This is a genomic window from Paenibacillus sp. FA6 (assembly GCF_051550225.1).
In the GTDB taxonomy this organism is placed as follows: Bacteria; Bacillota; Bacilli; order Paenibacillales; family Paenibacillaceae; genus Paenibacillus_AQ.
Genome location: NZ_CP188820.1, coordinates 1,211,098 through 1,268,768, shown reverse-complemented (window position 1 = coordinate 1,268,768; position 57,671 = coordinate 1,211,098). Strand labels below are relative to the sequence as shown.

Below are 57,671 nucleotides of genomic sequence, written 5' to 3'. Positions count from 1 at the left end.
GGATCTGTCACGACTGGCGCCAACAGATGAGGAATACCATTGTACATATTCAATTCGACCATCTTTGGGTCAATCATTAGAAACTTCACTTCATCCGGCTTAGCTTTATAAAGAATACTCGTAATAATTCCGTTAATACAGACGGATTTCCCTGAACCCGTAGCACCTGCGACAAGAAGATGCGGCATCTTCGCCAGATTACCAACAATCGTCTGACCTGAAATATCTCTACCAAATGCAATAGTTAACTTGGACTCTGCCTCCTGAAAGACAGTTGTCTCCATCACTTCACGCATCGTAACGATAGATACTTCGTTATTAGGCACTTCAATACCAATCGCTGATTTACCGGGGATCGGAGCTTCCATTCGGATATCCTTAGCAGCAAGTGCCAGCGCTATATCATCAGTTAAGGCCACAATCCGGCTAACCTTAACCCCAATATCTGGTTGAATTTCATAGCGGGTAACGGCAGGACCACGAACAACTTCCAATACTTTGGCCCGAACGCCAAAGCTTTCTAAAGTAGCTTCAAGCTTACGCGCTGTCTGCATGTAATCGTTCTGATCACTAGCCTTCCCAGGGCTAGGCTTAGCTAACAGACGGAATGGCGGTAAAACATATGGCTTCGGAGGGGGTGCTGGAGCGATGATCTCCGGTGAGAGCACTCCCCCATCGTCTCTCATCTCACTAGTACCCAAACCACTCGATATAGTTCCTACATTACTGTCTGTTTGGTCTACCGCTTGTTGTCCAGAAATTTCCCCTTGGCTCTTCATAACAGCTTCCTTCAGATCAGCCACTTCCTGACCGGTAAAAGCCTCTTCCAAGTCATCTTCCACAGCAATCCCTTCCGATATCACATGCTCAAAGAAATCACGTATGATTGGAGTTCTCAATCGAAGTTCATCCTCTGGCACGACATGTTCAGAATTCAATGCTACTTCATCCTCATGATGAACAGGAGTGGCATCTTTTCTTCGTTTTCCATTACGCTTATCAGGCTCAGCTACTGCCAAGTCACCAGTCATGTTATCTACATCATCATCACTGAGGGATAGTTCCTCTTTGGCACTCTTCCCACCAAACAACTGAAAAAATACAGGTGTATTCCGTTTAACTTTCGGAAGAATTTCTTCATCGAAATCATCATCTTCATCACCTGGAAGGAGTTGTCTGCTTCTATTTGAAATAGATTTTGTCTTTAATGGCGCACTACTCGCTGGTAGCTGCCGCATACTAATTTGCTTATGTACGTAAGAACCGACTTTCATCACCCTAGTTCGAACAATTCGTACCAGATCAACATAGGATAAGTTCGTAATCAACATGAAACTGATAATAAACATAACGATTCTCAATAACTTAGCGCCTATACTTCCAAACAGCCAGAAAAGAGCAGTGTACTGAATAGCGCCTATATATCCGCCACCGATATCTTTATCCATCATAGAGTTTTCTTTTCCAACGGAGGGAGTCAATAGCTCTACATGCAAATCAGACTTCGCCTGATCAAAAATGGTGCTACTACTCAAAATGGATGTAGGAGCTAATTTCTTTTCAATACTTGATATGCTAGCCATCAATGAAAAGGCAAGCACTAAAAGTAGCACGCCACTTTTACGTGAATTCCATCGGTTAGGCCACTTTCTATTGATCATTGCCATTAATCCATAATAAATTCCTACAAGTGGAACAACGAAATAAAATTTACCTAACATAAGTCCAAATATTTTGGATAGTGACCAACCAACCGTAGCTTCACCAGATAGAGCGATGACGGATAGCGTAATGAGAATAATCCCATATATTTCATATTTGAGTACGTTACTAAATATAGCCTTTTTCTTTTTTCTTCTTTTGGCCAAAAGATTCACCCCCGGAACAATATTATACCATAATTCTCCGTGGGCACCTATGTTCTATTTATCAATTCATAGGCTAATTCTGTAATAAAGGAATATAACGAATAATTTTCCCAGGTGAATATTCTGGATTTAAATAATAGTCTAACGGGCAACTTATCAATCTAACAATCTGCGCGCTACTATGGTCTATTGGCATCACTTGCATAAGACCACTTCCAATGACGATATCAACCGTTCTCTCAGGCTCCTTGAAACTCCCTTCCCATATCACATCCATGGGTATTATTGTATATAAGGTCATTATTGTAACCTCCCTGGCTGTAGCATCTCTTGTTGTTCCTTAATGAGTGAATTCAGTTTAGCTAATGCGAGACCAATGCCACCAACCTCATCCATCAATCCATATTTCACAGCATCTTTCCCACCTACTGCCGTTCCAATATCCCGATTCAGTTCACCTGTTCTAAACATTAGTTCTTTGAATCTCTCTACGGAAATTCTGGAATGGGAAGTTACAAATTGAACGACTCTTTCTTGCATTTTCTCCATATATTCAAATGTCTGTGGAACTCCTATAACTAAACCGTTTAAACGTATTGGATGTATGGTCATCGTAGCACTTTCAGCAATGATCGAATAACTGGATGCCACTGCAATAGGAACCCCAATACTATGGCCGCCACCGATCACGACAGTCACTGTTGGCTTCGTTAAAGAAGAGATCATCTCTGCAATGGCAAGTCCCGCTTCAACATCACCCCCGACTGTATTCAGAACGATAACGACACCTTTAATATCCTCACTTTGTTCTGTAGCAACCAACTGTGGGATGATATGTTCATATTTGGTCGTTTTGTTCTGTGGGGGCAACATCATATGTCCTTCAATCTGACCAATAATCGTCATACAAAATATATTCGACTCACCATTGGGAACCGATGTTTGTCCGAGTTGTTGAATGTTATTGACCACCTGAGCATCGGTTTTCACATCCGGTTGTTGATCTGGGTCTTGTGTCTCTAAACGTATTTTGGGATTGTGTCCACCCGTATTATCATTAAATGCCTTCACCATATTGGGTTCATCTTCCTTTCACCATACGCATCATAAGCTTGCCTTGCTAGTATGGGAGAAAAGATACCCTAATTATACTAAGAAAGCATAAAATGCCCCTATTCCGCAGGGAACCGTCCAATATTACCTGCAGAGTAGGGGCGACTGTGTGCTTACTTAATTATATAGTCGTCTATTAAATTTAAAATTACACTTCCATAATAATGGGAAGAATCATAGGTCTACGACGTGTTTGTTCATACAAGAAGCGTCCCAACGCATCCTTAACACCCGTTTTTAGCGATGCCCATTCATTAACTTTCTCACTCATTAGCTTCTGAAGAGTACTGGATACAATCCGGTTCGCTTCATCTAGGAGACCTTCAGATTCACGAACATATACGAATCCTCTAGAGATAATGTCAGGTCCTGACATGATATTGCCATCCTGTTTGCTTAATGTGACAACTACTACCAATATACCATCTTGTGAGAGTAATTTACGATCGCGAAGAACGATATTTCCAACGTCTCCAACACCTAATCCATCAATTAACACGTTTCCTGCCGTTACTTTTCCAGCTTTACGGGCTGAACCATTCACGATTTCAACGATCTCTCCAAGCTCTGTAATAAATATATTCTCGCGTGCAATACCTACAGATTCTGCTAATAATGCGTGACGACGTTGCATACGGAATTCCCCATGAATCGGTATGAAAAACTTCGGTTTCATCAGATTAAGCATTAATTTCAATTCTTCCTGACTACCATGACCCGAGACGTGAACACCTGGATTGGAACCACTGTAAATGACATCCGCTCCAAGTTTGAATAACTCGTCAATCGTGCGACCCACATATTTCTCATTACCAGGAACTGGAGTAGCGGCAATAATAACCGTATCACCAGGTAAAATATCTACTTTACGATGGGTAGATCGAGCCATCCGTGTTAGAGCGGACATCGGCTCCCCTTGACTTCCTGTACATAGAATAACAACTCTATCAGCAGCCATCTTGTTTACTTCTTCAGGTTCAATCAGCATACCCTCGGGTATAATCAAGTAACCTAGATCCGAAGCAATGGAAACTACATTTACCATACTGCGACCAATGACTGTTATTTTGCGACCTGTTGCTTCAGCAGCATTAACCACTTGTTGAATACGATGCACATTAGATGCGAAGGTTGCAATGACCACTCTTTGCGACGCTTTACGGAAAATATCCTCAAGTACTACACCAACATTACGTTCTGATGGTGTAAAACCAGGTTTCTCAGCATTGGTACTATCTGAGAGAAGTGCAAGCACTCCTTCTTGTCCAATAGCAGCCATCTTCTGTAAATCAGCAAATTGTCCATTCACAGGTGAATGATCAAATTTAAAATCTCCTGTATGAACTACATTTCCCTCTGGTGTAGCGACACAAACGCCTACAGAATCAGGAATACTATGGTTCGTTCTGAAGAACGTAGCTTTCATAGTCGTTCCGATCTGGACCTCTGAATTTTCATCAATCAGAATTCGCTTCGTTTCACCAAGCAAATTAGCTTCTTTTAATTTATTCTCAACCAATCCTAATGTAAGCTTTGTTCCGTATACAGGAACATTCAGATGTTTCAACACGTAAGGCAATCCGCCTATATGATCTTCGTGACCATGCGTCAGCAAAATTCCTCTAACTTTATCACGATTCTCTGTTAAATAAGAAATATCTGGAATAACAATATCGATTCCTAGCATATCCTCTTCTGGAAACTTTAATCCAGAATCCACTACAATAATGTCATTTGCATATTGAATGACATACATATTTTTTCCGATTTCACCGACGCCGCCCAAAGCAAATATCGTCAATTTATCGTTATTTAGTTTCTTAGACAATTGAATCTTACCCTCCTTGTATGGTTTTGGACGTGCACCATTATTTATATTGTATTTCAAAAACATACCGCACCCAGTCACTTATTTTCATTATACATGATTAAAAAGCGAAAAAACAAGTCATCGTACTGTTAAGTATTAAGCTTCCCTATCTAATATGTCTTTATTTCAAAAAAATGAGCACCTCCAACAGGAGGTGCTCATTTTACCGCAAGTAATTAATTAACCATTTAGATTAATGCGATCAAACCTTTAATAAACTCAACCTCATCCTCGTTGGGTGGGAGAATTGGCAGTCGAGGTTCACCAACATCATACCCCACCAATTGAAGGGCATACTTAACAGCTGACGGATTCGGTAGCGGTTCTGGGCATTCGAACATTCCTTTAAAAATAGGGAATAACTGTTGATGAAGTAATGTTGCTTGTCTTACATCACCCTCAATAAAGGAATCAATCATATTCTTCATTGTAGCACCTACAATATGTGAGGCTACACTAATGACTCCATAGGCCCCTACAGCAAGTGCTGGAAGCGCTGCTGAGTCATCACCAGTATAAACCTTGAAATGCTCTGGAGCAGACGTAGCAATCTGCGTGACGTGCTCCAATGAGGCACATTCCTTAGTCCCAACAATATTAGGTATCTCCGCCAAGCGAAGGGTTGTCTTAGCCGTAAGGCTGGACATCGTGCGACTTGGTACATTATACAAAATGATTGGTAATTCAGTACTATGCGCAATAGCTTCGAAATGACGGAACATACCCTCTTGACTCGGTTTGTTATAGTACGGGACAACTAGCAAGAGAGCATCAACACCAAGCTTTTCAGCCTCTTGTGACATATAAATAGAATTCGCTGTATTATTGCTCCCCGTACCGGCAATGATCTTGCAACGATCTCCTGCTTTTTCCACGCAAAATCGGAATAATTCAAGTTTCTCATCATCGCTCAACGTTGGAGATTCTCCTGTTGTGCCTCCGATAACCAGTGAATCTGATTTTTGCTCATGAATTAAATAATCTATTAGTCTGGAAGTTTCATCCCAGTTAATCTGACCACGATCATCAAATGGGGTTACCATAGCTGTCATTAACCTTCCAAATCTCATACATTTCCTCCTAAAAGTTTCCGTAGAAAACTATCTTCGTAAGCATGAACTAGAACATCTACATATTATCTATTTAACTCAAATGTGCTGTGAAGGGAACGCAAAGATTGAACCATATCTTCCTTCTTAACGAGCACCCAGATCGTCGTATTCGAATCAGCTGATTGCAATATTTGTATATGCTGTTCACTTAATGATTCTACGATTTTGGCCATAATTCCAGGAACACCATTAATTCCTCCACCAATGATAGACACCTTAGCACATCCTGATATGCTCTTCGGTCTAAATCCCAGCTGTTGAAGAATCGAAAGTGCCCGCTCCGAATGATGATCAAACACCGTATATACCGCACCTGTGGTGGTAACATTAATAAAATCAACACTTATTGAATTCTCTGCCATTGATTTAAATACCTTTAACTGTAGATTACTAGATCCATCTCCGCAATCTACTGTTATTTGGGTGACATTGCTGACATACGCGATCCCAGTTACCAAACGATCAACAACACCAGACTGAACGTCACGAAATCCCTCAGGATTAGTAACTAACGTTCCTTCATCCTCGGAGAATGTTGAACGAATACGTACAGGAATTTGAGCTTGCATAGCAATCTCAACTGCACGCGGATGAATAACCTTGGCTCCTTGATATGCCATGTTACAAATTTCAGTGTAACTGACATGTGATATGGGTCTAGCATCTTCGACAATTCGCGGATCTGCTGTCAACACACCATTTACATCGGTATAAATATCAACCATCTCCGCTTGAAGAGCCGCACCCAATGCTGTAGCCGTAGTATCACTACCCCCTCTTCCAAGAGTAGTGATATCTCCAGTGATCGTCTGACCCTGAAATCCAGTTACTATGACTACCTTATGTTTCTTGAATTCCTCTATAATCCGTGCTGGATGAATGTCTACAATACGAGCATTACCGTAATGATCATTCGTTTCAAAGCCTGCCTGAGCACCTGTAAGAACCGTTGATGCGATCCCATTACTCTCCAACAAGCTACATAATGTCGTTGCAGATATAATTTCACCGCAGGATAGCAGCAAATCTTTTTCACGTGCTGGTAATGCATCGCCATTCTGGGCAATCCACTCAAGTAACGTATCGGTCGCATAAGGTTCTCCACGACGCCCCATAGCCGAAACAACAACAACTAGATTATAGTCCTCATTCAATTCTCTTCTAATATGTGAAATCACATATTCTCTTGCCTGAGGAGATGACAAGGATGTACCACCGAATTTCTGAACTAATATTCGCATTCCTATTCCTCCACATAACTTTAACCTACTAGCGTACGGAATGATTAGATGCGACTATTTCAGCAATCTGTACAGCATTCCATGCTGCACCTTTGATAAGATTGTCAGATACAATCCACATATTTAGACCCCGTTGATGTCCATAGTCCCGACGTAAACGTCCAACAAATATATCTGGTTTTCCAGTAGATTCAGTAGCCAGTGGGTACGCTTGCGTCGAAGGATCATCTACTACAGTAATTCCAGGAGAGTTCTCAAGAAGTTTTCTCACCGCATCTAGGTCATAGTCTTCTTTCAATTCTACATATACGGACTCAGAATGACCATAGATAACTGGAACTCGAACACAAGTTGCTGTTACTGCTATCGTCTCATCGCCCATTATTTTTTTAGTTTCATTAACCATTTTCATTTCTTCTAAAGTAAATCCATTATCTTCAAATTTATCAATTTGAGGGATCACATTAAAAGCAATCTGATGTTTCACCGGAAGTGATCCAACAGGTAGAATGTCAGGTTCAACCTTTTTACCATCTAGAACTTCCTTAGTTTGACGCAGGAGTTCATCAATTGCTTTGCTTCCTGCGCCAGACACTGCCTGATAAGTCGAAACGATAACTCGTGAAATGCCGTAAGCATCTTGCAAAGGCTTTAATGCAGCAACCATTTGAATCGTAGAACAATTCGGATTCGCAATAATACCGACATGCTCCTTGATCTTCTCGGAATTAACTTCAGGAACAACCAAAGGAGTAGTTGGATCCATTCTATAAGCGTTCGTGTTATCAATGCATACTGCACCATGACGAATAGCATGTGGAGCAAACTGCTTGCTTATGTCGCCACCAGCGCTAAACAACGCAATATCAATTCCTTCAAAACTATCAGGGGTAGCTTCTTCTACTATTATATCTTGGCCTTTAAACTTAATGACGGTACCCGCAGAACGTGCAGATGAAAGCAGCTTCAGCTTTGATATTGGGAAATCACGCTTCTCCAATAATCCTATGATCTGTTCTCCAACTGCTCCTGTAGCTCCTAGAACAGCGACATTAAATTTCTGATTGTTCATTTGCTGTATCTCCCCTTATTCTAATTATGACATCCTCTAGTAAAAATATAAGTTCCTATGCTGAATGAAACCGTTCGATAATCATAGGCTGTAACTGAGATCCACTAAGTGCCGCATAACATGTTTCTGGAATCAGTTCCATCTTGGCAACGAGAGAATTAGGCTTTTGCAGTGGGTTATCCTGACCATATGGAACGAAATAAATATTCTTCGTTACCATCAGCTTCGCAATATTAGCTGCGTTCAACCCTAATCCGTCGTTTGTGGAAATAGCCAGCACCAAAGGACGACAATTACGCATTTGGGCTTTCGCTGCCATTAAGACCGGAGTGTCAGTCATAGCATTTGCCAACTTACTTGTTGTAGTCCCGGTACATGGTCCAATAACTAGAACATCCAGTAATTTAGACGGTCCTAGTGGTTCCGCTCCAACAATTGTAGAAATAATATCATTCCCTGTAATATCTTTCAACTGTTTCAACCAATTTTCTGACGATCCAAAGCGTGTATCTGTATTTTGTACCGTATTTGAAACAATTGGCACCACGTTAGCACCTTCATTAACAAATCGTAATACTTGAGGCATAACTTCTTCTAACGTACAATGAGATCCAGTGATCGCATACCCTACCGTTTTGCCCTGCCACTTCATTTCTCATCCCCCCGAATCTTGATTTCATCTGAAATCAACTGTACCAATGCGTTCGCAATGATAATACCAGCTGTTTTGGGAGCAACGATACCAGGCAGTCCAGGTGCAAGCAGCGCCTTAATTCCCCGCTTCTCCGCAAAGCGGAAATCGCACCCACCTGGTGCTGAAGCAAGGTCAATAATGACTGCATTTGTGGGCATTTGAGACAGGATTTGCGCTGTGACTATCATAGTCGGTATCGTATTAAAAAGCAAGTTGACATCAACTATTTTCCGCCCCAAATCCCTTATTAGAAAAGGCTCCCAGCCCATTTCACTCGCCCTTGCAAAGTGCACTTCAGATCGTACTCCCATCGATACTTTCGCTCCCAAACCTTGCAAGCTTTTGGCCATTGTAAATCCTGTTCGACCCATCCCTAGGACCATACAATTCGATCCATGTATCGTGAAATCAGTATGCTGAATAGCCATCATTATGGCCCCTTCTGCTGTCGGTATAGAATTATAGATCGCCACATCATCTCGTTCCAGCAATTCCACAAGATGAATCTTACGTTCGAAACACATATTACTTAAATATGGCTTTGCAATACCTGTATATACCGTACATTCATGCGGTAATACAGCAAAATGTTCCTCCAGTAACTGTAATGGTTCGGATGAGAATAGCGTCATAATCTTGCCCTCATTGTCACAACCCATGACCGGTAGTACAAGTACATCCGTTTGCTCTAATAGTTCAATAGAAAGCCGCTCTCTTGCAATGTCCTCTAACTGATCTGTGAGCCCATCGAATCCAACAATAGAGACTAACGCATCCTTCTCAGAGAACTTTCGAATCACTTCGATCTGTCTTGCATCCCCGCCTATGAACAAAACTCTCACGCCAGTCAGCATCAGGATGTGGCTCCTTTCCCAATTCCATGTACTATATCGCATAATATGCGAATGCCTAAACAGGGGTGAAAGATGTAGATACAAATGAAGAAATAAAAAGAGCTTACGGATGCCTTCAGAAGGCCTTCGTAAGCTCAAACTTATCTATTTACCTGTATGACCAAATCCACCAGAACCACGCACAGTCTCCGAGAGCTCATTCACGATCTCCCATTCCACATGAGGAACGGTCTGGAACACCATTTGAGCAATCCGTTCATTCCTTACGATAGTAAATGGCTCAGCTCCAAGATTAATTAAGAGCACTCTGATTTCCCCGCGATAATCGGCATCAATCGTTCCAGGTGTATTCAGACAAGTAATACCATGCTTTAATGCAAGTCCACTACGCGGACGAATTTGCGCTTCAAGACCTTCTGGCATTGCAATAGCATATCCAGTAGGTATTAACTTCCGTTCCCTAGGTTGTAGAATAACCTCTTCTTCAACTGCTGCATACAAATCATAACCTGAAGCTAGAGAAGACATTTTCTCTGGAAGCTTAATGTCTTCATTCCCAGATAACCTATTTATTTGAACGTAATGTAACAAAGTCATCGCCCCTTATTCCTGAAATACTTCGATCAGACGTCCCAACCATCGCAACAGAGAATGGCTCGCTGAACATAAGATCAAGTACGGATTCCACATCATCCATCGAAATTTTATCAATATTCGTGATCATTTCATCTAGTGTATAATGTTTACCTAACATCAACTCATTTTTGCCAAGACGATTCATACGACTGCCCGTACCTTCTAGACTAAGAATGAGACTGCCCTTCAATTGTTCTTTTCCTTTACGCAACTCATCATCACTTAAACCCTTTGTAGCGAGATCGAACAATACTTCTTTCGTAAGGTCCATAACCTCTTTCGTTTGTTTAGGTGCAGTTCCCGCATATATCGTGAACAACCCATTGTCCGCATGGGCACTATGATAAGAATATACAGCATAAGCCAATCCACGTTTCTCACGGATTTCCTGGAATAGACGAGAACTCATTCCTCCACCGATTGCATTATTCAACAATACCATGGCATATTGTCTTTTATCATCAATTGCACATCCCGGAAACGACAAGCAAATATGATTTTGCTCCGTTTTCTTTTTGTGAAACAGAACATTACTATGAAATTCGGGTACAGTAATACCACTCTCATTTCCATGATTCTTAAATCCGCCGAAATGACGTTCCAATAGCTCTACCAAATGCTCATCAATATTTCCCGCTACACTGATCACCGTGTTCTCAATCGTATAATGTTCGGCCATGTATGCTTTAAGATCTTTCGATTTCATTTCTTCCAATTGCTCTTTCGTCCCCAAGATAGGGTAGGCTAGTGGATGCTCTCCATAGACGGCTTTTGCCATTAAATCATGAACGATATCATCCGGAGTGTCCTCATACATAGAGATTTCCTCGAGAATAACATTTCTCTCTTTCGACAACTCACCATCATCCATATTAGATCGGAAGAACATATCCGCAAGCACATCAACGGCGATCGGAAGATGCTCATCAAGCACTTTAGCATAATAACATGTATATTCCTTCGACGTGAACGCGTTCAAATTGCCTCCAATAGCATCGAATTGTTCAGCAATATCTTTCGCATCGAATCGTTCTGTTCCCTTGAAAAGCATATGCTCAATAAAATGAGAAACGCCATTGTTTTGAACATCCTCATATCTCGAACCTGTTTTCACCCAAATACCGAAGGAAACGGAACGGCAAGTTGGAATTTTCTCCATCACTACTCTTAGGCCGTTACTTAGTTTTATTTTTTCCATACGAAGGCCCTCCTATTATGAAACACTAGATAATCACTACAAATACGAGTTCAAAAAGTCAGATTTTCAGCACCGAGAAGATTGAATAAAGCTAGGGACTGAGGAGCGGAGCGTAGGTAATACCTACGTGAGCACCGGAAGGCCCGGCTGAATTCAATCTTCGATGTCGAATACACCTCTTGCTATACTTCGTGATCAAAAGATGACTTTTTGAACTTCCTCTACAAGATAATCCATTCCTTATCCTACCAAAGAAACAGAATTCACTCAACTACTGGCTCCACTATGCGCTCTGTAGACAGTGTTTGACTTACCGTTCCCAGATATAACCCTTTTGCTTTAATGGCTTGAATCATCCCCTGCAGAGCCTCTGAGGAAGATGATGTAGGGTGCATCAATATTAGAAATCCGGGTTCGACTTTTTCGGATATTTTATTCACAATCGACTGCGGGGATGGTTTCCGCCAATCTACCGTATCCAAAGTCCATAGTACGGTATACATTCCTTGCCCTTTCGCAATTCTAACCGTATCACTATCGAAATCACCTGATGGAGGAGCGAACCATTTCGGCTCTTGATCCAATTCATCCTTCAATAATTTCTGCGTTTTACTTATTTCAGATATAGCCTTTTCCTCACTTAGCTGACTCATATTAAGATGAGAATAAGCATGGTTCGATAGTTCATGACCTCTTTTTTGAATTTCTTTCGCAAGTTCAACATTACTATTTAGCCATTTACCATCAAAAAAGAAAGTAGCCTTTACATTTTCCTGATCCAATGTATTTAACATTGGAATAATATATTCGTTTCCCCAAGCCACATTGATCATTAAAGATACCATAGGTTTCAGGGGATTTCCACGATAAATAGGTTGCACTTCAAGATCATGAAGCCCCACCTTTGGATGTAGTTGACGAAATACATATGTAATGGAAGATCCGTTCTCCTTGGCTTTGGCATGCTTATAAGTTTCATCTATATCCACTTCCAACCCATTATATCCTGGAATGGCTTTCCAGATACGATCTATCTTTGCATTAATTGGCTCAATCCTTGTATGAATAGCCTTGTCCTTAATTTCTTGGTATAAGGGGTCTTCCTCTTTATTATCACTCAACCACTGTATAACATCTTGTGAGTGTATTTCATTCCGACCCATCCCAATAAATTGCTTAACGCTATTGGATTGACCTATTCCCAATACTACGGTAAAACAGGCAAGTAGAATGGCAACTTTTCTCGTATTCATGAAATATTTCATCTCCCTTGTTACCTTTGTCCCATCATATGTGAAGAACATTTGGAATATGAATAGGGAGATGAAGTCAATCAAATTAAAAAAAGAGCCAGATGATGAAGCTCTCTGTCTCTTTTCTAATTCTTTCATGTCTACTTCATTGAACCGACAATTACACGGTCAATGTTGCTTTGCGAGACAAATTAATTCGTCCCTGTTGGTCAATCTCAGTTACTTTAACCGTAATGGAGTCTCCAATGGCAATAATATCCTCCACTTTGGCGACACGTTCTGTTGACAGTTGTGAAATATGAACTAGCCCTTCCTTATTTGGAAGGATTTCCACAAATGCACCGAATTTCTCAATACGCTTCACAGTACCCACAAAAATCTCGCCCACTTCAACTTGGCGAACAATTCCTTCAATAATGGCACGTGCCTTTTGATTCATTTCTTCATTCGTTGAAGCAATAAACACACGTCCATCTTGTTCGATATCAATCTTAACGCCTGTTTCTTCAATGATCTTGTTAATTATTTTACCACCCGCACCAATAACATCACGGATACGATCTGGATTAATATTTAGAGTCATAATTTTCGGTGCGTAAGGAGATAGAGTTGTTCTTGGTTGAGCGATCGCTTCATTCATTTTGCTTAAGATGAACATACGTCCTTCTTTAGCTTGACTTAAAGCATCCTGCAAAATTTGACGACTAATTCCATCGATCTTAATATCCATTTGGATAGCTGTAACACCTACAGCTGTACCCGCAACTTTAAAGTCCATATCCCCAAGATGATCTTCCATACCTTGAATATCAGTCAAGATCGATACATGCTCACCATCTTTAATAAGTCCCATAGCTACACCAGCTACCGGCGCCTTAATAGGTACCCCTGCATCCATCATAGCGAGAATTCCTGCACATATACTAGCTTGTGAGGATGATCCATTGGACTCCAACACTTCAGATACGAGGCGAATGGCATATGGAAAATCAACTTCTGAAGGAAGAACTTTAGCCATTGCTCGTTCACCCAGTGCACCATGTCCGATTTCTCGGCGACCTGGTGGACGTAGTGGACGTGCTTCACCAACGCTGAATGGAGGGAAGTTATAATGATGCATGAAGCGTTTCGATTCTTGTGAATCGACCCCGTCGAGAATTTGAACGTCTCCAAGTGCACCTAAAGTACATACACTAAGCGCTTGTGTTTGCCCACGTGTAAACAACCCTGTTCCATGCGTACGCGGTAAAATACCTGTATCACATTCGATCGGGCGAATTTCATCCAATTTCCGTCCATCCGGACGTACTTTATCATGTGTAATTAAGCGTCTTACTTCTTCCTTGACGATATCATGCAGTATTTCCTTGACATCTTTCATGAGTTCCGGTGTCTCTATGTACTTCTGTTCAAACAAAGTAACCGTCGCCTCATTAATACTGTCAATCGCATCCTGGCGTGCATGTTTTTCCTGAGTTTTAACTGCCGCTTTCAGTTTAGCTTCTGCAAATTCACGAACAGCAACATTTACGTCAGCATCTACTGTATGAAGTTTGACTGCCATCTTAGGTTTTCCAGCCTGTGCAACCAATTCTTCGATCGTCGCCACAATGTTCTTAATCTCATTATGACCAAACATGATAGCTTCAAGCATAGCTTCTTCCGGCACTTCATCGCCTTCTGCTTCTACCATCATAATCGCATCTTTCGTTCCAGCAACAACTAGGTATAGATCACTCGTTTCTTGATCTGCCATGTTCGGATTAATGATGAACTGCCCATCTTTCCGACCCACAGCAACAGCACCAATAGGACCACTAAATGGAACATCAGAAATGCTTAGTGCAGCAGAGGTACCAATCATCGCAGCAATGTCAGGCGCACAATCTTGATCCACACTCATGACTAGATTGGCAATTTGTACATCATTACGGAAACCTTCAGGGAACAATGGACGTATAGGCCGATCCGTTAGACGACTAGAAAGAATAGCCTTCTCGCTTGGTCGACCTTCACGTTTAATAAATCCTCCAGGGATTTTACCAACTGCATACATTCTTTCCTCATAGTTAACCGTAAGTGGGAAAAAATCCAGATCCTTCGGCTCATTTGAAGCTGTTACTGTACACAGTACGACCGTTTCTCCATAACGAACCATGACTGCAGCATTCGCTTGCTTGGCGAAACGTCCAGTTTCCAAAATTAGGGTTCTTCCACCTAATTGCATTTCAACACGTTTTTCCATGAAATCCCTCCTTCTTCAATTCGTATTTCTTATTATTGTAAAAAGAAACCCGATTGCCCCCGCTGTCACTCCTGAAAGGACATACGGTGAACAACCAGGCTGCATTTGTTAAGGCTATTGGATTATTAACGACGCAATCCGAGTTTCACAATCAAAGTACTATAACGTCTTACATCCTTATTCTTCAGGTACTTCAACAACTTACGACGTTGTCCAACCATCTTCAACAATCCACGACGAGAATGATGATCCTTCTTGTGTGCTTGGAAATGGGTAATCAGATTCGTAATGTTCTCCGTAAGGATAGCTATTTGCACTTCTGGTGATCCAGTATCGGACTCATGCGTTTTGTGCTCAGCAATCAATTCATGTTTACGTTCTTGAGTTAATGCCATCCTATTCACCTCCTTCAATTATAATCGCCATTAGCCTCGTTACCGTTGGTGAGATCGTGTAACCAAGCTAAGGTTATCTTGTCTTTGTCTCCAATGACGTTTATCAGTATAGCATATCTACATATATAAAGTAAACTCGAACTTCTATGACTCCAATAACTGTTCTGCTAACTGTGCATCCGCCTTGATTTGCGTAACCAATTCCTGTATAGATGGGAAGCGGCGCTCTTCACGTAAATAGTGTACAAGTTCTACTGCTAAATGCTCACCATATAAACATTCATCGAAATGAAAAAGATGGGCTTCAAAACTTGGAGCTATAACGTCCTCATGAAACGTTGGTTTGACCCCTATATTCATTACACCCATAATCCATTTCTCTTTATACAATACACGGATAGCGTATACGCCTTTGGCTGGAACGACATACCGATCATCCAGTTTCAAATTCGCTGTAGGGAAACCGATCGTACGACCTCGTTTTTCCCCTTCAACAACCATTCCGCGTAACTTGTAATTGCGTCCGAACAGATTATTGGCTAGCTTCAAGTTTCCAGACTGAAGTGCCTTACGAATAACTGAGCTACTCACCTTTTCACTATCAAGCAGGAAAGGAGGAGTAATTTCCACATCCATATTACCTTGACCCATTTCACGAAGCATTTCAACATCCCCTGCTCCCTGATATCCAAACCGGAAGTCGAAACCAACAACGACCGTATCGATATTTAGCGGGAGAAGTACACCTGCGAAGAAATCATGTGGACTAACTCGAGAAAACTCTTCATCAAATTGAGCAACATATAACGTATCAATTCCCATGCCTGCAAGCAATTCCTGTTTGTCCCGCAGAGGGGTTAAGTACCCTTCATAGTCCCCCTTACCCATCACCTCTTTAGGATGCGGATTAAAGGTCACTACTGCCGATGGAATTCCTTTTCGCTTCGCCAATTGAATAGCGGAAGAGATCACACTTACGTGCCCCAAATGAATTCCATCAAACTGCCCTATAGCTACAACTTGAGATTCTTCCCTCCCAAGAAGCATTTCGGGCGAAAGGGGATAAGATAACATAACAGTCTTCAAGACTTTCTCACCTGCAATTCCATTAGATAACCTGATTCATAATGATTCTTCTGAAGAATCATTATTCCTACAAGAACACTTTTATAGGAGCAATTGCTCCTGTCTCTAGTTGTCGTTGAAATATTCCTAGAAATCGTTGTTCAGTATCATATAGTCGTATCGGTGCTTCTCCAGTCACTTCCGGGCTAACTGATTTATATGATAGCCTTTGGCCTTGGATCGCCGCAGTTGTTTTCTCCTCGGATACCGTATGTGCAGGTAAATGAGGTATCGCTTCATCTACAGGGATCAAATGCGAATGGAGTGTCCCTTCATCCATATAACGTTGAATGTCATCAAAGTTCAAGCAATGTTCTGCATCAATCCCTGCTGACTTCGTTCGCGTAAGCTTCGCCATGACTGAAGGGAGCCCTAAAGCCCGTCCAATATCAACGCAAAGCGTTCGGATATAAGTTCCTTTTGAACACAATGCTCGGAAGGTTATTTCAGGATAAGATCCATCCCAAGAGATATCGGTCATTTCGATCTCATAAATGGTAACCTCGCGACTTTTACGCTCCACTATTTTACCTTCTCGAGCTAATTCATACAATCTTTTTCCATCTACTTTCACAGCGGAGTACATAGGAGGAACCTGAGATATAACGCCTTGAAAGGAATTCAGTACCTCCAGAACATCTTCCTTAGTAACCGAGACGGATTCAACTTGTTCTATAATCTGACCCGTTAAGTCCTCTGTGTCCGTAGCTAGTCCAAGTCGCATCGTAGCATAGTACTCCTTCGGAAGCTCTTGCATGTATTCAACTACACGCGTAGCACGTCCCAAGCATAATGGGAGCACACCGGTAACTTGAGGGTCAAGCGTCCCTGTATGTCCGATCCGCTTCATCTTTAATATACCTCGGACCTTCGCTACGACATCATGTGATGTGAATCCCGCTGGTTTATATACAGCTAGTATTCCTTCAAGATCGCTCATAATAATTGTCTCACCCGTTCCAGCACTTGCGGAATAATGTTATCCAAGGTTCCTTCTATCCTACAACCCGCTGCCCGAACATGCCCTCCGCCGCCAAACATTTGTGCTAATGCTGCAACATCCACCGTTCCGGAGGATCGAAGGCTCACTTTCACAGCAGAGTCATCGATGGCTTTAAATAGAATCCCTACTTCCACACCACTTATATTGCGTGGGTAGTTCACAATCCCTTCTAAATCTTCATTGATTGCTCCACATTCCGCCATAAATTCAGGTGTGATGTGAACCCAACTAATGAGACCATCAGATGACATTTCCAGCGTACTTAGTGCCTTTATTAGTATTTTCATTTGTGAAGGAGTCATTTCTTCTAATAGATTCTCAGACAGCATTGGACCATTAACTCCATAACCAAGTAATTCAGAAGCCATACTCATCACTTTTGGAGTCGTATTGGAATATCGAAATCCACCCGTATCCGTAAGGATCCCTGTATAAATAGCTGTGGCAGATTCTTGTGTCCATTCAATAGGAAATTCCCCTATCAAATCATATAATATTTCCGTTGTGGCAGCTGCATCGCTCTTAATTAGATTCACTTGTCCATAACCGTCATTGGTAGGATGATGATCCAAATTAAGGATTATCGCATCCTCAGCAAAGAACTGATTCGTTAATCCCACACGCTTAAAGTCAGCACAATCCACACAAATCACATGCTTAAACATCCGATCAGGAGGATTACTCTCCATGTTGAGTATTTCTTCACTAAGCATAAGGAATTGCATGCGCTTTGGGATAGGTCCTTCATTCATTAGAGTGAATTTCTTCCCTAGACATGAGAGAAGCCAGCCCACAACTACCGTGGAACTGACTGCATCTCCGTCTGGCTGAACATGCGACACTACAAGAAAATCATCATGCTGGAGTAAATACTCCTTTGCAATTTCAAGCGATTGTTCATAGGTCTGCATCGCTGTCTCCTTTTAAACCGTTATTCAAGTTTATTGATTCTTCTCAATATCGCTTAACAACTTCTCAATATGACTACCGTATGCAATAGATTCGTCAAATTTGAAAATAAGTTCCGGCGTATGTCGTAGACGAATCCGTTTTCCTAGCTCTGACCGAAGATATCCATTCGCCTTTTCGAGCGCAATAAGCGTATTCTTCTTTTGTTCTTCATCACCAAGTACACTGAGATATACTTTTGCTTGTGCAAGGTCATTCGGAACTTCGACCCCAGTTACGGTTACGAAGCCTATCCGAGGATCCTTTAGTTCGCTTTGAATAAGCACACTCAATTCCTTCTTAATCTGCTCACCAACACGTCCCACGCGAATTTTAGCCATGTTTAATCACCTCTCTACTTGCGTTCCACCGTTTCCATAATGAAGGCTTCAATAACGTCGCCTTCTTTGAGTTCACTATAGCTTTCCAAAGTTATACCACATTCATACCCTTGTGCTACTTCTTTGGCATCATCCTTAAATCTCTTCAAGGAGTCAATCTTTCCTTCATGAATAACAATGCTATTACGAATTAGGCGTATTTCCGCATTACGCACCATTTTACCTGAAGTAACCATACTACCTGCGATCGTACCAATCTTGCCGATTGAGAATACATTACGTACCTCAGCATGACCGATAACCTTCTCTTTAAATATTGGATCAAGCATACCCTTCATCGCTTGCTCGATCTCTTCAATCACCTTGTAGATAACGCGGTGTAAACGGATGTCAACTTTTTCTTCTTGTGCTGTAGCAGCCGCTTGATGATCTGGGCGAACGTTGTATCCAATAACAATAGCGCTAGAAGCAGCGGCTAGAATGATATCAGACTCAGTAATCGCACCTGCACCACTATGAAGTATTTTGACACGAACGCCCTCTACTTCAATCTTCTCAAGTGAGCTCTTCAGTGCTTCAACTGTACCTTGAACATCACCCTTGATGATGACATTAAGACCTTTGATCTCACCATCTTTAATATGTTGGAACAGATCATCCAATGTCACGCGTACATTACTACCCATCTCGCTTTGGCGTTGAGTAATGGAACGTTTCTCAGCGATGGAGCGTGCTTTACGTTCATCTTCGAACACCATGAATGGATCGCCTGCTTGTGGCACTTCAGTCAACCCAGTAATTTCGATAGGTGTAGATGGACCTGCTTCCTTCACACGGCGACCCTTATCGTTCACCATTGTACGAATACGACCAAAGCAGTTACCCGCTACGAAAGCATCTCCAACACGAAGAGTACCATGTTGAACCAACACTCGAGCTACTGGACCCCGACCTTTATCAAGCTCAGCTTCAATAACCGCAGCACGAGCGCGTTTATTTGGATTAGCTTTATATTCATTCATTTCTGCAACAAGTAGAATCATTTCAAGCAATTCTTCAAGTCCCAATTTTTGTTTGGCAGATACATTAGCATAGATTGTATCCCCGCCCCATTCTTCTGGAACTAAGCCGTATTCAGTCAATTCCTGCTTCACTTTGTCAGGATCAGCACCAGGCTTATCAATTTTGTTAACCGCTACGATAATCGGTAATTCCGCTGCTTTAGCATGGTTAATGGCTTCCACAGTTTGTGGCATAACACCATCATCTGCTGCAACAACGATAATTGCTATATCCGTAATTGAAGATCCACGAGCACGCATAGCTGTAAAAGCTTCGTGACCAGGTGTATCCAAGAACGTAATCTTCTTATTATTAATTTCAACTTGGTAAGCACCGATATGCTGGGTAATTCCACCCGCTTCGCCACTTGATACATTCGCTGAACGAATAGCATCTAGCAATGTAGTCTTACCATGATCGACGTGACCCATAATAGTGACTACAGGAGGACGTGTTTGCAAATCAGTCTCATCATCAACTTCTTCAACCGTCTCGAACCGATCGTCTTCTACTGCAATTTTCACTTCAACTTCTACACCGAATTCAGCAGCTAGGAGAAGTACAGTTTCAAGATCTAGTTCTTGGTTAATCGTAGCCATAACACCCATTGTGATCAATTTCTTAATCACTTCAGATGCATCCTTATGAAGCAATTTAGCTGCTTCTCCAACAGTCATCGCGCCACGAACGATAATCTTTTTAGGGGTATTGTCAATTTTTTCGCGAGCCGGGTACGAGGCTTTTCCTCTACCATTTTTTCCACCACGATTGTTTCTGAAGTTACCACCCTTGTTATCATCGAAACGTCTAGCCCCATTATTGCCAGGTCTAGCCTTGTTAGCACCTCTGTTATCGCCTTGTGTAGGGCTACTTGAGCGATTCGCAGTTTGACTTCCTTGTTGAGGAGTACTCGGTCTTTGACCACCTTGAGATGATGCTGGTCTTGATGCGCCACCTGTACTTTGAGGTCTAGGAGAACTCGTATTACTTTGTGGTCTTGGTGTAGCATTATTTGTACCTTGAGTTCTTGGAGCGCTTGTACTACTTTGAGATCTTGGAGCAGATGTACTGCTTTGTGGCCTTGACGTTACTGTAGCATTAGTGTTATTCGTATTATTATTCATACCTACCTGCTTTTCCTGTTGTTTTTTTATGTCACTTTGTTCCGTTACAGTGCTACTCTCTTGAGGAGATTCAGGCACTACGGTTGGTTTTACCGCAACTTCATCCTTCTTGACAGATGAGATTGCTGCCACTACATTTTTATCTCCGCCTTCTCTTTTGGCGGCTGCATTGGACTTAATATTATTAAAAAACTGCTCTACCTTCGAGACAGTTTCACCCTCCATTACACTCATATGGTTATTGACAGGGATTTCTAAACGCTTCAATATCGTAATTATTTCTTTACTACTCATGTTTAGCGACTTTGCATACTCATATACACGTAACTTTTCACTTTTATTATCTTGATTAGTCAATATACTCCACCTCCGTCATAGTCTCCATTGATTTAGAGATCATCTTCGCGAATCCTTGATCCGTAATTGCCAGCACAACACGATGTGGTTTCCCAATACTTGTGCCCAGACTTTCCCGGTCATATCCGATCACCAGAGGGATTTTGTATGTTCCGCATTTATCACGAAACTTTTTTTGTGTATTTGGTGATGCATCGCAAGCTAGAATGACCAGCTTAGCTTCTGAAGAACGAATAGTTTTGAGCACGATTTCATCACCTGTAACTACTTTTCCTGCACGCATCGCAAGACCCAGACGAGAAAGCGTATTATCCATCATTGGAATTCTCCTTCATCACTAAAAATTGTTCTTCAACAACGACAAAGTCATCTGCCAACTGTTCATAAATCTCCGGTTTCACATGATGTTTCAATGCGCGATCCAATGACTTATTCTTTTGTGCCAACTTAAAGCAGGAAGCCTTACCACACAGATAAGCCCCTCGACCTGACCTCTTACCTGACAGATCAATAAGAACTTCATCATCTGGCGTTTTCACAATACGAATGAGTTGTTTCTTCGGCATCATTTCTTGGCATGCCACACATTTACGCAAAGGTATTTTTCTTGACTTCATAATTGTCCCTCCGTCCTATTTCAGGAAATTAATCGACGGAGACAGAATCTTGAGGTAAATCATCCGTGTATGTTTTCGGTCTCCCGAATTCCTGCTCCGCTTGAGTCTCACTCTTGATATCAATTTTCCATCCAGTCAACTTAGCAGCGAGTCGCGCATTCTGTCCCTTAATACCAATGGCAAGAGATAATTGATAATCCGGCACGATAACCCGGGCCATCTTTTCCTCTTCAAACACATCTACTTCAATAACTTTTGAAGGGCTTAGTGCATTTGCAACATACTCTTCAACCTGATCGGAATAACGAACAATATCAATCTTTTCTCCGCGTAATTCACCCACAATCGTCTGTACCCGAATCCCCTTAGGTCCAACACAAGAACCCACTGGATCAACTTCTTCGTTACGAGAATACACAGCAATCTTTGAACGGAAGCCGGCTTCACGCGCAACCGAGCGAATTTCTACTACACCGTCAAAAATTTCTGGAACCTCCAATTCGAAAAGTCGTTTGAGTAGACCAGGATGAGTACGTGATAACATGATCTGTGGACCTTTAGTCGTATTCTCGACTTTAGTAATGTACGCTTTGACCCGTTCACCATGCTTAAACTTTTCATTAGGCATAAGCTCATTCAAAGGAAGCAAAGCTTCAACCTTACCCAAGTCGATATAGACATTACGTGGATCTTGACGTTGAACCGTCCCAGTCACGATATCTTCCTCTTTGTCCACATAAGCGTTGTAGATCAATCCACGCTCCGCTTCGCGTATACGCTGAGTAACGACTTGTTTCGCCGTTTGTGCAGCAATACGACCGAAGTCACGAGGAGTAACTTCAATCTCTGCAATATCCTCCAATTGAAAATGGGGATTTATTTCTCTTGCTGCGGGAAGTGAGATCTCTGTACGAGGGTCCAACACTTCTTCAATGATCAGCTTACGGGCATAAACTTTAATAACTCCCGTATTACGATTCATGTCTACTCTTACATTCTGGGCTGTATTAAAGTTACGTTTATAACTCGAGATTAAAGCAGCCTCTATTGCTTCAAATAATACATCTTTACTAATCCCTTTTTCTCTTTCTAACTCATTCATTGCTTCAATAAAATCCATACTCATTGGGATTTAGTTCCCCCTTTCTCAACCTTACTTCTAAAAAATAATAGCTAACCTAGCACTAGCTACTTTTTCATACGGAATTTGATGTTGCTTCTTACCCACTTCAATCACAAGTACATCGTCCTCAAACGAAAGAAGCCGGCCTTCAAATTCCTTGAGACCGTCCAGCGCTTCGTATACAGTAACCAACACATCTTTACCTACGGCTTTCACAACATCAGCACTTTTCTTTAACGGTCGTTCCGCTCCAGGAGACGATACTTCCAGGAAGTAAACATCAGTAATTGGATCATTCTGATCCAACTGCAGACTCAAATATTCACTAACTAAGCCGCAGTCATCAATATCAATACCGCCTTCTTTGTCAACGTAAATACGTAAAAACCAATTCTTTCCTTCTTTGACGTATTCCACATCAACAAGTTCGAAGTCATGTTCTTCCATAAAGGGTTGGATCATTTCTTCTACGATACTTTTTATCTTAGGTGTGCTCAAAGACTATAACCTCCAAGACTTTCATAATCCTATATACCAAAGAGTAAAGAGTGGGTTGCCCCACTCTTTACACAACGGTTTTATCTCCATGATTGCTACTAAAAATTATAACATAGTCTGGCAACACTGACAAGTATCCGCCCTTGACTCCCCTTTCAATCACGAAGGTTCACCCTTGCCATAAAAGCCTTAAAACAAAGAAAGTTGGTTGCTTTCAGGCAATCCACGGAAGCAACCCATTTGAGTGAGTAGCTCAACAACGGTTTTACTCGCTTTAGATTTCTGTTGGAAATCCTCGATTGACAAGTACTCTACACCTTCACGCGCTAGCGCTATGTTGCGTGCTGCGTTGTCACCAATACCTGGCATAGCAGAGAAAGGTGGAATCAGTGAATCCCCATCCACAGTAAACTTTGTAGCGTCAGAACGGTATATATCAATACTCTGGAAGGTGAATCCACGTGCCGTCATTTCTAACGCCATCTCATAAATAGCCAACATACTCTTCTCTTTCGTAGTTGCTTGAAATCCCTTCTGTTCAATCTCCTCGATCTGACGATATATAGCCTCATACCCTTGGCAACATAGTTCGATGTCGAAATCCTCGGCCCGCACTGTAAAGTATGTCGCGTAATAAGAAATAGGATAATACAGTTTGAAATAAGCAGTCCGCACAGCGGATATAACGTAAGCGGCGGCATGTGCCTTTGGAAACATATATTGTATTTTGAGACATGAATCGATGTACCACATCGGCACCTTACACTTCTTCATCTCTTCAATCCATTCTGGATTCAGACCCTTCCCTTTACGTACACTTTCCGTAATGGTGAAAGCCAGTCCTGCATCCATGCCTGCTTTATAAATCAGATAGAGCATAATATCATCACGGCAACCAATAACCGTCTTAATGTTACATGTTCCATTCTTAATTAAATCTTGTGCATTTCCAAGCCACACGCCTGTTCCGTGAGACAAACCAGAAATCTGCAATAAATCGGCAAAGGATGTAGGTAGCGACTCAATCAACATTTGACGCACGAATTTAGTTCCCATTTCAGGTACACCGTAGGTGGCTACTGGAGTTCGGATTTTCTGAGGTGTAACTCCTAGCGCTTCGGTTGAGTGAAATAAGCTCATCACTTTAGGATCATTCATCGGTATCGATGTTGGATCAACACCTGTTAAATCTTGCAGCATACGCATCATCGTCGGGTCATCATGACCTAATATATCGAGTTTAAGTAAATTTGACTCAAAAGCATGATAATCAAAGTGCGTAGTCTTCCATTCTGCTTTGGTATCATCTGCTGGGAACTGAATCGGCGTAATATCTTCAACGTCCATATAATCCGGTACGACGACAATCCCCCCTGGATGCTGACCCGTACCTCTCTTCACACCTGTAAAACCAGCCGCAAGACGACTCACCTCGGCTCCTCGCCATTTCTTCTGATTTTCCTCTTCATACTTTTTGGTATATCCGAAAGCTGTCTTATCCGCAATGGTACCAATCGTGCCTGCACGGAATACATTTTCCGGACCAAAAAGTTCCTTCGTATAATTATGAGCTATCGCTTGGTATTCCCCAGAAAAGTTAAGGTCAATATCCGGGACTTTATCTCCTTTAAATCCAAGGAATGTCTCAAACGGAATATCCTGCCCTTCACCTTTCAGCATTCCCCCACAGCTAGGGCATTCTTTCCCAGGAAGGTCGAATCCACTTGGAATACTACCATCTAGAAACCATTCATTATGCTTACAGTCAGAGTTCTTACAAACATAATGTGCCGGTAAAGGATTAACCTCTGATATTCCCAAAAAGGTTGCAACAACTGATGATCCTACCGACCCCCGTGAACCGACCAGATACCCATCCTTGTTCGATTTCTTCACAAGCCGTTCAGAGATCAAATAGTTCGCCGAGAATCCGTACTTGATAATAGGCTCTAGTTCTTTCTCAAGTCGCTTGATGACAACATCAGGCAGTTCTTCACCATATATACCCTTAGCCGTGTCATAACAAGTCTTCCGAATCTCTTCGTCAGCACCTTCCATGATCGGTGTGAACAGTTTAGATGGGAATAACTCTATTTCTTCGAACCGATCTGCTAGTTCAATCGTATTGGTAACTACTACTTCATTTGCTTTCCCTTTACCTAAGAATTCAAATTCCTCAAGCATATCGTCTGTTGTACGGAAATGCGCATCTGGTTTTTGCATACCTTTCAATGGGCTGAAACCTGTAATTCCATTAATAGCAATATCACGGAACAGCTTTTCACGAGGTTCGAGATAATGTACATTCCCAGTTGCAATAACTGGCTTATTTAATTTTTCACCAATCTCACACACGGTTTTCAAAGCTGCCTTTATCTCAAGTGGGCTGGCAACAAATCCCTTATCAACTAAATGCATATACATCGTTAATGGTTGGATTTCAAGAATGTCATAGAACTGCGCGACATCCTCCGCCTCATCCAACGACTTATTTAACACAGCTTCAAAGAATTCGCCCTTCTCACAACCCGAAATAATAAGTAAACCTTCACGTAATTCTTCAAGCTTCGATCTTGGGATGCAGGGCACTCGTTTAAAGTATTCTGTATGGGATAAGGATATCAGTTTGAATAGATTCTTCTTTCCGACCATATTCAAAGCATAGATTCCACAATGAAACGGTCGGATGTTTGATAAATCTTTGCCTACGTAGTCATTGAGGCGATCTAGCATCGTAATGCCTTTCATCTTCTCTGTGTCGACCAGAAGTCCATTCAATATACCTGCTAATGCGATTGTATCGTCAATCGCTCGGTGATGGCTTTCTAATAACACTTTATATTTGTCTGCCATCGTGTTTAGTCTATGATTCTTCATTCCTGGATATATTAATCGTGCTAATTCCAGCGTATCCAGTACCGGATTTAGCATCTCAGGTAATCCATATTCTTTCAGTGATGCTTGAATAAAGCCCATATCAAATCTTGCATTATGAGCTACTAGAATCCCATCTTCAGCAAACTTCACAAATTCCTGTAAGACTGGTTCTAGATCCGGTGCATCCTTTACCATCTCGTCTGTAATATTCGTAAGCTGTTGAATATGGAACGGAATCTTCTCATGCGGATTAACAAAAGTGGCATAACGATCAATTTCTTTACCCTCTTTTATTTTCACAGCGGCAAGTTCTGTGATATTACTATGAGTAATAGAGAGACCTGTCGTCTCTATATCAAAAACGATATAAGTAGCAGTCTTGAGGTCGATTGGCTGCGGATGTAGAACAATAGGAATGGCGTCGTTCAATACATTAGCCTCTACTCCATAAATCATTTTTAATCCGTTCCTTTTTGCAGATTTTGCAGCTTCTGGATAACTTTGAACACCACCATGATCCGTAATTGCAATCGCTGTATGTCCCCATCGGGCCGCAGTCTTTATATATTTATCGATAGGTGTGATGGCATCCATCGTACTCATCGTTGTATGCAAATGGAATTCCACCCGTTTCAAGGGTGCGTTATCTTTACGTTCAGGAGGTGCTTGTACCTCATTCAAATCTGTTGGCATCATCACCAGTTCAGGAATGGTCATGAATCGGTCAAACTCTATCCGACCCCGCGCTTTTACCCATTTACCATTTTCCAATTGATTTAACACTTTGACATCATCTTTTGTTTTGGCAAACATCTTCATTTGCATCGAATCACCGAAATCAGTCAAGTTAAACATAAACAACGTCATACCATTTCGTAACTCTTTGCGATCAAGGCCAAATACTGCTCCTTGGATCGTAACTTTCTTCTCTTCATCCTGGATATCTTGAATAGAAACAGGCTGTTCTTTGATATCATATCCAACATGAAGTCGAACATCATCAGAATTCTCATCAAAGCTACGGCTCTCAGCCTCAATACTATTCATCATATGCTGTACAACTTCCCGCTCTTCTTGAATCTTCTTTTGTTCAAACTCCTTGATCGCTTCCTTACCGGTATCCCCAACCGCTAATTTAATACGAAGGGGAAGAGCGAAATAGGTAGTAAAGAAACGTGTAATAGCCTGATCAATTTGTTTCTTCTTAGCTAGTTCCAGCGAAGTAGCATCAGACATGGTCAACAACAACTGACCACCTTCCATTTCGTGAGTCGCTCGATTCAACCATCCATTCACAGAAGGGATCTCTCGATGTACCCACTCTACAAATAAACTCCAATACGTATTTACAATGTCCTCCAACGCAACCATATCCGTATATTTAAAAACAAATGAAATTTTAGCAATATGTTGCATTTTTTCTTGAATTTTGAGACAAAATGCACGGTATACTTCCCCAGGAACCACCGTATCCTTCACAATAGTAATGATCCATTCTTGGCTACTACGGCTTGTTTCAACCTGTTCAATATATCCATCCAAGAAATATGGATTCATTAGACTTGCTGGAACTGCGCCTTGTTTCATTAGAAGCTCAAGCCGAATTCTTTTCTCTTCCACATTGCTCATTCTTTCTTCCCCCTTAACCACCTATCCTTACCTTAACACTATATAGACGAAAAGCCCCTGTCTACAAAATGTACTCGATCTCTTACTCACCGACTCATTTCTGCCAGAAGCTCTTCCGCATGATTTCTTGAAGTCTTAACAAGGTCTAACTCTAATGATCTCTTAGTATGCTCTAGCAAATACAACTGTATGTTTGGATGGCTGTCCACACACGATACAGGTTTCTTTACTTTCAGCAGGTTCGAATGGAATATTACGGCTTGTAGCTCCCGTCTCTTCTTTCACCTTACTCTCACATTCTTTAGAGCCACACCATCCGGCCAATGTGAAACCACGTGACTCTTCCATTCTCATCTTCATTTCTTCCAGACTATCTACGGAATAGAAATGGTCACTCATGAATTGTTTCGCTCTATCTAACATTTCCTGATGCACTTGTACAAGCATCAACTTCACTTCTTCGACCAATTGGTTCTGTTGAACAATTTTCTTCTCACCTGTTACCCGAGATACTAACACACAGACACCGTTCTCCATGTCTCGAGGACCAATCTCCAATCGTACCGGTACACCGCGCAGTTCATATTCGTTGAACTTCCAGCCTGGAGTTACATCACTGCGGTCATCCACTTTAACGCGAACTCCTGCCTTCTTCAGTTCAGCAAACAATTCGTCTGTACGTCCGACAACCGCCTCACGGGTCTTAGCAGGCCCGATTGGAATCATGATGACTTGCGTAGGAGCAACTTTAGGAGGTAGTACAAGACCTCGATCGTCTCCATGTACCATAATCAAGGAACCAATCAATCTAGTAGTCGTTCCCCAAGATGTCGTGTGTACATATTCTTGTGTATTCTCACGACTTAAATACTGTATGTCAAAAGCTTCTGCAAATTTAGTTCCCAAATAATGAGACGTCCCAGCCTGTACAGCTCGTCCATCCTTCATCATTGCTTCAATAGAGAAAGTATCCACCGCTCCAGCGAAACGCTCCGATGGAGTCTTCTGTCCAGTAATAACTGGGATAGCAAGATATTCCTCCAAGAAAGAACGATACACTTCTAACATTCTCATCGTTTCTTCGCGTGCCTCTTCTTCCGTTTCATGGGCAGTATGACCTTCTTGCCATAGAAATTCACTTGTTCTAATGAATGGTAATGTCCGCTTTTCCCAACGAACCACATTTGCCCATTGATTAATCAAGACAGGCAAGTCACGGTAAGACTGTATCCATTTAGAGTACATATGACCAAACATCGTTTCCGATGTAGGACGAATCGCCAGACGCTCTTCCAGCTTCTCTCCAGCAGCCTCAGTTACCCAAGGCAACTCTGGGTTAAAACCTTCGATATGATCCTTTTCTTTTTCAAAGAAGCTTTCCGGAATCAAAAGTGGGAAATAAGCATTGCGATGTCCAGTCTCCTTAAATCGTCGATCCAATTCTGCTTGAATGTGCTCCCAAATTTCATATCCATCAGGGCGAAATACGATGCAGCCCCGAACAGGTGAATAATCCATCAATTCAGCTTTCTTGATTACATCTATATACCAACGGGAGAAATCTTCCCCTTGCGGTGTAATTTCCGTCACAAACTGCTTATCTTTTGACATAAGAAATAATATCCTCCTAAAAGTTTATGAGCAATACTTCTAGCTATACTTCGAGTAAACTCACATCGGAAGCATTGCCCAAAGTTTATGAGCTATTGAGATTAACCGTTAATCAATCTTAATATATCGTTATAGGTTACAGCAATCATAAGAAGAAAGAGCATGGCAAACCCAACAAAGTGAACCATCCCTTCTCGATTCGGATCAATTGGCTTTCCTCGAATCCATTCTACACCAAGAAATATAAGACGACTTCCATCGAGCGCAGGAATAGGAAATAGATTAAAGATACCTAAGTATAGACTTAATATGGCAGTCCAATAGGTTAGTTGCACAATTCCTTGTTTCGCAATTTGGCCTGTCACTTCAAATGTACGCACGGGCCCACCAATATCATCCATAGAGAATTGAGAAATCAATTGACTGAATCCTTTAAAGATCATTTCAGTAGTACTCACCATCGTTTTCCCCGAATGGGTAATGGTCTCACCGATCGAAGCTGATCTGGTTGGTAATTCCGGTGTAATCCCAATCTTACCACCTTCTTGACCTTCCATCGCACGAGGAATAAGGGTTACATTGAACGTTTCATCGCCACGGCGAATACTCCATTCCATGGATTTACCTTCTGATGTTGCTGTTAACTCAATCATCTTCTGATAATCAGCACCGATCGCTGTACCATTGATAGATTCAATGATATCCCCTTTTTTCAAATTAGCTTCCGAAGCAGGCATACCTGCAGAAACATTCCCAATCTGAACATACGTAGGATTATCCAATGGAATACCGGCCATCTGGATGTGAAGACCGAATAATATAAACGCAAGAATAAAATTCATCACGGGTCCTGCGAAGATAGACAATGCCCGTTGACCTACTGTTTTACTACCAAATCGGCGATTTTTGGGGGCAATCTGTATCTCTTGACCCTTTTTGACCATCATCGCTTGAGGATCAACGCGATATTGCTGGATATCCCCATCAACGTCTAATTGTAAAGTTAATGCTTCATCCAAATCAATGGATTGAACCTCACCACGAACAATATTTTTACGATTATCCAATTGATCCAGATAAATCTTCTTCACTTCATCATTCGTAATACGAATACCAACGGTCTGTCCCACTTGAATCTCTACAAGTTCCGGATCTTCACCTGCCATACGTGCATAGCCACCAAAGGGCAGTAACCGCAGAGTAAATTGAGTTTCATTACGTTTATAAGAAAACAGTTTCGGACCGAAACCGATTGCAAATTCACGAACCAATATACCGGCACGTTTGGCGAAATAGTAATGACCCCATTCATGAACCGTTACAATAAGAAAAAACATTAATATCGTCAGAAAAACTACCTGAACCATTTCCAAGCGCCTCATCCCCCTTTATCGTCTAAGATCGAAGTTTGTCCTTCTAGATTATCATTATTCTCAGACCGAACACAAGAGAATCACTTTTGAAGGATTTTTAAAAAAAAAAGGATAGATGATATCGTTAGGCTAAATTGTTGATGCTATTTCTCGCGAGCGCTGATCACATTCTTCAATGGAGCCTAAATCAGGATTCGTCATATTAACATGCTGTTCAAGCACTCTCTCAATGACCTCTTCGATGTGTAGAAACGAGATTTCTCGCTTTAAGAATCGTGCAACGGCAACTTCATTCGCAGCGTTGAAGGCCGTTGTTGCGGTCCCGCCCATTCTTCCACATTCAAAAGCAAGACGCAAACATGGGAATCTAACATAATCCATCTCTTTAAAATGAAGACGACCCGCTTCCGCAAGTGACAATCTACCGGTAGGAGATGGCCAACGCTCTGGATAGGTTAAGGCGTATTGAATCGGAACACGCATGTCTGGGTTACCTAATTGAGCAATAATACTGCTATCACAGAACTCCACGTAAGAATGGATAATACTCTCAGGATGAAGAAGCACATTGATCTGATCATACGGTAAATCAAAAAGCCAATGAGCTTCAATCACTTCTAGACCCTTATTCACCATCGTCGCAGAATCAATGGTGATCTTCGAGCCCATCGACCAGTTAGGATGTTTCAACGCGTCTTCTACCGTAACGTTGACTAACTCATTACGCGATAAATCTCGAAATGAGCCTCCTGATGCTGTTATTGTAATTCCCGCAACATCTTTCCGACGTTCCCCATTTAAACATTGAAAGATCGCAGAATGTTCACTATCGATTGGAAGTATCTTTACTCCTTTTTCTTTGGCAAGAGACATTACTAAATGACCCGCAGTCACTAATGATTCTTTATTAGCTAATCCAATATGTTTCCCTGCTTCGATTGCAGCCATCGTGGAGCGGAGCCCTACACTCCCCATGACAGCTGTAACAACCATTTCAGCTTCTGTGCCCGCAGCAACCTCTACAAGACCACTATCACCATAAAATATTTGCGTAGACGAAGGGATTTGTGACTTTATGCGGTCTGCTAGTTCTTTCGTTGCAACTGAAACCTTACGTGGTCTATATTCAAGTACCTGCTGGATCAGCAGATCCGTATTGGTTCCTGCAGCAAGTCCTTCGACTTGAAATTGATCCCTGTGGGCAGACACTACGTCCAATGTTTGTGTCCCAATAGATCCCGTAGATCCCAGAATACTAATTTTCTTCATAATGCACCATCTCTCATCTTAGTAAGGCAATAGCATCACGATATGTACAAATGGGAACACAATAATCCAACTGTCACAGCGATCTAATATCCCACCATGACCTGGTAGTAATTTACCTGAATCTTTAATGTTATATGCTCGTTTGTAAGCAGATTGTATCAAGTCCCCAAGTTGTCCAATTACAGCACATGTAAGTCCAATAAGCACTGCTCTGCCGTATCCTAATAATCCCCCAGAACAAGCAGCAAAAATAAGTGCAATCAGTATAGCAATTATAATTCCTCCAAGCGCACCTTCCACCGTCTTATTGGGACTGATCGCAGGCCAAAGCTTGTTACGTCCCCATTGTTTACCTACAAAATAGGCACCCGCATCGCTTGCCCAAATCGAAAAGAGCAATAAGAAGGTCCAAAATAATCCATAGCCATCCGCAGCATGTCGTGATTCTGCAATGAAGTAAAACCCACTTCCAATATATAGTACACCTAGTAAAAGCAGTGATATTTGCGCGATATTAATGCGATTCTTGGACAATACGGTCATTAACATCAGCAAAAACAGCAGGATCCAAATCAGTTCCCATTGTGGCGTATATGTTATCTTTAATAGCTTCCAAGGAAACATAATCATAAAAACACCTAAAAATCCCAGCGTAGCTATTCCACTGAAAGGACGCACTTTGATCATTCTTACAAATTCATAATATCCTATCAGGGACATACCAAGAACAAGAAGATGAAATGGCATGTTTCCAATCACACAAAATCCCAGAAAAATAATTCCTGCAATAATACCGGTAATTAGTCGTTGTTTCAACAGTTTTCATCCTCTACTTGAGTTATGACAGCCCGCCGTAACGTCTTGTTCTTCGCTGATATTCAGCAACAGCATCATGTAAATGATTCTTATTGAACTCCGGCCAGTAAATATCGGTAAACCATAATTCGCTGTATGCCAACTGCCACAACATAAAGTTACTAACTCTCATTTCACCACTTGTTCGGATCAAGAGATCAGGATCTGGTAGACCTGTTGATTGCAAATGATCTTCGACCCATTGAGAGTTAATTTCTTCTGCTCTCAATCTACCTGCTTCAATCTCTCGTCCAATCATTGACATACAATCTGTTATTTCTTTACGACCACCATAATTCAGCGCAAAATTAAGCACAAGACCATCGTTATTTTCCGTAAGTTTGATCGCTTTTTCCATAGCATCCAAAGTATGTTTAGGTAATCCTTCTTTATCGCCCATCATACGGATTTGCACATTTTTTTGTATTAATTCATCCAGCTCAATAGCGAGAAACTCCTGGGGAAGTCGCATCAGGAAATCAACCTCATCTTTGGGTCGTTTCCAGTTCTCCGTTGAGAAAGCGTACATCGTCAAATATTTAATGCCTAGCTCGTCTGCAGCAATTGTAGCACGTTTCACAGCTTTCATTCCGCTTTGATGCCCAACAATCCTTGGTAAACCAAGACGTTTCGCCCAGCGACCGTTTCCATCCATAATGATCGCGACATGCTGAGGAATATTTTCCGAGGTAATTTCCACCACGTTAGGATTATCTTTGTGCCTCCACCATGATCGAATTCGTTTGATCATTCCATTTCCTCCAAGCCACTTTCTGCAAGTTGAAGACATTATTTTATAAATAGACAAACCCCACCATAATAGGAGGGGCCATAAGTCTCTTATACGTCCATGATCTCTTTTTCTTTTGCCAAGAGAACTTTGTCGACTTCGGCAATATATTTATCCGTCATCTTTTGAATATCTTCTTGATGTCTGTGAGACTCATCTTCGGATATATCAGTCTTCTCTAATTTCTTGATGTCATCATTAGCATCGCGGCGTATATTACGAACGGCTACCTTTGCCTCTTCACCAAACTTTTTTGTCGTTTTAACAAGCTCAACACGACGTTCTTCTGTTAGAACTGGTATAGATAGACGAATTAATGAACCATCATTAGATGGCGTTATTCCAAGATCCGACTTTGAAATAGCTCGTTCTATATCAGATAATGACGTTTTATCCCAAGGTTGAATCATTAGTGTACGAGGATCTGGCGTACTAATGTTAGCTAATTGACTAAGAGGCGTCGGAGCCCCATAATATTCCACTTGAATGCGATCAAGCAATGCTGGTGTAGCACGACCTGCACGTAATGAAGAAAGATCACGCTTTAGAGCGCCAATCGCTTTCTCCATACGATCTTCACCGCTTTTTTTAATAGTTTGTGGCATTAGTCTACACTCCCTTTAACAATGGTTCCTATTTTCTCACCTAATACGACACGTTTTATGTTCCCAAGTTCCGTAATTGCAAATACGATAAGTGGGATATTATTGTCCATACATAGAGATGATGCGGTAGAGTCCATGACACCCAAATTTTTGTTAAGCATGTCCATATAGGTCAACTGCTCAAATTTCTCGGCTGTACTGTCTTTAAAAGGATCTGCTGTATATACGCCATCCACTTTGTTCTTCGCCATCAAGATGACTTCCGCTTCAATCTCTGCTGCACGTAAAGCAGCCGTTGTATCTGTAGAGAAGAATGGATTTCCTGTACCTGCAGCAAATATAACAACGCGACCTTTTTCTAAATGACGTATAGCTCTACGTCGGATATAAGGTTCAGCAATTTGTTGCATCGCGATAGAGGTCTGAACTCTTGTAGGGACATTAATTTGCTCTAATGCATCCTGAAGTGCCAATGAATTCATTACTGTTGCTAGCATCCCCATATAATCGGCAGTCGCTCGATCGATGCCATTAGCGCTTCCAGCGATTCCACGCCAGATGTTGCCGCCACCACATACGATTGCGACTTCAACACCAAGTTCCACTACTTCTTTAATTTGTTCTGCGATAGAAACGATGGTTACAGCATCAATGCCATACCCATTTGGACCTGCGAGAGACTCTCCACTGACTTTTAAGACCACTCTTTTAAATACTGGCTTTTCCAATGTTAACCTCCCACTTTGAGAAAGCGCTATAAAGTCGGCGCCGCACTGCAAATCTATTGTTAAAAAAGAAGGAACACTACGTGTTCCATTCTTCATTATGACTATTATTATAACATCAAATGAGACTGTTTATTATTGTTTAACTTGTGCCATTACTTCTTCTACAAAGTTGTCTACTTTCTTTTCCAAACCTTCACCAAGTTCGAAACGAGCAAAACGACGGATCGAAATGTTTTCACCAATTGTATTGATTTTTTCATTTAAGACAGCTGCGATCGTTTTGTCAGGATCTTTAATGTAAGATTGTTCCATCAAGCAGAACTCTTCATAGTATTTACTAATACGGCCTTCAACCATTTTATCAACGATTTTCTCTGGCTTGCCTTCATTCAAAGCTTGTGCCTTCAAAATTTCCTTTTCTTTCTCAACATCTTCTTGCGGCACTTCTTCACGACGAACATAACGTGGGTTTGTAGCAGCAATTTGCATAGCAATATCGCGAGCGAATTCTCTGAACTGATCCGTTTTACCTACGAAATCCGTTTCACAGTTAATTTCTACAAGAACACCGATTTTACCACCAGCATGGATATATGATTCTACAGTACCTTCAGTAGCAATACGTCCTGCTTTATTAGCACTAGCTGCTAATCCTTTTTCACGAAGAAACTCAATCGCTTTTGTAACATCTCCATTTGTTTCATCGAGAGCCTTTTTACAATCCAAAATTCCTGAGCCTGTTCTTTCACGAAGTTCTTTCACTGCACTAGCATTAACTGCCATTGATTACACCCTCCAATATAATATTGTTATTATCGCATATCGTTTGTATTCATCATTATTTTAAAAAAAGGGCAGTGAGAGGTTATCCACCTGCCAACCACCCTTTTCATTTTAATTCACTTTTTATGAATTACCTAATCAAATATTAGGCTGTTGTTTCTTCGCCTTGATGAGCTTCAACAATGGCATCAGCCATTTTACCAGTCAAGAGTTTAACAGCACGAATAGCGTCGTCATTACCAGGAATGACATAGTCAATTTCGTCTGGATCACAGTTAGTATCTACGATACCTACGATTGGAATACCCAATTTGCGAGCTTCTGCAACCGCAATACGTTCTTTACGAGGATCAATAATGAATAGGGCACTAGGAAGGCCTTTCATGTTCTTGATACCGCCTAGGAATTTATCAAGACGATCTTTCTCTTTGCGGAGAAGGATAACTTCTTTTTTAGGTAGAACATCAAATGTTCCGTCTTCTTCCCATTTCTCAAGTTCCTTCAAACGATTAATACGTTTTTGAATCGTTTCGAAGTTGGTAAGAGTTCCGCCCAACCAACGTTGATTAATGTAGTACATTCCACAACGTTCAGCTTCTTCTTTCACGGAATCTTGTGCTTGTTTCTTTGTTCCTACGAATAGAATAGTCCCATTCTCTTCGCCAATACTTTTAACGAAGTTGTAAGCCTCTTCTACCTTTTTAACCGTTTTTTGCAAGTCAATGATGTAAATTCCGTTTCTTTCTGTGAAGATATAACGATCCATCTTTGGGTTCCAGCGGCGAGTTTGGTGACCAAAATGTACCCCTGCTTCCAAAAGTTGCTTCATGGATATTACTCCCATCTTCACGCACCTCCTATTATTGGTTTTTTTTCCTCCGCCAACGATCATTTCCCTTTAAGACTTTCTATTCAAATAAGAAAGCACCCTCATAGGAATCACTTAGCGTGTGTTTTTAACACCGTCAATTAATATACCATAAGTTCTATATCGATGCAATAGTTCATCCATCAAGAAGATTCCAATATCGCATTAAAAAAATCGCCTGCTACTTTATACACATTAGCGAGACGATTCTATTCGGATTTTAGATATGATAGATTCATAGCTTTCCCCTTTGGTGAAAGTGTAATGCCCCTCTAGAATCTTTGTATTTATTTTTTGTTTAGAAGCCTCTTTAATAAACTGGTCTCTATTAGATATCACGCCTACCTTTTCTAGACCCACTGCTACATCTGTCAGACTCTTTCCCTTTTCAATCTTATACTTGATGATCTCCGTATTCGTAGGTTCTACGATTGGTTCCTTTGGTGATTGCGTATCGGAAGTCGTATTCTTTCCCTTTGGTTCTATTGGAGCAGAAGGTTCAACAGGTGTGGCCGCTGGTTCACCCTGATTAGGTGTCTCAATACCCTTCCCCTGTAAATTGGAACTTTCCTCAAGCTTTAGTTGCTTCCATTCTTCCTCTGTCAATAATTGTTCAGATAATTCGACAACCTTTAAATCTAACGCTTCCGCCTTCTCTTCTAATTGTTCTTTAGTTAAGATCGCGTCAGATTGTGTATTCACTAATGAGGCCTGCCCCTCACCAATGATCATCAACTGAAGCAGAGCTGCACCAATGATAAGGCCAACGCCTAACCCGCTCATGAATGAACGACTCCTCATCATAGTGTTCCCTCCTGTTTCGCCAGTTGTAGAATAAGCTGAACCTCACCACGCTGTATTCCTATCAACTTACCAATGACATCAATTGATTTCCCTTGCTCATGTAATTCAAAGACTTCAGAATAACGTTGTTTGATAGAGTTCACTGGTTCAGAATCTGCAGCAGATTCTTCTAATTCTGGCAAGGTAATGACTTCCGTAGCAGCGGTTTGCATTTCAGCTAGTGTAGACGCATGAAGGATCTTGTCCTGCTTGATCTCTGCGAGACGTAATTCATACTCCGCTGACTGTTTCTCTACAAGTAATAATCTCTGTTGCATTTCAATTAGACTCTCTTCCAATATCGTCTGCCTAGTCGTGGTTTCTTTTTTCATTTGACCAACTAGTTCAACCAACGTATCGTTTTCCGCTTCGATATCCGCCATATATTGTTCTAAAGTCGACTCTACTTCTTTTACCATAAGTTCCGAAGATGTCTTGTCTATTTTCTTTCTAGGAAGCATTACTGCATAAATCAATGCCGCAGCCCCTAACATGATAATAATAATCCATGGTTCCAAAGCTTCTAGTCTCCTTATGATCTATTCAATCCAACATTTAAAGGGACAAGTCGATATGATGTCCCTTGTACGGGTGCTCCGCTGGATGTTGTTCAGATTGTAGTTCTGTTTGATTCGATTGGGAATGAGCATTTTCTTGTGATGTTTGTTGCTCTTTCCCTCCATCCCGTAAGATGGAATTCTCAGTCTGATCAACGCCATTACTCCGTTGTTGCATAGCACGACTTTCTTTTATTTGTTGATTTGTCAAAAAAGATTGGTCTTGGCCAGATCGTTGTTGCATCTCGTTTTGTATTTTCCCTGCTTCTTGGGTTCTCGGCACAGCAATTTGCAATTCCACCGATTTCATACTCACGATATCCACCTCATTCTATAATAATAGAATACAACTTTCTCACTTCCATTGAAAGTCCACTATACGTAGGGAATCATTGAAATATCTCCATCGGTATAATAAAAGGAGACTCTTTCAGAAGTATCCTTTACGAACCGGGTATATCTTCCAATCACAATTTTTGAACCCCCATAAATGGTTCTGATAATATCCACTCGAGCTTTATTCGTATCTTCAAGAGACTTTTCAATCTCAAGAATCCGTTCTTTTGTTTGGGATAGCTCATTGATCTGAGATTTCTGAGTTACATTCAGTTTAACACGCATAGCTACTCTGTCAGGTGTTAATTGCCCTTGTGAGGCTAGTAAATTTAACAGGTTCAATGCCTTTTCCGTTTTTTCTGAATGATCAATTTGTAATTTGAGTTGATTCCGCAGATCTGCAAGTTCATTTCTTAATGTAGGCACAACACCTACCTCAATACCAGTAACCGTAGACATGGAATTCCCCACAGTCCGAGCGATGACTTTCTCACCTGCCTGAATATTTCCACCCACTATCAGCCCTTTGGTTCCATTACAGATTACATTTCTCCCGGCTCTTATATTAGAATGCATAATACTTTGAGATACAATCACATCTTCTCCTGCAGTAACATGACCTTCCTGAATAAATGAGCTTTTCACATTGTGTCCAGCCTTCACATATCCTTTGTTGTAGCCAATAATCCCACTTGAAATATCAATGGATCCTTCAGCATCAAGTTCAGCACCTTCAACGCCACCAATTACCCGAATATCTCCAGCTGCTTTAACTCTAAATCCACTTAATACGTTACCACGAATGATAACGCTACCAACAAAATCGATATTCCCAATACTATAATCCACATCCCCATTCACTTCGTATATAGGGAACACGTTAATTTTTTTCTTCTCAGTAATAGTAATCATTCCATCAAGAGCGGCATACAATGCCGTTTGTTCTCCATTCACAATGACATTCTTACCTGCTTTAAATTTAACATCCTTACCTGGTTTAAATGCAATGACTTCACCTGTAACTGAAGTCCCATTTTCACCAGGTTCAGGAGCTGTTCGTTTGGCGATAATCTGGCCTTTACGTACGTTGTTAAGATTGTTTACTTCCTTATGATCCACTTTCTCTTGACTTGTTTCCGAATCTTTAAGGTTTTTATCATCAGATACTTTTAATAGAACCTCAATTTGTCCATCGACACCATCAATAGGTTTCTGGCCATAAGCAACAGGAGTTCTAGCTATATAAAATCGCTCAGGATGATCTGCAATTTGTTGGAGTATATTACGGTCAATGCCGTACTTAACACGCTGATGTTGAATGAACTGTTCAAGTTCTTCTATTGTACATTTGAATTTATCATCTTCTTTTGAGAACTGAAGGTATGCCACAGTTTTATCGTCAGAAATAGAAACAGTTAAATACGATCCAAGCGAAATACGATCCGTCAAACTTAACTCCTCCTTTAATGCACTAATCTATTGCAATTAACAAGAACTCTTTAGCTGCTACCCATTAATAATTCTCTATTCTTCTCCAAGGTCCCTCTCAGTCTAAGTATTGCTTTAGAGTGAAGTTGCGAAATTCGGGAAGGTGAAAGAGACATCACTTCTGCGATCTCACTAAGTGATAGATCATCAAAGTATAGAAGTGATACCACTGTACGTTCTTTTTCTGTGAGTTTATCAATACCTTTTACTAATGCTTCTTGCAAATAAAATTCGTTAACCTTATACTCAGGATTCTTCGCATTCTCATCAATCAGCATGCTTAAACGAGTCTCTGATTCTTCCTCTCGGATTGGATCTTCTAGTGAACATAACGTCATAACGGCTACTTCCTGCAGCATATTATGATATTCTTTTTCAGTTAACCCTAGGTATTCGCTCATCTCCGAATCATTTACAGAACGAAGATTACTTTGCTCCAAGTGTTGAAAAGCTTCTTCAATTTTCTTAGCTTTTTCACGGACGGAACGTGGCACCCAATCACCCTGACGTAACGAATCCAGAATAGCCCCACGAACACGCCATGAACCGTAGGTTTCAAATTGAAAACCCCGTTTATAATCAAATTTATCGATAGCATCTATGAGACCCATAACCCCATTACTAGCCAAATCGTCTTTAGAAATATTTTTGGGAAGACCAATAGCCAATCGACTTGAAACATAATCTACAATATGCAAATGATTTTCAATTAACTTCTTTTTAGCTTCAATATCGCCATGCTCTTTCCATAACTCCCATAATTCTAGATGATTCAATTTAGAAATTTTCTGCTCGTTCAAGTGATCTCACCCCCCTTATTTTTCTGTCAGGTGACGAACCGCCTTAGCTAATTGTTCAGGATCTTGCGCAGAAACCAATTTTGGTGGATTCAGCGGCATAAATCCAAGGTCGCCCCCATTAGATGATTCAGGTTTCGGTTTTAACAGATCATTTAATTCTTCAGTATCATTGGGTAAGGTTAAATCAAATCGAGTTCCCCGTTGATCACTCACTAATTCTGATTCTGCTTCTTTCTCTCCCCATGACTCATCATTAGGCTGTGAAGTCATAATACTTAATACCCATTTGCACACTATCGCTAATACAAACCATATAGCAAAAGCACCCAAAGCTCTTATAACACTTGTCATAAAAAGATTATTTATGGATGAAGTTAGAAATGTAATTATAAATCCCAACGCACCTATTAATAAATTAATTCGTAATTTCCCTATCATCGCTACAATTCCTTTGCACCCATTTGTACACTACGGATGTATAATATTCCTGTACTACAATCAAGTTCAATGGTCCTGCCATAGTTCCCTCCAGTATCCTCACCAATAAGTGGAATGCCTAGTTCCTTCAATTTAGCTTTGCACGATTCTGTATTTCTTGGTCCAATTCTCATCGTATCGTTATTTCCACCAAAGGCAAACATTTGTGAACCACCAGCCATTTTAGCAACAAGATTGGATTTTCTTGAGCCTAGTTTAAGTAACTCCCCTAATAAGGTGGGTAATGCCGTATCTGCATATTTAGCAACATTCAGTTCGCCATCCCGCGCAATGGAAGAGGTAGGTAACATAACATGTGCCATTCCTGCAATATGAAGGACTGGATCATACATTGTAAGCCCTACACAAGAACCTAAACCAGAAGTTCGGATAAGTCCATTTTGTTGAATCACGTTTAAATCAGCCATAGATACTTTCACAATTTTTTGATCAATCATTTCCAAGAGGCACTCCTAGTGATTTGAATATTTTTGAAAAGGAATCCGGATCAGGGATCAGAAAGAATTGACCGTCAACCTCTTCATTTCCTTCTACAAATTTTGTGTCAATGAGAAGTGCATCGTCACCCATTTCACCGTACTGCAGAAGTCCATAACTCAATATAGCTCCAGCCATATCAATGGCTAACGAAGGCACTGTCGGATACATCGATAACTTCGTGAAATCAGCAAGAGAAGAAAGATAAGAACCCGTCAATATATTCCCAATTTCATTTAGTGCAGATATTTCCATTTCATTAAAGGTACCATCTTCAGCAACATCAATTCCTGCCAGACGTCTCAACAAGCTTTTCGCCGATTCAATAGTTAGGATGAAGAATAAGTTTCCAGGCACATCACCTTCAACCCTGAAAAAAATGGCCACGACGACTTGTTCCGCCCCTCCAACAACATCGGATACCTCTTCAAATCTCAGAATCTTAACTTTAGGAACCGCCATATCAATCGGCTTATTAAGCAAACAGGAAAGTGCAGTAGCGGCATTACCTGCACCAATATTTCCTATTTCCTTAAGGACATCCATTTTAAATTCTTTAAAATGCTTAAAGGCATCCATCACTATTCCTCTATGCTTTCCAATTGAATAATCTCACTTTTATTCAGTACTTCAGGAAGGTTAAGCATAATCAAAAGACGCTCATCATTGATTTTTGCAACGCCTTGAAGATATTTAGCTTTAATCCCTCCTACAACCTCAGGTGGATTCGCAATTTGATCTGTATTCAGATCGATAACATCATTTGCCGAATCGACAATAAATCCTACTTCCATATCATTGACAGCTACTATAATGATACGTGTATTTTCATTATATTCGACTAGTGGAAGACTGAATCGTCCACGCAAGTCAATAACAGGAATAATAACACCACGTAAATTAATGACACCTCTTACAAAAGTGAATGTTTTGGGGACACGTGTGATAGGTAGCATACGTTCAATAGTCTGAACCTTTTCTACTTCGATACCGTACTCTTCGTTTCCTAATTTAAATACGATAACTTTAATATCTTCTCCCATATCAATAACCTCCTAATAAATTCCTATTCCTTGTATCCAGTGGGTTCGCAGCTCATTCGTTATTTAATGAATGCGTTTGGATCTATAATTAAAGCAACCTGTCCATCTCCGAGAATAGTTGCACCTGAAACACCTTTAATCTGCGGTAGATATTTACCTAGACTCTTCAGCACGATCTCATTTTGTCCTATAAATTCTTCAATCGTTAAAGCAGCCATCCGATCTCCTTTTCGAATAACGATGATCTCAGTCTCATCTTCTTGACTCTCATCGAAATCAGTTATATCAAATAACTTACTTAGAGAAATCAATGGAATATGGCTACCACGGAACTCTATCATCTTGTTTCCATGAACTGTTCGAATTTGATTCTTTTTAATAATGCCGGTCTCTACAATGGATGTAAGAGGAATAGCATATTTCTCTGATCCTAATTGAACAAGCATTGCAGAAATGATAGATAACGTTAGCGGCAATTGAACTGAGAAGTTAGTTCCTTTTCCTGGAATTGAATGAATAGTGACATTCCCACCAAGAGCTGTAATTTTCGATTTGACAACATCCAGACCAACGCCACGCCCCGAAACATCGGAAATAACCTCAGCCGTGCTAAATCCAGCAGCAAACAGAAGCTGATAAACTTCTTCATCTGTCATAGCCGCTCCTTGCTCTACAGTTACGACACCTTTCTTAATGGCCGATTTGAGAACATTCTCACGATAAATACCTCGCCCATCTTCTTCAATCTCAATAAACACATGATTCCCACTATGAAAAGCACGTAAGTTCACCGTTCCAGTCTCAGCTTTACCTGCGGCAAGCCGATCTGAAATCGGCTCAATTCCATGGTCAACCGCATTTCGAAGCAAATGGACCAATGGATCTCCAATTTCATCAATAACTGTACGATCTAATTCTGTCTCAGCCCCTGTGATCACTAAATCAATCTTCTTATCTAGTGATTTAGCTAAATCACGAATCATCCTTGGAAAGCGATTAAACACAGTGTCCACAGGTACCATTCTAAGCTTCAATACAATATTCTGAAGGTCGGAACTCACACGACTCACATGTTCAACGGTTTCTGTTAACTCATGATTATTTGCTTCACTGGCTAATTGCTCCAACCGGACACGGTCAATCAGTAACTCACTAAATAAATTCATAAGAACATCAAGACGTTCTATATCAACACGTATTGTGCGTGAGGGAGTACCATTACCTATTTTAGTAGCCTCTTTAGCAACAGTTTTGATAGGTTCTACTGATGTTTGCGTAGATAGAGTTACCGTTTCAATGACAGGGGTCTCTTTCAGTTCAACAGTTGCGGCAATATCTCTAGCAGAATGATTGACATCTCCCATTAACTTCAAAGACTCTTGATCCAGTTCAATAACGCTGGCCTTATCAATCTCCGACAGGTTCAATACCATTCTTTCTATTTCTTCTGCGCTTTTTTGTGTTATGTAATAAAGTGAAAAGCTGCGATCGAATTTCTCTTGTTCAATATCTTGTACGGAAGGCTGTGATTTAATAACTTCACCATGCCCCTCCAATAAATCAAATGCCATATAGGCCCGTACAGCTTTTAATTGGCAATCTTCACGAATGAACACTTCCAAATAAAGTACACGATGACCTTCTGCGATAGATTGATCCAATACAGAGTACTGATACTCATCCAACTGAACAGATTGAACTGTATTGGATGTTGATCCGACTAGCTCCACACTCGATTGGTCTAGCGTCTCTCCACGTACAATAGCCTGTAATGAAGTCACTATGGCAGATACATCAGATTTACCCGTACCCCCATTTGTAATATCCTCAACCATAGATTCAAGAGCATCCAAACTTTTGAAAAGGGTATCAAATATAAAATCTTGCATTGCGAGTTTTTCATTACGAACTAAATCGAGAACATTTTCCATTTGATGTGTAAGAGACGCTAGGTCCTCGTATCCCATGGTTGCCGCCATTCCTTTAAGCGTATGTGCCGATCTAAAAATAACTTGAACAATACTCAAATCATTTGGACTAGTTTCCAATTCAAGCATCTTTTCATTTAACGATTGTAGATGATCATTCGACTCATCAATAAACATTGATAAATATTGATTCATGTCCATTGAGATGCACCTCCCTTATGAGTTCGCTTGCCTTTATTTCAGTGTTTGAATAAGCTGAAGCGGAATTTCTTGGAGCGGTAAAATATGTTTCACACAATTCAGTTCCACTGCTGACCGTGGCATACCATAGACAACACAAGTTTCTTCACTTTCAGCATAGGTATCGGTCACACCTGATTCATACAGACGTTTCATTGCTTGTGCACCATCACTTCCCATACCCGTCAATAGAACCAGATGACGTTTCAGCAGTGTGAATGGTAGCAATGAGTCAAACATCACTTCTACAGAAGGTCGATGCCCATTGCGAGGCTCTTCCTCTGTTAAACATATCTCATAATGACCAACAGACGATTGTTCAATCTTCATTTGATAACCACCAGGTGCAATATAAGCATACCCCCTATTCAAGACCATGCCATGCTCTCCTTCCACTACTTCAAGAGCACTAAATGTATTGAGTCTCTGTGCAAGTGATTTCGTGAATTTAGGTGGCATATGCTGTACGATCACTACGGGTCCTGGTAAATCTCCAGGCATTCTCTCCAACACTTCCTTTAATGCTCTAGGTCCACCGGTAGAACAACCAATGGCAATTAAATGTTGGAATTGACTTGTTTCGCTGCCCATTGCCCATAAAGGTTTAGTAGGAGCAGGTATCTTCGCAGTTGGCTTTTTCTGCTTTGTTGAGTTCGTTGGCTTTTCATCTGTAACCTTATCATTTATTATACCATTTCGAGTTACTTGTTTAGTGTTCATATTCGCTTTCGGCAAAACTTCTTTCTTGCGAGATACTATATTCGCAGGTAGGGCATCTGTCCTATTTATTGGTTCTAATTTCCTTTTTGGCTCTACCTTTTTCTCGGATCTCGCAAGTTCTTCTGCTTTCCTAGCAATTCTTCTTTCTTTAGCATGCATAGCTGCCTTCATTTTTTCAAGAAGTACTTCCCCAACTTGAACAATATCATTTGAAACAACTGCAGAAGGCTTTCGAATAAAGTCGAATGCTCCTGACTCCAGCGCTAGTATGGTCTCTCGTAACCCATCCTCATTAATACCGGATAGCATAATAACTGGGATCGGATTGTCCTTCATAATGATTTTCAATGCTTCCAAACCATTCATTTCAGGCATTTCCACATCCATTGTGACAATATCTGGTTTGAGCTTCTTCACTAACGTTAAAGCTTCCAAGCCATTAGTGGCTGTACCCACAACTTTAAATAATGGATCTCTTTCAATAAGATCAGATATGATCTTTCGCATAAAAGGAGAATCGTCCACAACAACGACCTTATATTGCATTATATTCATACCTCCCACTCCGTATTTACAGGAAAATCATCTTGTTCGTTGCAGCCACTTATGCATAAATCCTTTGATTCCCGTCAAAGTTTCTACTTCTGAAGCAGAAGAAGTATTGGTATAAAGCTTTGTAAGACGTTGAATATCCTTTGAAGCAATACTATTAGGAAATGCTAGGGAATAAGGTATTTGTTTCTTCACTGCTTGAACAACATGTGAGTCATCCCTTATATACCCAAGCATTGGAATTTCGATATCCAGAAACCTTTTTGCTGCTAATTTGATTTTGCTAGCTGTAAATGTAGCCTCTATTTCATCGTCCACTCGATTAATAACCATCTGATAAGCGACATTAGGGTCAATACCATGAACAACTTTAATCAATGCATAGGCATCTGTAATCGATGTAGGTTCTGGCGTAGTCACAATAATACATTCATCAGCAGCCGTAATAAATTGTATATTGGCTTTGGATAGACCTGCACCTGTATCAAAAATAATGTAATCCATCTGATTCGCTACCTGTTCAATCTGACTTGTGAAGTAATGAATATCATGCTCAGATAATGATATGAGATCAGACATACCAGAACCACCTGAAATATAGCTCAACTCATTAGGTCCTTTCGCAATAATCTCATGAATACTTTTTTCGCGTCGGATCAGATGATGTAAGTTATATTTAGTAGAAGTCCCCATTAACACATCGATATTAGCCATGCCTATATCAGCATCGAAGATTAATACCTTTTTGCCATATGACAGTAATGTAAGTGCAAAGTTCAATGTGAAATTAGACTTCCCTACGCCACCCTTACCGCTGGAAACCGTAATGAATTTTGCTGTTGATACATCTTTATTTATCGGTTTCCCTTGGGATCGTGCCTTCTCTCGTATTGAAATAAGTTTTCTTAAAGAGTGAGCTTGGTCATTCATAACTCCTCTTCTCCCTCATCCAACAAAAGGTTACAAAGCATTTGATCATTAGGCATTATCAAGTCCTCTGGGACATTCTGCCCATTTGTCAAATAAGAAAGATGAATTGGAAAGTCATAAATCAAATTAAATATAGCTCCGTAACTGCCTGTCTCATCTAGCTTGGTGAATATTACTTTATCAAGCCCATATTCACTGAAATGCTCCGTAATTTTTTTCATATCTTGAGCTTTAGAAGTTAGACTCAATACTAAGTAAGTTTCGCTATCACTCTCGTGTGTAAGTAAACTTTGAAGTTCTGAAACCAATAATTCGTTCCGATAATTCCTTCCAGCTGTATCCATTAAAATCAGATCGCAATAGTCAAGTTGTTTCATTGCTCTTTTGAGATCAGCGGGTGATTGGACCACCTCTAACGGTACATTTAAAATCGACGCATAGGTTCTAAGTTGTTCTACAGCAGATATTCGGTAAGTATCTGCTGTGATGAATCCAACCTTGCGATGATGTCGAAACAACTGCTCTGCCGCAAGCTTGGCAATTGTGGTTGTCTTACCAACACCAGTCGGACCTGCAACATAAACAATCTTCGTATTTATGCCTATTCCACCACCTAATCGGTTTGAGAGGAATGATGTAACCTTTGCGCGAATGAAATCCTCTAGTTCTACATCACTTCGTGAACGTCCGCTTTCCTCCCAATAATCGAATGCAGCATTCATCCACTCTTCTCTCAATTGCTCGTCAACTTCTTGCTGCAGTAATCGATTTTGTAGTTTCTCCAATGATGGTGGCAGTTCTTGTTTCATCATAGATTGTCGCGATATTTTGGCCATCCATAATTTCATCTCTCTTATTTCCTTGAGGAGATGTTCTTCCGTATCCCGTTTTCGCTGTACTAGCTCCGCTTCATGGTGTCGCGCTGGGAATGATGGATTCGTATCACTCACAACATCCAGCTTTTCCTCTGGTTCCACTAAATATTTCCCGGGTAAATCAATATCAGCATCTTGCTGTACATGATTGGCCTTCATACTCGATTTGAGAATATCATTCGTTCTTTGATACGCCTCTGGAACTGCTCTCACGGGAATATTCAATGTTGGTGCAACAGAATGATTTGAACTCACTTTTTTGCTTAACTTCACTTGTGAGTCCTTTTCAACTGCAGCGATAACTTCGATCTTCTTCTTCTGAAACATTCCAAGAAATCCGCCAACCTTTAATTCTTTTGTACTAAGAATGACCGCATCACTTCCTAATTCCACGCGGATTCGTTGCATGGCCTCCGGCATATGATCGACGATGTAACGTTTCACTCTCATAGATTCACCACTCCGACACTTTGTATTTCTACATTTGGTTCTAATTCACTATACGAAAGGACGGGTATATCCTGCATAGTTCGATCGATCACTTGTCGCAAGTACATTCTTATCGTTGGCGAAGTTAAGAATATAGGCTGTTGTCCAGATTGCAGCAATCGATTGATTTGTTCATTTATTTTCTGATAAACCGATTGTGCAGACACCGGATCCAAAGCAAGGTAACTTCCTTGCTCCGTTTGTTGCACACTATCTGAGATCTTCTTCTCTAACGTAGGTCCAACAGTGATGACTTTTAGTGTCTCACCTTTTTGTGAATACTGTTGCGTAATTTGTCGAGATAGGGACTGCCTCACATACTCTGTAAGGACATCAGGATCCTTTGAGTATGTTCCACAGTCAGCTAAGGTTTCAAAGATCGTAACTAAATCACGTACAGAGATTTTCTCACGAAGTAACTTAGCCAACACTTTTTGAATATCACCGACGGATAAAACGGAAGGAATAAGTTCATCCACAAGTACAGGATAACTTTCTCTTAAATTGTCGATTAGTGTCCGTGTCTCTTGACGACCAATTAATTCATGAGCATGCTTCTTGATTAATTCAGTCAAATGAGTTGCTACTACAGAGGGTGGGTCTACCACTGTATACCCTGCTAACTCAGCACGTTCCTTAGTAATTTCATCAATCCATAATGCTGGAAGTCCAAATGCTGGTTCCAAAGTTTCGATTCCAGAAATAGATTCATCATCATAACCAGGACTCATAGCCAAGTAGTGATTAAGTAATAATTCACCACCACCGACGGTATTACCTTTAATTTTTATGATGTATTCATTCGGTTTTAGTTGAATATTGTCGCGTATACGAATAACAGGTACCACCAAACCCAGTTCGAGTGCACATTGTCGACGAATCATAATGATCCGATCTAGCAAATCTCCCCCTTGTTGAGCGTCCGCCAAGGGTATAAGCCCGTATCCAAATTCGAATTCAATAGGGTCTACCTGAAGTAGATTGATAACACTCTCTGGGCTTCTAACCTCTTCAATCTGTTGTTCTTCTTCCATCTGTTCCTCAGATAACTGTTTCTTAGTCACATTCTGTTCCATCTTCCTTGCAGCTAGTATCAATAAAATCGCTACAGGTAATGTCGTAATCCAATCGATTGGCGTGAAGAAACCAAGCATGGCAATCGTTCCGCCTACAATGTAGATCAACTTAGGATAAGCGAATAATTGATTCGTTAAATCTGATGCTAGATTTCCATCCGATGAAGCACGAGTCACAATTAAACCAGCAGCTGTTGAAATTAGAAGAGCAGGAATTTGGCTAACAAGTCCATCACCAATCGTTAGAATAGAGTATGTAGAAAGAGATTCGGGGAATGACATTCCATGAATGGTCATCCCAATAATAAATCCGCCAACTAAGTTAATAATCAAAATAATAATACTTGCAATGGCATCCCCTTTGACAAATTTACTGGCTCCGTCCATAGAACCATAGAAATCTGCCTCACGTTCAACCTTACTGCGTCGTTCCCTTGCCTGCTTCTCATTAATTAGCCCAGAATTCAAATCCGCATCAATACTCATTTGCTTTCCTGGCATTGCATCTAGCGTAAATCGAGCACCAACCTCGGCTACACGCTCAGAACCTTTAGTGATAACAATAAATTGAACCACAACTAAAATTAAGAATACAATAAATCCAATAGCAATTTGTCCACCTGCAATCCAACTACCGAATGTTGCAACAACTTTACCAGCCTCACCATGAGTAAGAATTAACTTGGTTGTTGACACGTTCAATGCAAGTCGGAATAACGTTGTAATCAATAGAACCGAAGGGAAGATGGAAAACTCTAGCGCTTCCTTAGTATTCATAGAGATCAATAAGATCATGAGTGCAAGTGAAATATTGATTACGAGTAAAATATCAAGTAACCACGCCGGGATTGGAAGAATCATCATAAGTACAATACCGATGACTCCTGTCAGGACAGTGATATCTTTAATTTTCAAGGGCCTCTTTCCTCCAATCCCACATTTATTAGGTTTTACCTTTTAATTTATATACATAGGCCAATATTTCAGCCACGGCCTGAAACAAATCTGCAGGAATCGAATCTCCGATCTCTGCCCTTTGATACAGCGCGCGAGCCAGAGGCTTATTTTCCATAGTAATGATGCCGTGATCCTTGGCAATTTCTTTAATTCTTAGAGCTACATAATCCTGACCTTTAGCAATAATAGTTGGAGCTTCCATATTACTTGCATCATATTTCAATGCGATCGCAAAGTGTGTTGGGTTCGTTATAATAACATCTGCTTTCGGAATTTCTTGCATCATACGTTGCATAGCCATCCTACGCTGACGTTCTCTAATTTTACCTTTAATCAATGGATCTCCTTCTATGTTCTTGTACTCATCTTTAATATCTTGCTTCGACATTTTTATACTTTTTTCATGTTCATATCGTTTAAAGATATAGTCCATAATAGCTAGTACAAATAATGCAATGGCTACTTTTATGCCTAAATTCACTGTGAGTTTAGACATAAATATCAACGTAGTCTCAATGTTAATTTGCGAAAGCGAGGCAATTTCTACTTTACTAGCCCATAAAGTACTGTAAACTAGATAACCAATAATCGTTAATTTGAATATGGATTTAGCAAATTCAACTAATGATTTCATGGAGAATATATTTTTGAGCCCTTTGAGCGGATTCAATTTATTGAACTGCACTTTAAGCCCTTCACCAGATAGCAAAAAACCGACCTGTAGAAGATTAGCTGCCAAAGCCATTATAAAAACCGTAAAAAAAAGCGGAGCCAGTAGTATCAATATTTGTATACCGTATTCTCTAAATATCATCATCACATTATCAATGGTCACATCCGTAGATAAGCGATTCATGAATACATCCGTATACAAATGTACAAATTTGTCTTTGAAATATCCAGCAAATATAAGAAGACAGAGAACTGCTGATAAAAGCGTTACAGAACCGGCAACTTCAGGGCTTTTTGCAACCTGTCCCTTTTTACGCGTATCCTGACGTTTTTTGGGAGTTGCTTTTTCTGTTTTCTCTCCAGCAAACAACTGTAAATCTAGAGGATACCTAAAGGACACGTTACTTTCCTCCATACTACTCATTTTGGCTGACTCCCAATGATCCCTAGCAAATTGTGCAATGATTCGAACATGATCTCAAACAAGCTGCTGAATATATATGAAAAACTAGGAACAATCAGCAATAACATAGCCAATCCAAGAAATATCTTCACTGGTATTCCAATGACAAAAATATTAAATTGAGGGGCAGATCTTGCCAAAAATCCAAGACCGATATCCGTCAAAAAAAGTGCTACGACTAATGGAGCAGCCATTTGAAAAGCTAACACAAAAGATTGACTAAATGTTCTAATTAAAAATTCTGAAATGTTGCCATTATATATCTTTGAAAAAAAATCATTAGATATGGGCACCCACTCATAACTTTGAGTAATAGCATCAATCAATTGCAAATGACCATTCATACTCAAAAAGAGTAGCATTGCGATCATATATTTGAAATTACCTAGCATAGGTACGGACACACCTGTCATCGGATCTAGCACATTGGCCATTCCGAATCCAATCTGTATATCTATAAATGAACCAGCTGTCTGAATAACTGTAATTAACAAATATGCGACAAAACCAAGTAGCAATCCTACCATAACCTCACTAACAATGAGTAAAACATAAGTCATGTCTTGTACAACAGTCTGATTTATGCCGTAAGTCAGATAGATCAATATACTGATAAAAAATGCTATCCCTATCTTAAATGTATTAGGTACTCCTTTGGATGAAAACACGGGAGCTACAACAAAAAATGATGTAATTCGACAAAAAATAAGCAGAAAAACCGGGAAACCTTGCGTAATTAGTTCCATTGACATTCAGCCTAACCGATAAATTTATACAAATTGTCTAATATATTGAAGGTGAAATCTACAAGCGTCGTTAAAATCCAAGGGCCAAACAACAATAACGCTAGCAATACAGCAACTATCTTTGGAACAAAAGCAAGCGTTTGCTCCTGAATCTGTGTAGTTGCTTGAAATATACTCACTATCAAGCCCACACCCAATCCCAGAAGCAACATAGGCGCACTCACTTTAAGCGCGGTAAATACCGCTTGTCCAGCCAGCCCAATAATAAAATCCGAGTTCATGACTGACCTCCCTCACTTGCCTATACTTCTCTTCTGTAGTTCTATCAGTTAAAACTAAGTAGTAATGATTTGACAACTAAATACCAGCCATCTACTAGAACAAATAATAGAATCTTAAACGGGAGTGAAATCATGACGGGCGGTAACATCATCATCCCCATTGCCATCAATGTACTTGCAACAACGATATCAATAATTAGAAACGGAATAAAAATTAAGAATCCCATTTGAAATGCCGACTTAAGCTCACTAATTGCAAATGAAGGAACCAATACTGTTAAAGGAATATCACTATATGTAGCCGGTTTTTCCATCTTTGTATAATTCATAAACAATAACAAGTCTTTTTCACGTGTATATTTGAACATGAACTTTTTAATAGGATCTGCAGCTTCCTTTAAAGCTTCCGTCTGCGTAATCTCCGCTTTTAAATAAGGCTGGAGTGCAACTTCATTGATTGATGAAAATGTTGGTGCCATAACAAATAATGTCATGAATAGTGCTAAACCAACCAATACCTGGTTCGGTGGCATTTGCTGTGTTCCAAGTGATGTTCTGACAAAGCCAAGAACAATAACAATACGAGTAAAACTTGTCATTAAGACCAATATAGCCGGAGCAATACTGATAACTGTAATTAGAAGGAGTATTGATAAAGAACTTGTATTAGGCGCTCCGTCAGAATTGCCAATTTGAATATCAAAATTGATAGGATCAGCAAATGCCGCTGAAACCGATATTAGACTAACGATCCCCATTAACAAACAAAGTAAGATGACTTTTTTTTTCATGGATCCCTCAACCGATCTGTATTATTGTCCTCACGGAGCAGTTCTTCCATTTTCTCTTTTCGGTTAGACATCCGACGAATCTTAGAGTCAAACACTTCATGAAAGGAAATGTCATTCTCATGTTCCATTTCTTGCGGAGTTTCATCCCTTCTCGCTTTACTAATTAGTCTACTTAAAAATGGAGGCAGTAAGTTACTTTTCCCTACTGCCTCTTCCTCAAGTGCCGCTAATATAGTTGCAACCTCATTTGGGTCAGAAATTTTATCGATGAGGCTTATATCTTCGCCAACACCGACTAAGTACACGCTATTTCCCAACTCGATAACTTGGAGAGTTTTGTTAGGTCCAATACCTACACCACCGAGAATTCGAATCATTGGATTACTGAACCAAGATTTATTCTTAGACCCCAAGAACCGAATTAAGAAAACAATAAGTACAACAATAACTGCCAAAACAACGATCACATAAACAAGATTCAAACCATAGTTCACATCATTAACAGTTTCAATGGTTTCATTCGAACTAGCCATAACTCAACCTATATTCCTAAAGTTTTATTAATAGCCTCAACAACACGATCTGATTGAAATGGTTTAACAATAAAGTCTTTCGCGCCTGCTTGAATAGCATCAATAACCATGGCTTGCTGACCCATTGCAGAACACATAATAACCTTCGCACTCGGGTCTATAATTTTGATTTCTTTAAGAGCTGTAATACCATCCATTTCTGGCATCGTAATATCCATAGTGATTAGATCAGGACGTACTTCCTTAAATTTCTCAATTGCTTGCGCACCATCTGCTGCTTCTCCGACAACCTCAAAACCATTTTTCGTCAAAATATCACGGATCATCATCCTCATAAAAGCTGCGTCATCCACGATAAGAATTCTATTTGCCATTTGTTAAAAATCCTCCCTATATACACCTTATTGTAATTTCTGTAGACGGTCCCATTGACTAACTATTTCTATTACTCTCACACCGAAGTTTTCATCGATGACAACCACTTCACCTTTAGCTACCATTTTGTTATTCACAAGAATATCAACTGGCTCACCTGCAAGTTTGTCAAGTTCGATGATAGAACCTTGCGATAATTCAAGAATATCTTTTATTTGTTTATGGGTCCTGCCTAATTCTACGGTAACCTTGAGTGGTACGTCCATTAATAATTCTAAATTGTTTTGATCCACCTGTTGATATGGGGTAGACTGCAGATTAGCAAACTGCACTGGCTGAACATTTAGATTACGATTGGGTGCTCCGTAATGCTGTGGCTGTGGTGGTGCATAATAGTTTTGTTGATTCTGATCGTACCCAGGCATCGCCCCAGGAGCGCCAGGATAAGGCATACTCTGCTGCTGTCCATATCCAGGCGTTTCCATGCCTGGTTGATGGCTAGGACTAGCCTGCATATGATTTGGTGCCATAGGGGCTGCAGCTGGTTGAATAGGTGCAGGAGCCGTTGCGGCTACTGTCTCTACCTCTGCAGTTTCATCTGTTCCATTAAGTAAAATACTCACCATATCTTTAGAGAACTGAACTGGAAGTAACTGCATAATCGTCGAATCTATTAACTCACCAATTGTTAATCGAAATGATATTTTAATCAACGTTTCCTCGGAAGGAAGATTATTTACTCCATCACCGCTAGTTATATTTAATATATCAATTCCAGGAGGAGAAATATTAACAAAGCGGTTGAATAGTGTTGACATCGATGTTGCCGATGAACCCATCATCTGATTCATAGCTTCCTGAACCGCACTAATATGAATCTCATTCAATTCTTCGTCTTTCGGATCTCCTTCACCACCAAGCATTAGATCTGCAATGACTTGTGCATCTCTCGTCTTAATAACAAGCGAATTAATCCCTTCAAATCCATCCACATACGTCACATGAACAGCGACGTGCGGTTTCGGGAATTCATCTTCAAATTGAGAACGGGTAATGATTGAAACTGTCGGTGTCGTAATATCCACTTTTTTACCTAGCAATGTCGACAGAGCAGTCGCGGCACTTCCAAAAGTAATATTTCCAATCTCACCCAAAGCATCTTGTTCAAGCGGTGTTAAATAGTCATCTACCGTCTCTTTGGTATTCCCCTTAGAATCATCTGAGTCTGACTGCCTTAGTAATGCATCAATTTCCTCTTGGGTTAAATAATCTTTACTAGTCATGTTCTTCAACTCCTTCACTAACAATTTCATCAATCTGTACGGCTATGCGATCCTTTATCGTTCCTGGACTGCCAGTAAACTTCAATATGTCTCCAATTTTAATCGCTAATCCTGAATTAACTGAATTATTTAGATTAATGACATCTCCTACTGCTAATCCTAGAAATTCAGATACAGACAATTTCGATTCTCCAAGCTCAGCAACAATCTTTAACTTCGTATGCTTAACATGTTGCTGTAAAGCTTTCACTTCAAGTGGCTCACTTTCTTTCTTCTCAGAAACGAACCATTGATGTGCCGATAGCTTAGACATAATGGGCTCTAGAACGACATGTGGTATACAGATGTTTATCATCCCTGTCGTATCTCCAATTTTAGTACTTAAAGAGATCAAAGCAATCGTTTCATTCGGTGAAACAATTTGCATAAATTGTGGATTGGTCTCCATAGCCTCCATACGAGGTGAAATATCTAAGACTGTCTTCCATGCTTCTTGCAAACTTTCAAATGCTCTACCAAAAATCCGCTCCATAATCGTCGTTTCTATCTCTGTGAGTGAATTCATCTTAGCTGGTGCATTCCCTATACCGCCGAGCAATCGATCTAACATAGCATAAGCAACGTTTGGATGCACTTCCATGACCATTCTACCTTTAAGTGGTTCTGCTTCAAAAATATTAAGTATCGTCATTTTAGGTATAGAGCGGATAAATTCATCATATGGAAGCTGTTCTACCTGAACGACGCTTATTTGCACAAAGGTTCTTAGTTGCGCTGAGAAATACGTTGTTAGATATCTGGCAAAATTCTCATGGATCCGAGTTAAGCTTCGGATATGATCTTTAGAAAAACGTACGGCTCGTTTAAAGTCGTAAGATCGAATTTTCTTTTGAGATTCTTCCTTTTTGAGTTCTTCCGCATCCATTTCTCCAGAAGATAGTGCAGCGAGTAGGGCGTCAATCTCGTTTTGTGATAATACATCTACCAATCATCTCACCCCCTAACAAATTAGTCCATTTTTACTATTTACATCGGTGCTAGCAGAAACTCTGTGATCTCAATTTGAGTCAATTGTCCTTTAGTTAAGCTTTGATTAATCAAATTGATCAATTTTGCGCTCAATTGATCTTTACCATTGGCACCTTTAAGATCATCTGGTTTCGTATCCGCAAGTGTTTTGAGAATGATCGGCTTGATTTTAATTTCTTTGATTTTGTCAAATTCCTCTTTAGACTTCTTACTTTCCAATTGAAACGCAAAATTCATCATTACGATATAATCAAGATCCTCTAGGTTTGTCTTTATACCTGTTATTTCTGAAGTCATTTCGACCATTTGATCCGCTGTCAAACCTTTCATCTCAACAGCATTTACAGTGTTGCTAACATTGTCATTTGGACTACTAAACAATTTATCAAATAGTAAGAAAGCGGCTAATACAATCAATGTTATAGCTAATAGAATAGTAATCAGCCAAGGCATCATCTTTTTCATGGGGATTCCTCCGTATGTACCACTTTAATAGTTGCATTATTCATTCCGATCTCTTGACTATATTGTTTCACAAGCGAGATTACTACA

Annotated in this window: 57 protein-coding genes (2 of these 57 only partly in view); all 57 read right to left on the bottom strand. The window is 40.5% G+C overall.

What is annotated here, in order from left to right; all coding sequences use genetic code 11:
• On the bottom strand, window positions 1-1,868 hold the 5' portion of the coding sequence (locus ACP8HI_RS05890) for a DNA translocase FtsK 4TM domain-containing protein (RefSeq protein WP_438350197.1). Its footprint begins 793 nt before the window's first position; the window shows 1,868 of its 2,661 coding nt (coding positions 1-1,868); it begins with the start codon at window positions 1,866-1,868; its stop codon lies beyond the left edge, outside the window.
• 73 nt (window positions 1,869-1,941) lie between these two features.
• Window positions 1,942-2,169, bottom strand: coding sequence for a YlzJ-like family protein (locus tag ACP8HI_RS05885; protein WP_438350196.1), 228 nt, complete (start codon window positions 2,167-2,169; stop codon window positions 1,942-1,944).
• Window positions 2,169-2,942: a ClpP family protease gene (locus tag ACP8HI_RS05880; protein ID WP_438350195.1), complete on the bottom strand. Its 774-nt coding sequence runs from the start codon at window positions 2,940-2,942 to the stop codon at window positions 2,169-2,171. The genes ACP8HI_RS05885 and ACP8HI_RS05880 overlap by 1 nt, the downstream gene beginning before the upstream one ends.
• A 187-nt stretch (window positions 2,943-3,129) precedes the next feature.
• Window positions 3,130-4,809: a ribonuclease J gene (locus ACP8HI_RS05875; protein WP_438350194.1), complete on the bottom strand. Its 1,680-nt coding sequence runs from the start codon at window positions 4,807-4,809 to the stop codon at window positions 3,130-3,132.
• Between the two features lie 230 nt (window positions 4,810-5,039).
• Window positions 5,040-5,921: a 4-hydroxy-tetrahydrodipicolinate synthase gene (dapA, locus tag ACP8HI_RS05870; RefSeq protein ID WP_438350193.1), complete on the bottom strand. Its 882-nt coding sequence runs from the start codon at window positions 5,919-5,921 to the stop codon at window positions 5,040-5,042.
• A gap of 65 nt (window positions 5,922-5,986) precedes the next feature.
• Window positions 5,987-7,204, bottom strand: a complete 1,218-nt coding sequence (gene dapG, locus ACP8HI_RS05865) for an aspartate kinase (RefSeq protein ID WP_438350192.1) — start codon at window positions 7,202-7,204, stop codon at window positions 5,987-5,989.
• A gap of 28 nt (window positions 7,205-7,232) precedes the next feature.
• Window positions 7,233-8,276, bottom strand: a complete 1,044-nt coding sequence (locus ACP8HI_RS05860; RefSeq protein WP_438350191.1) for an aspartate-semialdehyde dehydrogenase — start codon at window positions 8,274-8,276, stop codon at window positions 7,233-7,235.
• 55 nt (window positions 8,277-8,331) lie between these two features.
• On the bottom strand, window positions 8,332-8,928 hold the full coding sequence (locus ACP8HI_RS05855; RefSeq protein ID WP_438350190.1) for a dipicolinate synthase subunit B: 597 nt from the start codon (window positions 8,926-8,928) through the stop codon (window positions 8,332-8,334).
• Window positions 8,925-9,824: a dipicolinate synthase subunit DpsA gene (gene dpsA / locus ACP8HI_RS05850; protein WP_438350189.1), complete on the bottom strand. Its 900-nt coding sequence runs from the start codon at window positions 9,822-9,824 to the stop codon at window positions 8,925-8,927. The genes ACP8HI_RS05855 and dpsA overlap by 4 nt, the downstream gene beginning before the upstream one ends.
• A 144-nt stretch (window positions 9,825-9,968) precedes the next feature.
• On the bottom strand, window positions 9,969-10,415 hold the full coding sequence (gene dut, locus ACP8HI_RS05845) for a dUTP diphosphatase (protein WP_438350188.1): 447 nt from the start codon (window positions 10,413-10,415) through the stop codon (window positions 9,969-9,971).
• Window positions 10,390-11,658, bottom strand: a complete 1,269-nt coding sequence (locus ACP8HI_RS05840) for a M16 family metallopeptidase (RefSeq protein ID WP_438350187.1) — start codon at window positions 11,656-11,658, stop codon at window positions 10,390-10,392. Before ACP8HI_RS05840 ends, dut begins: the two co-directional genes overlap by 26 nt.
• Window positions 11,659-11,921: 263 nt before the next feature.
• The gene (locus tag ACP8HI_RS05835) at window positions 11,922-12,911 is read right to left on the bottom strand and encodes a polysaccharide deacetylase family protein (protein ID WP_438350186.1); all 990 of its coding nucleotides are present in this window, start codon (window positions 12,909-12,911) and stop codon (window positions 11,922-11,924) included.
• Between the two features lie 160 nt (window positions 12,912-13,071).
• Window positions 13,072-15,156, bottom strand: a complete 2,085-nt coding sequence (pnp, locus tag ACP8HI_RS05830; RefSeq protein WP_438350185.1) for a polyribonucleotide nucleotidyltransferase — start codon at window positions 15,154-15,156, stop codon at window positions 13,072-13,074.
• A 125-nt stretch (window positions 15,157-15,281) separates the two neighbouring features.
• Window positions 15,282-15,551, bottom strand: a complete 270-nt coding sequence (gene rpsO, locus ACP8HI_RS05825; RefSeq protein ID WP_438350184.1) for a 30S ribosomal protein S15 — start codon at window positions 15,549-15,551, stop codon at window positions 15,282-15,284.
• 144 nt (window positions 15,552-15,695) lie between these two features.
• Window positions 15,696-16,637 (bottom strand): bifunctional riboflavin kinase/FAD synthetase, encoded by a 942-nt coding sequence (locus ACP8HI_RS05820; RefSeq protein ID WP_438350183.1) that lies wholly within the window; start codon window positions 16,635-16,637, stop codon window positions 15,696-15,698.
• Between the two features lie 67 nt (window positions 16,638-16,704).
• Window positions 16,705-17,616, bottom strand: a complete 912-nt coding sequence (gene truB / locus ACP8HI_RS05815) for a tRNA pseudouridine(55) synthase TruB (protein ID WP_438350182.1) — start codon at window positions 17,614-17,616, stop codon at window positions 16,705-16,707.
• Entirely contained in the window at window positions 17,613-18,590 is a 978-nt protein-coding gene (locus ACP8HI_RS05810) for a DHH family phosphoesterase (protein ID WP_438350181.1), read from the bottom strand. The genes truB and ACP8HI_RS05810 overlap by 4 nt, the downstream gene beginning before the upstream one ends.
• Window positions 18,591-18,620: 30 nt before the next feature.
• A complete protein-coding gene (rbfA, locus tag ACP8HI_RS05805; RefSeq protein WP_438350180.1) occupies window positions 18,621-18,968 on the bottom strand; it encodes a 30S ribosome-binding factor RbfA in 348 nt (115 codons plus the stop codon).
• A 14-nt stretch (window positions 18,969-18,982) separates the two neighbouring features.
• Window positions 18,983-21,511, bottom strand: coding sequence for a translation initiation factor IF-2 (gene infB / locus ACP8HI_RS05800; protein ID WP_438350179.1), 2,529 nt, complete (start codon window positions 21,509-21,511; stop codon window positions 18,983-18,985).
• Window positions 21,504-21,827, bottom strand: a complete 324-nt coding sequence (locus ACP8HI_RS05795) for a L7Ae/L30e/S12e/Gadd45 family ribosomal protein (protein ID WP_438351717.1) — start codon at window positions 21,825-21,827, stop codon at window positions 21,504-21,506. Before ACP8HI_RS05795 ends, infB begins: the two co-directional genes overlap by 8 nt.
• On the bottom strand, window positions 21,820-22,128 hold the full coding sequence (rnpM, locus tag ACP8HI_RS05790) for an RNase P modulator RnpM (protein ID WP_438350178.1): 309 nt from the start codon (window positions 22,126-22,128) through the stop codon (window positions 21,820-21,822). Before rnpM ends, ACP8HI_RS05795 begins: the two co-directional genes overlap by 8 nt.
• Window positions 22,129-22,156: 28 nt before the next feature.
• On the bottom strand, window positions 22,157-23,254 hold the full coding sequence (gene nusA / locus ACP8HI_RS05785; protein ID WP_438350177.1) for a transcription termination factor NusA: 1,098 nt from the start codon (window positions 23,252-23,254) through the stop codon (window positions 22,157-22,159).
• Between the two features lie 33 nt (window positions 23,255-23,287).
• The gene (rimP, locus tag ACP8HI_RS05780; protein ID WP_438350176.1) at window positions 23,288-23,749 is read right to left on the bottom strand and encodes a ribosome maturation factor RimP; all 462 of its coding nucleotides are present in this window, start codon (window positions 23,747-23,749) and stop codon (window positions 23,288-23,290) included.
• Between the two features lie 189 nt (window positions 23,750-23,938).
• Window positions 23,939-28,255: a PolC-type DNA polymerase III gene (locus ACP8HI_RS05775; RefSeq protein WP_438350175.1), complete on the bottom strand. Its 4,317-nt coding sequence runs from the start codon at window positions 28,253-28,255 to the stop codon at window positions 23,939-23,941.
• Window positions 28,256-28,417: 162 nt separating this feature from the next.
• Window positions 28,418-29,866 carry a proline--tRNA ligase gene (gene proS / locus ACP8HI_RS05770; RefSeq protein WP_438350174.1) on the bottom strand — a complete coding sequence of 483 codons (1,449 nt, stop codon included), beginning with the start codon at window positions 29,864-29,866 and terminating at the stop codon, window positions 28,418-28,420.
• Between the two features lie 101 nt (window positions 29,867-29,967).
• A complete protein-coding gene (gene rseP / locus ACP8HI_RS05765) occupies window positions 29,968-31,239 on the bottom strand; it encodes an RIP metalloprotease RseP (RefSeq protein WP_438350173.1) in 1,272 nt (423 codons plus the stop codon).
• A 129-nt stretch (window positions 31,240-31,368) separates the two neighbouring features.
• Entirely contained in the window at window positions 31,369-32,508 is a 1,140-nt protein-coding gene (locus ACP8HI_RS05760) for a 1-deoxy-D-xylulose-5-phosphate reductoisomerase (protein WP_438350172.1), read from the bottom strand.
• Window positions 32,509-32,526: 18 nt separating this feature from the next.
• Window positions 32,527-33,324, bottom strand: a complete 798-nt coding sequence (locus ACP8HI_RS05755) for a phosphatidate cytidylyltransferase (RefSeq protein WP_438350171.1) — start codon at window positions 33,322-33,324, stop codon at window positions 32,527-32,529.
• A gap of 22 nt (window positions 33,325-33,346) precedes the next feature.
• On the bottom strand, window positions 33,347-34,114 hold the full coding sequence (locus tag ACP8HI_RS05750; RefSeq protein WP_438350170.1) for an isoprenyl transferase: 768 nt from the start codon (window positions 34,112-34,114) through the stop codon (window positions 33,347-33,349).
• Between the two features lie 89 nt (window positions 34,115-34,203).
• Entirely contained in the window at window positions 34,204-34,758 is a 555-nt protein-coding gene (gene frr / locus ACP8HI_RS05745) for a ribosome recycling factor (RefSeq protein WP_438350169.1), read from the bottom strand.
• Window positions 34,758-35,486: a UMP kinase gene (gene pyrH, locus ACP8HI_RS05740; RefSeq protein WP_438350168.1), complete on the bottom strand. Its 729-nt coding sequence runs from the start codon at window positions 35,484-35,486 to the stop codon at window positions 34,758-34,760. Before pyrH ends, frr begins: the two co-directional genes overlap by 1 nt.
• 132 nt (window positions 35,487-35,618) lie before the next feature.
• Window positions 35,619-36,269 carry a translation elongation factor Ts gene (gene tsf / locus ACP8HI_RS05735; RefSeq protein ID WP_438350167.1) on the bottom strand — a complete coding sequence of 217 codons (651 nt, stop codon included), beginning with the start codon at window positions 36,267-36,269 and terminating at the stop codon, window positions 35,619-35,621.
• Between the two features lie 145 nt (window positions 36,270-36,414).
• On the bottom strand, window positions 36,415-37,113 hold the full coding sequence (gene rpsB, locus ACP8HI_RS05730; RefSeq protein WP_438350166.1) for a 30S ribosomal protein S2: 699 nt from the start codon (window positions 37,111-37,113) through the stop codon (window positions 36,415-36,417).
• Window positions 37,114-37,332: 219 nt separating this feature from the next.
• Window positions 37,333-37,941, bottom strand: coding sequence for a hypothetical protein (locus tag ACP8HI_RS05725; protein WP_438350165.1), 609 nt, complete (start codon window positions 37,939-37,941; stop codon window positions 37,333-37,335).
• Window positions 37,938-38,498 (bottom strand): hypothetical protein, encoded by a 561-nt coding sequence (locus ACP8HI_RS05720; RefSeq protein ID WP_438350164.1) that lies wholly within the window; start codon window positions 38,496-38,498, stop codon window positions 37,938-37,940. The genes ACP8HI_RS05725 and ACP8HI_RS05720 overlap by 4 nt, the downstream gene beginning before the upstream one ends.
• 37 nt (window positions 38,499-38,535) lie before the next feature.
• A complete protein-coding gene (locus ACP8HI_RS05715; RefSeq protein ID WP_438350163.1) occupies window positions 38,536-38,847 on the bottom strand; it encodes a hypothetical protein in 312 nt (103 codons plus the stop codon).
• 65 nt (window positions 38,848-38,912) lie between these two features.
• Window positions 38,913-40,322: a DUF342 domain-containing protein gene (locus ACP8HI_RS05710; protein ID WP_438350162.1), complete on the bottom strand. Its 1,410-nt coding sequence runs from the start codon at window positions 40,320-40,322 to the stop codon at window positions 38,913-38,915.
• Window positions 40,323-40,372: 50 nt separating this feature from the next.
• Window positions 40,373-41,161, bottom strand: coding sequence for a FliA/WhiG family RNA polymerase sigma factor (locus ACP8HI_RS05705; protein ID WP_438350161.1), 789 nt, complete (start codon window positions 41,159-41,161; stop codon window positions 40,373-40,375).
• Between the two features lie 15 nt (window positions 41,162-41,176).
• The gene (locus ACP8HI_RS05700) at window positions 41,177-41,599 is read right to left on the bottom strand and encodes a hypothetical protein (RefSeq protein ID WP_438350160.1); all 423 of its coding nucleotides are present in this window, start codon (window positions 41,597-41,599) and stop codon (window positions 41,177-41,179) included.
• Window positions 41,600-41,601: 2 nt separating this feature from the next.
• The gene (locus tag ACP8HI_RS05695) at window positions 41,602-42,096 is read right to left on the bottom strand and encodes a chemotaxis protein CheD (RefSeq protein WP_438350159.1); all 495 of its coding nucleotides are present in this window, start codon (window positions 42,094-42,096) and stop codon (window positions 41,602-41,604) included.
• Window positions 42,089-42,715 (bottom strand): chemotaxis protein CheC, encoded by a 627-nt coding sequence (locus ACP8HI_RS05690; RefSeq protein ID WP_438350158.1) that lies wholly within the window; start codon window positions 42,713-42,715, stop codon window positions 42,089-42,091. The genes ACP8HI_RS05695 and ACP8HI_RS05690 overlap by 8 nt, the downstream gene beginning before the upstream one ends.
• Window positions 42,716-42,717: 2 nt before the next feature.
• Window positions 42,718-43,179: a chemotaxis protein CheW gene (locus ACP8HI_RS05685; RefSeq protein WP_438350157.1), complete on the bottom strand. Its 462-nt coding sequence runs from the start codon at window positions 43,177-43,179 to the stop codon at window positions 42,718-42,720.
• A gap of 59 nt (window positions 43,180-43,238) precedes the next feature.
• Window positions 43,239-45,308: a chemotaxis protein CheW gene (locus tag ACP8HI_RS05680; RefSeq protein ID WP_438350156.1), complete on the bottom strand. Its 2,070-nt coding sequence runs from the start codon at window positions 45,306-45,308 to the stop codon at window positions 43,239-43,241.
• A gap of 33 nt (window positions 45,309-45,341) precedes the next feature.
• The gene (locus ACP8HI_RS05675) at window positions 45,342-46,613 is read right to left on the bottom strand and encodes a protein-glutamate methylesterase/protein-glutamine glutaminase (protein WP_438350155.1); all 1,272 of its coding nucleotides are present in this window, start codon (window positions 46,611-46,613) and stop codon (window positions 45,342-45,344) included.
• 36 nt (window positions 46,614-46,649) lie between these two features.
• Window positions 46,650-47,549, bottom strand: a complete 900-nt coding sequence (locus ACP8HI_RS05670; RefSeq protein WP_438350154.1) for a MinD/ParA family protein — start codon at window positions 47,547-47,549, stop codon at window positions 46,650-46,652.
• On the bottom strand, window positions 47,546-48,874 hold the full coding sequence (gene flhF / locus ACP8HI_RS05665) for a flagellar biosynthesis protein FlhF (RefSeq protein WP_438350153.1): 1,329 nt from the start codon (window positions 48,872-48,874) through the stop codon (window positions 47,546-47,548). The genes ACP8HI_RS05670 and flhF overlap by 4 nt, the downstream gene beginning before the upstream one ends.
• On the bottom strand, window positions 48,871-50,904 hold the full coding sequence (gene flhA, locus ACP8HI_RS05660; RefSeq protein ID WP_438350152.1) for a flagellar biosynthesis protein FlhA: 2,034 nt from the start codon (window positions 50,902-50,904) through the stop codon (window positions 48,871-48,873). Before flhA ends, flhF begins: the two co-directional genes overlap by 4 nt.
• 28 nt (window positions 50,905-50,932) lie before the next feature.
• Window positions 50,933-52,042 carry a flagellar biosynthesis protein FlhB gene (flhB, locus tag ACP8HI_RS05655; RefSeq protein ID WP_438350151.1) on the bottom strand — a complete coding sequence of 370 codons (1,110 nt, stop codon included), beginning with the start codon at window positions 52,040-52,042 and terminating at the stop codon, window positions 50,933-50,935.
• Window positions 52,039-52,827: a flagellar biosynthetic protein FliR gene (gene fliR / locus ACP8HI_RS05650; RefSeq protein ID WP_438350150.1), complete on the bottom strand. Its 789-nt coding sequence runs from the start codon at window positions 52,825-52,827 to the stop codon at window positions 52,039-52,041. The genes flhB and fliR overlap by 4 nt, the downstream gene beginning before the upstream one ends.
• A gap of 11 nt (window positions 52,828-52,838) precedes the next feature.
• Window positions 52,839-53,108: a flagellar biosynthesis protein FliQ gene (fliQ, locus tag ACP8HI_RS05645; RefSeq protein ID WP_438350149.1), complete on the bottom strand. Its 270-nt coding sequence runs from the start codon at window positions 53,106-53,108 to the stop codon at window positions 52,839-52,841.
• Window positions 53,109-53,152: 44 nt separating this feature from the next.
• Window positions 53,153-53,899, bottom strand: a complete 747-nt coding sequence (gene fliP, locus ACP8HI_RS05640) for a flagellar type III secretion system pore protein FliP (RefSeq protein ID WP_438350148.1) — start codon at window positions 53,897-53,899, stop codon at window positions 53,153-53,155.
• Window positions 53,896-54,432, bottom strand: coding sequence for a flagellar biosynthetic protein FliO (locus tag ACP8HI_RS05635; protein ID WP_438350147.1), 537 nt, complete (start codon window positions 54,430-54,432; stop codon window positions 53,896-53,898). Before ACP8HI_RS05635 ends, fliP begins: the two co-directional genes overlap by 4 nt.
• Window positions 54,433-54,440: 8 nt before the next feature.
• Window positions 54,441-54,806, bottom strand: coding sequence for a response regulator (locus tag ACP8HI_RS05630; protein ID WP_438350146.1), 366 nt, complete (start codon window positions 54,804-54,806; stop codon window positions 54,441-54,443).
• A 27-nt stretch (window positions 54,807-54,833) separates the two neighbouring features.
• Window positions 54,834-56,090, bottom strand: coding sequence for a flagellar motor switch phosphatase FliY (gene fliY, locus ACP8HI_RS05625; RefSeq protein ID WP_438350145.1), 1,257 nt, complete (start codon window positions 56,088-56,090; stop codon window positions 54,834-54,836).
• Window positions 56,083-57,078: a flagellar motor switch protein FliM gene (gene fliM / locus ACP8HI_RS05620; protein ID WP_438350144.1), complete on the bottom strand. Its 996-nt coding sequence runs from the start codon at window positions 57,076-57,078 to the stop codon at window positions 56,083-56,085. Before fliM ends, fliY begins: the two co-directional genes overlap by 8 nt.
• 38 nt (window positions 57,079-57,116) lie before the next feature.
• A complete protein-coding gene (locus ACP8HI_RS05615) occupies window positions 57,117-57,584 on the bottom strand; it encodes a flagellar basal body-associated FliL family protein (protein ID WP_438350143.1) in 468 nt (155 codons plus the stop codon).
• Window positions 57,581-57,671, bottom strand: partial view of a flagellar FlbD family protein gene (locus ACP8HI_RS05610; RefSeq protein WP_438350142.1) — the final stretch only. 134 nt of this gene lie beyond the right edge of the window; 91 of the gene's 225 nt are visible here — the last part of the coding sequence; its start codon lies beyond the right edge, outside the window; the stop codon is at window positions 57,581-57,583. Before ACP8HI_RS05610 ends, ACP8HI_RS05615 begins: the two co-directional genes overlap by 4 nt.

Bases quoted from the DNA above. Each gene is read 5' to 3' on its own strand.
- rnpM (WP_438350178.1), bottom strand. From the start codon at position 22,128: ATGAAGTCAAGAAAAATACCTTTGCGTAAATGTGTGGCATGCCAAGAA.
- ACP8HI_RS05840 (WP_438350187.1), bottom strand. From the start codon at position 11,658: ATGGAAAAAATAAAACTAAGTAACGGCCTAAGAGTAGTGATGGAGAAA.
- ACP8HI_RS05885 (WP_438350196.1), bottom strand. From the start codon at position 2,169: ATGACCTTATATACAATAATACCCATGGATGTGATATGGGAAGGGAGT.
- ACP8HI_RS05855 (WP_438350190.1), bottom strand. From the start codon at position 8,928: ATGAAGTGGCAGGGCAAAACGGTAGGGTATGCGATCACTGGATCTCAT.
- ACP8HI_RS05695 (WP_438350159.1), bottom strand. From the start codon at position 42,096: ATGATTGATCAAAAAATTGTGAAAGTATCTATGGCTGATTTAAACGTG.
- nusA (WP_438350177.1), bottom strand. From the start codon at position 23,254: ATGAGTATGGATTTTATTGAAGCAATGAATGAGTTAGAAAGAGAAAAA.
- ACP8HI_RS05860 (WP_438350191.1), bottom strand. From the start codon at position 8,276: ATGAACAATCAGAAATTTAATGTCGCTGTTCTAGGAGCTACAGGAGCA.
- ACP8HI_RS05685 (WP_438350157.1), bottom strand. From the start codon at position 43,179: ATGGGAGAAGATATTAAAGTTATCGTATTTAAATTAGGAAACGAAGAG.
- rpsO (WP_438350184.1), bottom strand. From the start codon at position 15,551: ATGGCATTAACTCAAGAACGTAAACATGAATTGATTGCTGAGCACAAA.
- fliP (WP_438350148.1), bottom strand. From the start codon at position 53,899: ATGAAAAAAAAAGTCATCTTACTTTGTTTGTTAATGGGGATCGTTAGT.
- ACP8HI_RS05635 (WP_438350147.1), bottom strand. From the start codon at position 54,432: ATGGCTAGTTCGAATGAAACCATTGAAACTGTTAATGATGTGAACTAT.
- dapG (WP_438350192.1), bottom strand. From the start codon at position 7,204: ATGCGAATATTAGTTCAGAAATTCGGTGGTACATCCTTGTCATCTCCT.
- tsf (WP_438350167.1), bottom strand. From the start codon at position 36,269: ATGGCAGTTAATGCTAGTGCAGTGAAAGAACTTCGTGAAAGAACAGGC.
- ACP8HI_RS05690 (WP_438350158.1), bottom strand. From the start codon at position 42,715: ATGGATGCCTTTAAGCATTTTAAAGAATTTAAAATGGATGTCCTTAAG.
- flhB (WP_438350151.1), bottom strand. From the start codon at position 52,042: ATGAGTAGTATGGAGGAAAGTAACGTGTCCTTTAGGTATCCTCTAGAT.
- fliR (WP_438350150.1), bottom strand. From the start codon at position 52,827: ATGGAACTAATTACGCAAGGTTTCCCGGTTTTTCTGCTTATTTTTTGT.
- ACP8HI_RS05880 (WP_438350195.1), bottom strand. From the start codon at position 2,942: ATGGTGAAGGCATTTAATGATAATACGGGTGGACACAATCCCAAAATA.
- ACP8HI_RS05795 (WP_438351717.1), bottom strand. From the start codon at position 21,827: ATGGATAATACGCTTTCTCGTCTGGGTCTTGCGATGCGTGCAGGAAAA.
- ACP8HI_RS05670 (WP_438350154.1), bottom strand. From the start codon at position 47,549: ATGAATGACCAAGCTCACTCTTTAAGAAAACTTATTTCAATACGAGAG.
- dapA (WP_438350193.1), bottom strand. From the start codon at position 5,921: ATGAGATTTGGAAGGTTAATGACAGCTATGGTAACCCCATTTGATGAT.
- ACP8HI_RS05675 (WP_438350155.1), bottom strand. From the start codon at position 46,613: ATGCAATATAAGGTCGTTGTTGTGGACGATTCTCCTTTTATGCGAAAG.
- ACP8HI_RS05615 (WP_438350143.1), bottom strand. From the start codon at position 57,584: ATGAAAAAGATGATGCCTTGGCTGATTACTATTCTATTAGCTATAACA.
- frr (WP_438350169.1), bottom strand. From the start codon at position 34,758: ATGCCACAAACTATTAAAAAAAGCGGTGAAGATCGTATGGAGAAAGCG.
- fliY (WP_438350145.1), bottom strand. From the start codon at position 56,090: ATGACTAGTAAAGATTATTTAACCCAAGAGGAAATTGATGCATTACTA.
- flhF (WP_438350153.1), bottom strand. From the start codon at position 48,874: ATGAGAGTGAAACGTTACATCGTCGATCATATGCCGGAGGCCATGCAA.
- ACP8HI_RS05680 (WP_438350156.1), bottom strand. From the start codon at position 45,308: ATGGACATGAATCAATATTTATCAATGTTTATTGATGAGTCGAATGAT.
- ACP8HI_RS05760 (WP_438350172.1), bottom strand. From the start codon at position 32,508: ATGAAGAAAATTAGTATTCTGGGATCTACGGGATCTATTGGGACACAA.
- ACP8HI_RS05775 (WP_438350175.1), bottom strand. From the start codon at position 28,255: ATGAGCAATGTGGAAGAGAAAAGAATTCGGCTTGAGCTTCTAATGAAA.
- ACP8HI_RS05750 (WP_438350170.1), bottom strand. From the start codon at position 34,114: ATGATCAAACGAATTCGATCATGGTGGAGGCACAAAGATAATCCTAAC.
- ACP8HI_RS05835 (WP_438350186.1), bottom strand. From the start codon at position 12,911: ATGAATACGAGAAAAGTTGCCATTCTACTTGCCTGTTTTACCGTAGTA.
- proS (WP_438350174.1), bottom strand. From the start codon at position 29,866: ATGTCAAAAGATAAGCAGTTTGTGACGGAAATTACACCGCAAGGGGAA.
- rbfA (WP_438350180.1), bottom strand. From the start codon at position 18,968: ATGGCTAAAATTCGCGTGGGACGTGTTGGTGAGCAGATTAAGAAGGAA.
- rpsB (WP_438350166.1), bottom strand. From the start codon at position 37,113: ATGGGAGTAATATCCATGAAGCAACTTTTGGAAGCAGGGGTACATTTT.
- ACP8HI_RS05715 (WP_438350163.1), bottom strand. From the start codon at position 38,847: ATGAAATCGGTGGAATTGCAAATTGCTGTGCCGAGAACCCAAGAAGCA.
- ACP8HI_RS05630 (WP_438350146.1), bottom strand. From the start codon at position 54,806: ATGGCAAATAGAATTCTTATCGTGGATGACGCAGCTTTTATGAGGATG.
- ACP8HI_RS05725 (WP_438350165.1), bottom strand. From the start codon at position 37,941: ATGATGAGGAGTCGTTCATTCATGAGCGGGTTAGGCGTTGGCCTTATC.
- pnp (WP_438350185.1), bottom strand. From the start codon at position 15,156: ATGGAAAAACGTGTTGAAATGCAATTAGGTGGAAGAACCCTAATTTTG.
- ACP8HI_RS05810 (WP_438350181.1), bottom strand. From the start codon at position 18,590: ATGCAGACCTATGAACAATCGCTTGAAATTGCAAAGGAGTATTTACTC.
- ACP8HI_RS05700 (WP_438350160.1), bottom strand. From the start codon at position 41,599: ATGATAGGGAAATTACGAATTAATTTATTAATAGGTGCGTTGGGATTT.
- fliQ (WP_438350149.1), bottom strand. From the start codon at position 53,108: ATGAACTCGGATTTTATTATTGGGCTGGCTGGACAAGCGGTATTTACC.
- truB (WP_438350182.1), bottom strand. From the start codon at position 17,616: ATGAGCGATCTTGAAGGAATACTAGCTGTATATAAACCAGCGGGATTC.
- dpsA (WP_438350189.1), bottom strand. From the start codon at position 9,824: ATGCTGACTGGCGTGAGAGTTTTGTTCATAGGCGGGGATGCAAGACAG.